A 56,144-nucleotide genomic window follows, 5' to 3' on the forward strand; every position below is an offset into this window, starting at 1 on the left:
GGAGCGCGCACGCTGCCGGTGCTCACCGGTCGTTCCCGGTCCCCTCGGGCCGCAGCCGCAGGCCCTGCATGCCGCCGTCGACGGCGAGGTCGGTGCCGGTGGTGGCGCCGGAGAGCGGGCTCGCCAGGTAGCAGACGGCGCTCGCGACCTGCTCGGCGGAGACGAGCCGCCCGGTCGGCTGACGGGCTTCGAGTGCCGCGCGCTCGGCCGCCGGGTCGGCCGCCGATTCGAGCAGCCTGCCGACCCAAGGGGTGTCCACCGTGCCGGGGTTGACGCAGGTGACGCGGATGCCGTCGCGGACGTGGTCGGCGGCCATGGCCCGGGTGAGGGCGAGCACGGCACCCTTGCTGGCGCTGTAGAGGGCGCGCTGCGGCAGGCCCGCGGTGGCCGCGATCGAGCAGGTGTTGACGATCGCGGCGTGCCGGGAGGCGCGCAGCAGCGGCAGGGCCGCGGCGGTGACGCGGGCGATGCCGACGACGTTCACATCGAGGACGCGGTGCCATTCGGCGTCGTCGTTGTCGGCGACGGTGCCCTGGGCGCCGATCCCCGCGTTGTTCACGAGGATGTCGAGGCGACCGAAGCGCTCGCCGACGGAGGCGAGGGCCGCGTCCACGGACGCGCGGTCGGTGACGTCGCAGCTCTCGCCGTGCAGCCCCTCGGGCAGCCGGTCCGTGCGCAGGTCGAGGACGACGACCGTGGCTCCGCGCCGGGCGAGCGCGGTGGCGGTGGCCAGTCCGATGCCGGAGGCGCCGCCGGTCACCGCCGCGGTGAGTGAGCCGAACTCCCCTGCCGCGCCCGCCGGGGTGCCCGCCGCCGTGTCTGCCGTCTGCTCTGCCATGGGTGTTCGCCGTCCTTCGTACGTACGTATGCGGTGCTGTGCTGCCGTGGCGCTGCGCGCGGGGATCTCAGGAGGCCGGGGTGGCCCGCATGCGCTGGCGCTGGTGGCCGAGGTGGTCGATGTCCAGCTCGACCACGTCGCCGGCCGCGAGATAGGGGAAACGGCCCGAGAGCGCGACGCCCTGCGGGGTGCCGGTGTTGATGACGTCGCCCGGTTCGAGCGTCAGGTAGTGGCTGAGGTGGCGGACCAGCTCGTGCGCGCCGAAGATCATGTCGGCGGTGGAGGAGTCCTGCCTGCCCTCGCCGTTGACGCGGCTGCGCAGGGTCAGTGCCTGGGGACCTCGGGGCAGGTCGGCCTCGGGGACGAGCCAGGGGCCGAGGGGGTTGAAGGTCGGGCAGGACTTGCCCTTGGACCACTGACCGCCCGAGACGTCGAGCTGGTAGGCCCGCTCGGAGACGTCGTGCGAGACGGCGTAGCCGGCGATGTGGCGGGCGGCGTCCTCGGCGCTCTCCAGGTACGCGGCACGGGTGCCGATGACGAGGGCGAGTTCGACCTCCCAGTCCACCTTCTCGGCGCCGGGCGGGATCAGCACGTCGTCGTAGGGGCCGACGACGGTGTTGGGGTGCTTGAAGAAGATGATCGGGGCGGCCGGCGGCTCGCTGCCGGACTCGGCCGCGTGGGCCGCGTAGTTCTGCCCCACGCACAGGACGGCGGACGGGCGGGCCACCGGGGCGCCCACCCGCAGCCCGGCGGCGCCGGGGAGTACGGGCAGGGTGCCCGCCGCCAGTGCGGCGCGGACCCGGGCGATGCCGTCGTCCGCCAGGAAGGCCCCGTCGATGTCGTCGGTCAGCGCGGCGAGGTCGCGGATATCGCCCTCGCCGTCGCGTACGGCCGGGCGCTCCCGGCCGGCTGGTCCTACTCGCATGAGCTGCATCCGACAGCCTCCTTGGCCTCGCGGTGTCACTGCCGGAAACCTATAGGAAATGAATCCGCTCGTGAACCCCGAAGCTTGAGCGATGCGCTCACGCTCGCCGCCGCACACGCCATCGGGGTGGCGTATTCATGGCACAGGCTGGAGAAACTGACTCACCGCAAACCCTTGACCGGGCCGGGAGGGTGATGCGTAGTCTCCTCTCGTTCTCATTTCCTATAGGAAATTGTCGATCCTCTGCGGGCTTCCGCTCTTCCCCGTGGACCCCGCACCGCTACGCGCTCCACCCTCCTGTGAAAGGCCCGCTCCCCCATGAGCATCATCACCAAGGTCGACATCCGGCTCGTCAACATCGAGCCCGAGGTGCTGCGTACCGACGCCTCGCAGACCTTCGTACGCCAGGAGACCGTCCTCGCCACCGTCGAGACCGACGACGGGCTGCGGGGAACCGGCTACTCGTACACGATCGGCACCGGCGGTTCCTCCGTGGTGGCCCTGCTGCGCGACCACCTCGCGGGCACGCTGATCGGCGCGGACGCACGCGGCGTCGAGGCCCTCTGGACGAAGATGCTGTACGCCACGCGGGCCACCGCCCACGGCGCGCTGACGGCGCTCGCGATGGCCGCGCTCGACACCGCGCTGTGGGACCTGCGGTGCCTGCGGGCCGGCGAGCCGTTGTGGCGGCTCGCGGGCGGGGCGCACAGCCGGCTGCCCGTCTACGACACCGAGGGCGGCTGGCTCCAGCTCTCCGTCGAGGAACTGGTGGCGAACGCGAAGGCGTCCCGCGCCGCCGGGCTGAGCGGCGCCAAGTTCAAGGTGGGCAAGCCCAGCGCGGCCGAGGACGCCGAGCGGCTGGCCGCGGTCCGCGCGGCGGTCGGCCCCGACTGGCAGATCATGGTCGACGCCAACCAGTCGCTGACGGGCCCCGAGGCGATCCGGCGCGCCCGCACCTACGAGCCGCTGGACATCGCCTGGTTCGAGGAGCCGCTGCCCGCGGAGGACGTGGCCGGCCACGAGCGCCTGGCCCGTTCCACCACCGTGCCGGTGGCCGTCGGCGAATCCGTCTACAGCGTGGGCCACTTCGCCGAGTACCTGGGAAGGGGCGCCGCCGGCATCATCCAGGTCGACGTGGCGCGCGTCGGCGGCATCACCCCGTGGCTGAAGGTCGCCCACGCGGCGGAGGCGTTCAACGTCAAGGTGGCCCCGCACTTCCTCATGGAGATCCACGCGAGCCTGGCCTGCGCCGTTCCGGCCGGCATGTACGTCGAGCACATCCCGCAGCTCGGTGCGATCACCCGCAACGCGCTGAGGATCGAGGACGGCTGCGTCGTACCGCCCGAGACCCCCGGCCTCGGCATCGAGTGGGACGAGGACGCGATCGCGGACCTGCGCGTCGCCTGACACCGGGGCCCGCTCGCCCCTCCCCGCCTCCCCGCCCTCCCCATTTCTCCGCAAAGGAGCAGGAAATGGCAACGTCCCCGTCCGGTCAGGCATACCCCTCCGGCCAGGAGCCCGCCGCAGGCGCGTCGATGCGACGCGTCATACCGGCGGCCCTGATCGGCTCGGCCCTGGAGTGGTACGACTTCTACCTCTACGCCGTGGCCTCCGCCCTGGTCTTCAACAAGGTGGTCTTCCCGGTCGACAACGAGTTCATCGGCACCCTCGCCGCGTTCTCGACCCTCGCCCTCGGCTACTTCATCCGCCCCCTGGGCGGCGCCCTGTTCGGCAGTCTCGGGGACCGGGTCGGACGCCGGCACGTCCTGGTCATCACCCTGCTGGTGATGGGCGGGGCCACCGTGCTGATGGCGTTCCTCCCCACGTACGAGCAGGCGGGTTTCTGGTCCCCCGCCATGCTCCTGGTCCTGCGGCTGGTGCAGGGGCTGGGCGCCGGGGCGGAGTTCGGCGGCTCGGCCGTCATGTCCGTGGAGTTCGCCCGGCCGCGCCGGCGCGGGCTGCACGGCGCCTGGCCCGCTTCCGGGGTGTACCTGGGCCTGCTGCTGGCGTCGGCCGCCATGGGCGGAGTCGCGAGCCTGCCGCACGACGCCTTCCTGAGCTGGGGCTGGCGGCTGCCGTTCGCGGCGAGTGTCGTGGTCATCGGGCTCGCGCTCTTCATCCGCCTCAGGCTCCAGGAGTCCCCCGCGTTCAAGGAGGTGGAGCGGGAGGGCGAGGTCATGAAGGCACCGCTGCGCGAGGTGCTGACCCACGAACGCCGCGGCGCGCTCGTCCTGATCGGAACCCAGGTCGCCCAGTCGGTGATGGCCTACCTCTTCCTGACCTTCATCACGGCGTACGTCACCGACACGCTCCACATGGACGACTCCGCGGGCCCCTTCGCGGTGACCGTGGGAGCGGCGGTGGCGCTGGTGACGATGCCGCTGTTCGGGGCGCTCTCCGACCGGGTGGGACGACGTCCGGTGCTTCTCTTCGGCACGGTGTTCTGCGCGGTGTACGCGTTCCCGTTCTTCTGGATCATCGACAGCACGCGCAGCCGGTTCGGACTGACGGCCGCGCTGGTCATCGGCCTCGGCCTGGGGGTCGGCGCGATGTTCGGACCGCAGGGCGCCTACTTCGCGGAGCTGTTCTCCGCGCGGATCAGGATGACGGGGCTCACCTTCAGCCGCGAGGTCGGCGGCGCCCTCGCGGGCGGCCTCACCCCGATCATCGCGCTGTCCCTGGTCGAGTGGACCGGTGGCAGCTCCTGGGCGGTCGCGCTGTTCGCGGTGCTGGCCTGCGTGGTGATCGGCCTGCCCGCGGTCCTCCTCGGCCCGGAGACCAGGGGACGCTCCCTGCTGGCGCCGACCCGCGCCGAGCTGGAGGCCTCGACCGGTCTGTTCGAGGAGGCGCCCCGCTCGGCGGAGGCGGACCCCGAAGCCGCACCGTTCCGGGCCGCCGGCGCCGCGAAGCGCTAGCGGCTGCCGGAACGCAGTGAAGGGACCGACCCAAGCGGGTCGGTCCCTTCATCTACCTGCGGTAGCGGAGGGATTTGAACCCTCGGTGAGTTTCCCCACACTCGCTTTCGAGGCGAGCTCCTTCGGCCGCTCGGACACGCTACCGAGAGAGAGCTTAGACCATCTCGGCCGTCCGTCGAAATCCGATTCCCCGCCGGGCGGCGAAGGTGCCGGGTGCCCAGGTCAGCGGTCGCGGAAGAAGGCGGTGAGACGGGCCGCGCAGTCGGCCTCCAGGACGCCGTGGATCACTTCGGGTCGGTGGTTGAGCCGGCGGTCCCGTACGACGTCCCAGAGCGAGCCGGCCGCTCCGGCCTTCTCGTCCCGGGCGCCGTAGACGACCCGGTCCACGCGGGACTGCACCAGGGCGCCCGCGCACATCGTGCAGGGCTCCAGGGTGACCACCAGCGTGCATCCGGACAGCCGCCACCGGCCGAGCGAGGCGGCGGCCCGGCGCAGGGCGAGGATCTCGGCGTGGGCGGTCGGGTCACCGGTCGCCTCGCGCTCGTTGTGACCCGTGGCGAGCAGGGTGCCGTCCGGGGCGAGGACGACGGCGCCGACCGGCACATCGCCGGCCGCCGCCGCCAGGTCGGCCTCGTCCAGGGCGCGGCGCATGGTCGCCCGCCACGGGTTCCGTACGGGATCGTGCGGTGGGGACGGGTCGTGCGGGTGCGGTGGTTCGGTCACCCGCGGACCCTAGCGGACGGTCTCCAGGACCTCGGCCGCTCCCAGCGCGTCCGCGATCTCCACCAGGGCGTCCGTCCGCAGCATCAGCAGCTCCGCCTCGGGGAGCCCGAGGTCGGACAGCACCCCGGTGTCACCGAGCGGACCCGCCGGCACGGCGTCGTCGTCCGGCCCGTCGTCATCGTCGTTGGAGTTGTCGTTGGAGTTGTTGCCGGGGGTGTCCGGCTCGCCGTCCTCCGTACCGTCGAGGCCGACGAGCTCTTCGAGGGCGGCAATCGAGTCCTCGGCCCCGGGTTCGCGGCCGAGCAGTTCATCGGTGAGCAGGATCTCCCCGTACGAGGAGCGGGCGGCGGCGGAGGCGTCCGAGATGTAGATCCGGGGGTCCTCCTCACCGTCGACCCGGACGACGCCGAACCAGGCGTCCTCCTGCTCGATGAAGACGAGCACCGTGTCCTCGTCCACCGAGGCCTCACGGGCCAGGTCGGTCAGATCGGACAGGGTCTCCACATCGTCGAGCTCCGTGTCGCTCGCTTCCCACCCGTCTTCGGTGCGCGCGAGCAGTGCGGCGAAGTACACCGTGACTCTCCCACTGGTCTCAGGGGCTCGCGTTCGGATCAGGCCGGACCCGAACAGAAGACCCCAGTCGTGTCGGTCCGGCGGGAGGACCGCCGGTGGTCCGGCTGCCCTGGGTCCCGCCCATCGGAATCGTGGCAGAAACGAGGGCCTCGCGAGAGCAGTTCCGCCGTTGCGTCGGCCATCAGTTCTCTCCGGCACCGCCACCAGGGGGTCTTCCACCCGGCCGGACGGCTACCAGCGAAACGTCCGCATCCGCATGGCCTGGCGCATTCTGGCGGCCTTGACCCGGCGCGGCTGGACCCGGTCACGGAGTGCCTTGGCCTCGTGAAGCTCGCGGAGGAACTGGGCGCGGCGCCTGCGGCGCTGCGCGTCGGTCTCCGGCGCGTCCTGCGCCTTCTGCGCGTCCCGCGGGTCCTGGTCGTCCCGCTGCTGCTGCGCCCCGTCCGGCATCGGCTCATCACCCCAAGGCTGGGTACGTATGCCCCCACCTTCCCCCCGAACGCGTGGTTGATGCCAGCGCACGGGTACGGGAGGCACGGCTACTGTGGGTGTCATGCGGATCCACGTCGTCGACCACCCGCTGGTCGCGCACAAACTCACCACCCTGCGCGACAAGCGCACCGACTCCCCGACCTTCCGGCGCCTCGCCGACGAGCTGGTCACCCTGCTCGCGTACGAGGCCACCCGCGATGTGCGCACCGAGCTGGTCGACATCGAGACCCCGGTGACACCCACCACCGGCGTGAAGCTGTCGTACCCGCGGCCCCTCGTCGTACCGATCCTGCGGGCCGGTCTCGGCATGCTCGACGGCATGGTGCGGCTGCTGCCGACCGCCGAGGTGGGCTTCCTGGGCATGATCCGCGACGAGGAGACGCTCCAGGCGTCCACGTACGCGACCCGGATGCCGGAGGACCTCTCGGGCCGCCAGGTGTACGTCCTGGACCCGATGCTGGCCACCGGCGGCACCCTGGTCGCGGCCATCCAGGAGCTGATCAAGCGCGGTGCGGACGATGTCACCGCGGTCGTGCTGCTCGCGGCGCCCGAGGGCGTCGAGGTGATGGAGCGCGAGCTGGCGGGGACACCGGTCACCGTCGTCACCGCCTCGGTCGACGAGCGGCTCAACGAGCACGGCTACATCGTGCCGGGCCTCGGCGACGCCGGGGACCGGATGTACGGCACCGTCGACTAGGACGGACGCGGGACACGGAACGGCGACGGCCGGGGCGCTCGAAGAGCGCCCCGGCCGTCGCCGTTCTGCCTGCCCGGCTGTCCGCCCGCCCGCTCGCCCCGCCTCAGCAGGAGGACGGTGCCGGGGCCGGCTTCGTCAGGGCGGTCAGCGCGGTGGCGGCCGCCTGCGGCGTGCTGAACGCCTTGAACTTCGTACCGATGATCAGGTCGATGTCCGCGCCCTTGCGGGCGTCGGTCTTCGTCGCCGCACCGGCCAGCTGGGTGCCGAGCACCGGGAGCGTGCCGTTGACCGCGGCCGGGGCGCCCAGCAGCAGGGCGGTGCCGGGGACCTTCTTGTCGTACGCGGCGGTGGCGTTGCCCACCTTGCCGATGGTGAAGCCGCGCTTCTTCAGCTCGTCCGCTGCCGCCTTGGCGAGTCCACCGCGCGGTGTCGCGTTGTAGACGTTGACGGTGATCTTCGCGGGCTTCGGCAGCACCTTGGCGGGCGCGGACGGTCTGGCGGACGGGCAGTCAGCCGTGCGGTCGGCGGCGCTGGCCTGCTTGTCGCCGCCCGTGAAGACGTCGATGAGCTGCAGCGTGCCCCATCCGGCCAGCCCGAGGGCGACGACGGAGGCGGTGGCCGCGAGGACCAGTTTGCTGCGGCGGCGGGGGCGCCGCATGCGCGGGTACTTGTCACCCGTGATGCGGTACTTTCCGCCCATGCCGGGGGGAGTGAGCATGCTCATGGGCGCAGCGTAGTGCGACCCGGTGATGATGCCTATTTAATGATCGCCGGATCGCACCCGTCCGGGTGGGAAAGCACCCGAACGAACCCTGCCGGTGTCGAACGGACCGGCGTTCAGCAGGCGGTGTGCGGCGGGGGAGCGTTCGGCGGACAGGTGTTCGACGAGTGCCGGTGCCGGTGTCGCTGTCGGCGCGTGTGCCGGCGGGTGAACCCTCAGCCGAGTTCGAGCACGCGGGCGTGAAGCACCTGGCGCTGCTGGAGCGCGGCGCGGACGGCGCGGTGCAGCCCGTCCTCCAGGTAGAGGTCGCCCTGCCACTTCACTACGTGCGCGAAGAGGTCGCCGTAGAACGTGGAGTCCTCGGCGAGGAGTGTTTCGAGGTCCAGCTGTCCCTTGGTGGTCACGAGCTGGTCGAGGCGGACCGGGCGCGGCGCGACATCCGCCCACTGCCGGGTGCTTTCCCGGCCGTGGTCGGGATAAGGCTTCCCATTTCCGATGCGCTTGAAGATCACACGGAAAGCCTACCGGTCAAGAGGCTCCGGGCGCAGCCATGGAGCGGGACTGCGATGCTGACGGAGGCGGCATATAGGCGTTCATTCCGGAATTGAGGCCGTGATGAGTGAGAGCGACAGCGCGAGCGGGGGCGCACTCGGGAGCGCGAAGGGGGGTGCGAGCGGGGCCACCGGCACGGACGGCGCACTGCCCCCGCGGGCGGCGGAGATCGCGGCCGGATACGCGGCCGCCGGGCCCGCCCTCGACCTCGGCGCCCTGCTCTGGGACGGCGCCTGTCTGCCCGGCGCGCAGATCCGTATCCCGCTCGCCATGCTCAACCGCCACGGACTCGTCGCCGGCGCCACCGGCACCGGCAAGACCAAGACGCTCCAGCTGATCGCGGAGCAGCTGTCGGCGAACGGGGTGCCGGTCTTCCTCGCCGACATCAAGGGTGACGTCTCCGGCATCGCGTCCCCCGGCGCCGCGGGTGACAAGGTCGCCGAACGGGCCGGCCAGGTCGGACAGGAGTGGACGGCCACCGCCTTCCCCGCCGAGTTCTACGCACTGGGCGGCATCGGCCCCGGCATTCCGCTGCGGGCGACGGTGACCGGCTTCGGCCCGGTCCTGCTCTCCAAGGTGCTCGGCCTCAACCGCACGCAGGAACAGTCGCTCGGCCTGATCTTCCACTACGCCGACGCCAAGGGCCTCGAACTGGTGGACCTCAAGGATCTGCGGTCGGTGGCCGCGTTCCTCGTCTCGGACACCGGCCGGGCCGAACTCAAGGGGATCGGCGGGCTCTCGACGGCCACGGCCGGAGTGATCCTGCGCTCGGTCACCGCGTTCGAGCAGCAAGGTGCGTCGGACTTCTTCGGCGAACCGGAGTTCGACACGGCGGAACTGCTGCGGCAGGCGCCGGACGGGCGGGGACTCGTCTCCGTACTGGAACTGGCCGCCGTACAGGACAAGCCGGAGCTGTTCTCCGCGTTCCTGATGTGGCTGCTGGCCGATCTCTTCCACGATCTGCCGGAGGTCGGCGATGCGGACCGGCCCAAGCTCGTCTTCTTCTTCGACGAGGCGCATCTGCTGTTCAACGGGGCGTCCAAGGCGTTCCTGGAGTCGATCACCCGGACCGTGCGGCTGATCCGGTCCAAGGGCGTGGGCGTCTTCTTCGTCACGCAGACCCCGCGCGACGTCCCCGCCGACGTGCTGGGTCAGCTCGGCAACCGGATCCAGCACGCGCTGCGCGCGTTCACGCCGGACGACGCGAAGGCGCTGCGGGCGACGGTGAAGACCTTCCCGGACTCCCCCTACGACCTGGAGGAGGTGCTGACCGGCCTCGGCACCGGCGAGGCGGTGATCACCGTGCTGAGCGAGAGGGGTGCGCCGACACCGGTCGCCGCGACCAGGCTGCGTGCCCCGCAGTCGCTGATGGGACCGGTCCCGGCGGCGGAGCTGGACGCGGCGGTGAAGGGCTCCTCGCTGTACGGACGTTACGCACAGGCTGTGGACCGGGAGTCGGCGTACGAGAAGCTGGGCGCCGCCCAGGAGGCGGAGCAGCGCGCCGCGGCCGAGGCGGCGGACCGGGCGGCGGTGGAGAAGGCGGTCGCGTCGGGCGAACGCCCGGCCGGGCGCTCGGACGATCGCTCCGGGGAGGACCCTTCGCTGGTCCAGCAGGTGGTCGGCAGCGGGATGTTCAAGTCGCTGGCGCGGTCCGTGGGCACGCAGCTGGGCCGGGAGATCTCACGCTCGCTCTTCGGCACGGCCCGCCGCAGACGGTAGGGCGTGCCCCGGCGGACGGTGCGGGGGCGGGGCCGGGGCCGGGGGCTCACTTCCCCTTGGCCGCCGGCTTCGCGGCCTTGGCGGCCTGCTTGGCCTCCTGCTTGAAGGCGCGGACCTCGGCGAGTGACTCGGGCCCGGTGATGTCGGCGACCGAGCGGTGCGCGCCCGCCTCCCCGTACGGACCCGCGGCCTCCCGCCAGCCCGGCGGCCGCACATCGAACTGCTTGCCCAGCAGCGCCAGGAAGATCTGCGCCTTCTGGGTGCCGAACCCGGGCAGGGCGTTGAGACGCTTGCGCAGGTCGGCCCCCGTGGAGGCCTCGGTCCACACCGCGCTCGCCTCGCCGTCGTACTGCGCCACCAGGAACTGGCACAGCTGCTGCACACGCTTGGCCATCGAGCCCGGATAGCGGTGCAACGCGGGTTTGGCGGTGAAGAGTTCGGTGAACGCCTCGGGGTCGTACGTGGCGATCTCATGCGCGTCCAGATCGTCCCCGCCCATGCGCTGTGCCAGGGCGTACGGCCCGGAGAACGCCCACTCCATCGGCACCTGCTGGTCCAGCAGCATGCCCACGAGGGCGGCGAGCGGGCTGCGTGCGAGAAGCGCGTCCGCCTCCGGCTGCTGAGCGATCCGGAGGGTGATGTCCTGGCCCTTGCTGCTCTTGGTCATGGACCCGATGATTGCGAGCCGAGGGCGCGACAGCCAGCGAAACCACGCCGGTGCGGCTCTTTGCAGCCGTTTGCCGCTGTTCTCCACGGCTCGCCGCGCCTTGTCCCCCGCAGTCCTCAGCCGCTGTCGTCGAGCCGGTCCGCACGTTTGTTCAGGTAGCGGGCCTCCGGGATGCTCAGGGTCCCGGCGGCCGCCGCACGGTAGGCGGCGCGGGCGCCCTCGCGGTCGCCGGCCCGTTCCAGCAGATGGGCGCGGACGGCGTCCAGCCGGTGGTGGCCGGCCAGCCGCTCCCCGAGGGCGTCGGCCTCGGACAGCCCGGCCTGCGGCCCGTGCACCATCGCGACGGCGACGGCCCGGCTCAGTGCGGCCATCGGCTCGGGGGCGATGCGGACGAGGACGTCGTACAGGGCGAGGATCTGCGGCCAGTCGGTGTCCTCGGCACGGGCCGCCTCGTCGTGCAGCGCGGCGATGGCCGCCTGCACCTGATAGGGCCCGGCGGGCCCCTCGCCCAGGGCCTCCTCCACCAGGGCCACGCCCTCGGCGATCACCGCCCGGTCCCAGCGGGTGCGGTCCTGCTCGTCGAGGGGGATCAGCTCACCGTGCGGTCCGGTACGCGCGGCGCTGCGGGCATCGGTCAGCAGCATCAGCGCGAGCAGCCCGGCGACCGCGCCGTCCCGGGGGAGCAGCAGGCGCACCGAACGGGTCAGCCGGATCGCCTCCGCCGCCAGGCCCGCCCGGTGCAGGGCACGCCCCGAGGTGGCCGTGTAGCCCTCGTTGAAGATCAGATAGAGCACCTGGAGCACGGCGGCGAGCCGCCCGTCCCGTTCGGCGGGCCCCGGCTGGACGAACGCGGCACCCCGGACCTTCCGCTTGGCCCGGCTGATCCGCTGGGCCATGGTCGCCTCGGGCACCAGATGCGCGCGGGCGATCTCGGCCGTGGTCAGTCCGCCGACGGCCCGCAGGGTCAGCGCGATCTGGGCGGCCGGGGCCAGGTCCGGATGGCAGCACAGGAAGAGCAGGGTCAGGGTGTCGTCCTGGGACGGCGCCCGGCTCCCGCCCGGCAGGGGCTCGTCGGGCGCCGGAGCGGTGAAGGCGTCCCGCGGCGTGAGCGCGGCCGCCGCCTCCTCCCGCGCGCGCCGCGCGTCGTCGCTGCGCAGCCGGTCCACGAGCCGCCTGACGGGGTACCGAGACGGACTGCTCCGCGGTGGACGGCTGTTCGGCCTCGCCGGTGCGGGGCGGGGTCTGCGCGCCGAGCGGCTCCGCCGTCCCGTCCGTCTCCCCGGCCACGTTCCCGCTCTCGCCCTCGTTCTCCCCCTCGTCGTCGACGTCGATCCCGAAGTCCGTTGCGAGACCCGCCAGACCGGTCTCGTACCCCTGGCCGATGGCGCGGTACTTCCACTCCGTGCCGCGCCGGTAGAGCTCCCCGAAGAGGAAGGCGCTCTCCACCCCGGCATCGGCGATCGAGAACCCCAGAAGCACCTCGCCGGTGCGGTCGGCCACCGTCATCCGGAGATCGTCCAGTTCTCCGAACCGCGAGCCGCCGTACCGGCTCGCGGCCACTACGAGGCGCTCGACGTCCGCCGGTACGGCGGTCAGATCGAGGCTGATGCGGTCCTCGCTGCCGCTGTCGGTCGGAGTCTTGCCGAGCAGCTGCACGCTGCCGTCGGTAGCGGTCGTGTTGTTGTAGTAGAAGAAGTCGGCGTCGCTGCGCACCTTGCCGTTGCCGTCCAGCAGGAGCACCGACACGTCGGCGTCGCCGTCCCCCGCGGTGCTGCTCCAGCTCAGACTCGCGATGACCGCTCCGGTGTCGTCGCTGAGGTCCGCCAGACCGACGTTGGCGCCCTTGGTCATCTCACGCATGTAATCCCCCAGACGCGCAGCCGAGTCGGGTGGTGCCCTGGCAGCAGCGCATGTTGATCAGTGGCACAGCACAAGCCGCTGCGCACCAGAAGGACGGTAGTCCTTGAATGGAGAAGCCGTGAAGGAACCGTGTGTTTCGGTTGTGTGCTGTACGGAGCCTGCGGGCGAAGTGCCAGGCCGGCGTCATGCACGGCCGTCGCCCCGGCCGCTGGTCGCCGGTAGCCGGGCGCCGGTAACAGGCAAGCGGCAAGAAGTGGTTGTGGTGGCTGCCCGCACCCGGTCATTGCGGTTGTTTCCGGCTCCGGCCACCGCTCGGTTGTCCGGACCGGGCCTGGGGCCGGTCATGGGCCATATGTTCTGTAGTCAATCAAAAGTGTTGTGCGATCGAGTCGGAGGAAGCCTCGTTGAGTGCGCGCATATTGGTGGCCGAGGATGACGGGAAACAGGCGCGGCTGATCCGGATCTACTTGGAGCAGGCCGGGGACGAGGTCCAGATCGTCTCGGACGGCCGGTCGGCGATCGACCGGGCCAGGTCGTCGCGGCCGGACCTCATCGTGCTCGACGTGATGATGCCGCACGTCGACGGACTCGACGTCTGCCGCATCCTGCGCGCCGAGTCGCAGGTGCCGATCCTCCTCCTCACCGCGCGCAGCACCGAGGAGGACCTGTTGCTCGGGCTGGACCTCGGGGCCGACGACTACTTGACGAAGCCCTACAGCCCCCGGGAGCTGGCCGCTCGGGTACGGGCGTTGCTGCGGAGGTCGAAGGCTGGCGCCCCCGTCGCGCCGGCGGTGCTGACTGTGGGGGACCTGGAGGTCGACGCGGCGCGGTTCGAGGTACGGGCCGCCGGGCGGCTGGTGGCGCTGACCGGCAAGGAGTTCGCGATTCTGACCGTGCTGACGGAGGAGCCGGGACGGGTGTTCACGAGGGCCCAGATCATCGACCGGGTCTTCGGGTTCGACCAGAACGTTCTGCCGCGCACGGTCGACGCCCATGTCATGAACCTGCGGCGCAAGCTGGAGAGGGGCGGCGAGGGCACGCGCTACGTGGAAACCGTCTACGGCCGTGGCTACCGGCTGGCGCCCGGCACAGGCACGGACACCGCCACCGGGCCCGCGAGATGAGTTTCCGGCTGCGGGTGCTCGGGTTGCTCATGCTGGTGGCGATGGCCGCCACCGCGGCGACCGCCTGGCTCACGCTCCGGCAGGCCAACAACCAGGTGCGGGAATCCGCCAGAGCGGGCCAGGAGGAGGTGTCCCGCATTCTCGACGGGCTGACCACGTACGGCTTCGTGCACGGCACCTGGGAGGGAGCGGCGCCCACGGTGCGCTCCCTCTCGGCGGCCACGGGGCAGCGCATCCGCGTCGTCACGGAGACCGACGTCCTGGTCGCCGACTCCGATGTCCTCGCCGGGCGCCCGGCCCGCGAGGTGAGCGGCCGGCCTCCCGTACTGGCCGATGCCCGTCCCCGGCTCCGGCTCCCCGCCGCCAAGATCCCCCGTGCCTCCGTCAAGCGCACGGTGACCGCGATCACCGATTACCGGGCCTCGGTGGCGTACGCGGCCTGTCTGACGAGTGCGGGGGCCGCGGTGACGGCACGTCCGGACAGCGTCGGCATTCCCCGGGTCCAGGCCGACCGGCGTCCCGCGCAGTGCAAGGAACCCACGGCGGGGGACTCCGCCCCCTACGTCGCACAGGACAGCGCCGCCGCGGTGAAGTGCGAGAGCGATCCTCGTCTTTCGGCATGCCTGCAACGGGTGTTCAACGAACGCACCCTCGCCGTCGCGCCACCGCGCCTGCAGATCGGCCTCGGGGCGCTCGACGAGTCACCGGCCGGTCTGGCCGCCGCGCCCACCGTGGCCGTAGCGGGTGCGGTCGCGCTCGCGGCGATCGTCGCGGCCCTGGTCCTGAGCCGGGCCGTGCTGCGCCCGGTCCGTGCACTGACCGCGGCGGCCCGCGGCCTCGGCGGCGGCGATCTCGAACACCGGGTCCCCGTCACCGGCCGCGACGAGATCGCCGAACTCGGGCGCGCCTTCAACCGGATGGCGGACTCCCTCCGGAGCGCGGAGGAGCGCCAGCGCCGGATGACCGGCGACATCGCCCATGAACTGCGCACACCGCTGGCCAATCTGCGGGGCTACCTGGAAGCGCTCCAGGACGGCTTCGTCGAGCCCACGCCCGAACTGCTCGACTCCCTGCACGAGGAAGCGATGCTGCAGCAGCGGATCGTCGACGACCTCCAGGACCTGGCCCTGGCCGAGGCCGGGGTGCTGACCTACCATCGCGCGGTCACCGACCTGCGGAACGTCCTCGACGCCTCTCGTACAGCGCACCGGGCAACGGCCGAACAGGCGGGTGTCGCCCTGGAGCTGGCGGCGCCCCTCCCCGTGCACGCGGCGGTCGACCCGGACCGGCTGCGCCAGGTCATCGGAAACCTCGTCGGCAACGCGCTGCGCGCCACGGCGCCGGGCGGCACCGTGACGCTGGAGCTGCGGCGGGAGGGCCGGACAGCGGTCATCCGGGTGCGGGACACCGGCGAGGGCATACCGGCCGAGCACCTGCCCCAGCTCTTCGACCGCTTCTGGCGTGCCGATCCGGCCCGGGGCCGCGCCACGGGCGGCAGCGGCCTCGGGCTCGCGATCGCCCAGCAGATCGTCACCGACCACGGAGGCACGATCGGGGTCGAGAGCGTGGTGGGGACCGGAACCACCTTCGTCGTCGCCCTCACGGCCGTCACCGAGTGACCCCCTGCGCGACGGTCCCGGGGGAGCCGGGCATCTCCACGGGACCGGCCGCTCAGCCGCCTGCCAGCGCCTGGGTCGGCGCGAGCCGGCCCGCGCGTACCGCCGGATAGAGACCGGCGACCGCGCCGATCACCAGCGTGACCCCCACGCCGGCCACCGCCGCCCACATCGGCACCGCGGTCGGCCAGTCCCGTACGTACGCGTACCCGGCGGTGATCGCCGTACCCAGTACCGTCCCGCCGAGCCCGCCCAGTGCCGAGAGGAGCAGCGACTCGGAGACGAACTGGCCGCGGATCTGCCCGCTGGTGGCGCCCAGGGCGCGGCGCAGGCCGATCTCCGGCCGGCGTTCGAGGACCGAGATGACCATGGTGTTGCCGACGCCGACCCCGCCGACGAGCAGGGCGACACCGCCGAGTCCCAGCAGCAGCCCGGTCAACGCGGAGTCAGTGGCCTCGCGGGCCGCCAGCGCGTCCGAGGGACGTGAGACGAGCACACTGCCCGGCTTCTCGGGGTTCGCGGTGGGGGCCAGCACACCGCGTACGGCACCGACCCGGTCGTCGCGGGCACGCACGTAGACGGTCGACGGGTGCCCGTCGAAACGCAGATACGTCCGAGCCGCCTGGCGGCCGACCAGCGCGGAGCTGTCGATCTCCGGCGCGAGGGGGGCCGGCCGCAGCACCCCGACGAGCGAGAACCAGGTGCCTCCCAGCCACAGCCGGGTGCCCGGGGTGTACGCGTCGAGGCGCCGGGCCGCCTGCGCGCCGAGTACGACGGCCGGATACTCCTCGGTCGCCCTGTCCAGCCAGCGGCCGATCGCCACCTCCGTGCCGATAGCGGCCGGCAGCTCCGGGTCCGCGGCCGCCACTCGAATGCTGCCCGTGCGGCCGACGGGCATCCGGTCGTTGCGGTAGACGGCCGCCCCCTCGACCTCACCGGTCGCGGCCACCTGCTGCACGGGACCGATCCGCCGGATCATCGCCGCCGCCTCCTGCGGCAGCCTGGTCGTTCTTCCGTCGGGCGACTGGCCGGGGGCGACGCGCAGCATGTTGGTGCCGAGCCGGTCGAGCTTGTGGTCGACCTCCGCACGACCGGAGCCGGAGATCCCGACGACGGCGACCATGGCGGCCACCCCGATCGCGATTCCCAGGGCGGACAGGAACACCCGCAAGGGGCGCGTACGCAGGCCGGTACCGCCGAGCCGTACGAAGTCGGCCGGTCCCAGCCTGGCGGGCCGCAGCGCGGAGGCTGCCGCGCGGGCGTGCCGGGAATGCCGGGAGGGGGTCATCCGTGCACTTCCGTACCGGTCGGTGTGTGTGCGCTGTCGGCGACGATCCGGCCGTCCCGCATCTCCACCTTCCGGTCGAACACCTCGGCCATCTCACGGTCGTGCGTGATCACCACCACCGTGGTGCCGGCGGTGTGCAGTTCGCGCAGGAGTGCCAGGACCGCGGTGCCCGCAGCGGAGTCGAGGTTGCCGGTGGGTTCGTCGGCGAGGAGCAGAGCCGGTTCGCCGATCACGGCACGGGCGACCGCGGCCCGCTGCCGCTCGCCGCCCGAGAGCTGGTGGGGCAGATGGCCGAGGCGATGGCTGAGCCCGACACGGGCCAGCGCCCGCGCTGCCCGGCGCCGGCGCTCCCGCATCGGCACACCGGCGTACAGCAGTCCGTCGGCGACGATGTCGAGCACCGGCACCCCGACGGCCAGATGGAACTGCTGGAAGACGAACCCGATGCGCTGAGCACGCAGGGCGGACACCTCGCGGTCGGACAGGGCGGCGATGTCGTACCCGTCGATGACGACGCGCCCGCCGGACGGCCGGTCGAGCGTTCCCATCAGATGCAGCATGGTCGACTTCCCCGAACCCGAGGGTCCGACGATGCAGGCCAACTCGCCGTACCGGACGCCGAGATCGACGCCCCCGACGGCTGTCACCCCACCGGAATAGCGCTTGGACACCGCGGTGAACTCGACGACCGTCCCCGTCCCGCTTCTGCCCGCGGTCATTGGGGTCATTCGGGGACCCTCACCTTCATGCCCTCGCGCACCTGTGCGCCGCTCACCTCGACCTTGCCCCCCGCGAACAGCCCGGTTCCGACCGGTACGAAGCGACTGGGCGAACCATCGCCGGTGCCGTCCTCGGCGGCGCCCTCCAGCCCGTAACCGCCTTCCGCGAGCGCGATGAGAGCGGCGACCGGAACGGCCAGGACGTCCTTGCGCCGCTTGGCCACATAGCGCACGGTGACCGGTCCGCTCTGCAGCCTGCCGAGGGACTCCTGGTCCCTGAAGACGATCACGACAGCCACCGTGGCGGCGGCTTCCCCGGACCCCTCGCCCGCACCCGCCGCCTCGCCCTCCTTCCCGGAGTTGGACGCGGAGGCGTCCTTGCCCACACTCGCCACGGTTGCCGGTACGGAGCTCCCGTCGGGGAGATCCACGCTCACCGTGGTGCCACGCCCCGCCCAGCGCGTGTCGTTCGCCGGTGCGTTGATGGTCACCATGCGCGATGTGCTCGTGTACGTGACCGGGTTTCCGGCCGCCCCGGAGCCCACGGGGGCGGTGGTGCCGGCGATACGGACCGCGCCGGACGCGTAGACGACGGAGCCGGCGTCGACGGTGCCGGTCTGCGGCAGACCGAGATCCTTCTGCCAGCGCTTGACGGCCGCGGCGGTCAGCTCGGTGTAGGACTCGTCGACGGTGAAGCCCGAATAGCCCAGAGCGCTGAGGTTGCTCTCGAACTGCTGGACGTCCATACCGTGCAGGGGCACCGATCGCGGCCGCGCGTCAGGTGCCGGCTGTGCGGTGGTGTCCGGAGCGCCGGAGCGGCTCTTGCCGGCTTGCGCGCCGCCTCCGCCGGCAGTACCCCCGTTCGCATCCCCGCTCCCCTCCCTCTCCCCGTCCCCGCCCCCGTTCGCGTCGGTCTCGCCGGCTGCTGCCTCCTGCAGACCGAGATCCCGGTACATCGGCAGGCTCCCGTACAGCAGCACCACCGGCCGGTCATCGATCCGCAGCACCTGCTGCCCGCGCCGCGCAGTGGTTCCGGAGGCGGGAAGCCAGGTGATCGTTCCCTCGGCCTTCAACGGGAAAGGCACCTCCGGGCCGTGCCCGAGCTGACCGTCGATCTCCGTCTGGTCGGTCAGCGTCTCGCGCGACACCTGAACCGTCCGGCCCCCTCTGCCAGGCACCTTGGCATCGTCCGTATCGCCCCCGCCGAGTCCGAGGGCGCCGGCAGTGCTGACCGCGGCGACCAGGAGAATCCCCACCGCGACCAGGGCAGGTCCCCGGCGGCGTCTGCCTCCGGGGGCGCTTCCGGCTTCGTGCTCGGCCGCGGAGCTGCCGTCCGTGGCGAACTGCTGCTCCGGCTCGTTCATCCCGTCCACCCGTTCGAACCCGTCAGCCTTGGGGCACGGGTGCGTCGTCCGGAATACCGATGACGGAAGCGCAGGCACGCGTCGCGCGCTTCGCACCCGCTGACGCCGAGTCCCAGGTGACGTCCTGGAAGTGCCCGGAATCGTCGGTATCGGGGAAGTCGGGTGCGCCGTGCTCCTGCATGCACGTGGCGTACTGCTTCTTCTTGCGGATCTCGGTTTCGGACAGCGGAGGCTGCTGCGCCTTCTCGACGCTGTCCGGCACGGCCACGCTGAGGCCGGCGCACTCTTCCTGCGCCTTCAGTGCCTTCGGGTCGCGCTTCCACTTCGACCGGTCGCCGACGTCTACATTTCCCTTGGCATCAGGGTCGGGGGCGTCGAGGCCCGCGTCACGCAGGCACTTGACCCACTTGCGCTGGGCGTCGACGTACTCAGCCAGCTCACTCGTACCGCCCGCGGATGCGGATGCGGATGCGGTGGCGGAGCTCTTCGCGCTGCCCGCCGACGCCACTTCGCCGTCGCCACCGCCGTCACCACCGCAGCCCGTCGTCAGGGCCAGCGCCGTCAACGACGCCGCACCCATCAGCCACAGTTGCCCCTTGAACCTCCGACGCGCACTCATCCCCGCGTGCTCCTCACAGCCACCGCCGGCCACCCACTGCGCCCGGTGGTGACGAAAGTAGGAGCGCACCCATGAAGGACCTGTGAAGAAGCAATCAAGAAGTGTTCCGGGTCAGAGCGCCTGGTTCAGCCGGCTCCTGGTTCAACCTGTGCCTGGTTCACCCCTGCTTCAGTGCGGCGAGGCCCTTCTTCATGTCTTCGGTGTTCATGACCGGCTGGATCTCGATCGACGCGCCGAGTCCCTCGAAGAGCGGCTCCGCGATGGAGGGCAGCAGCGAGCTGTCCGGCATGTCGAACACGAAGGTGCAGCATCGCTTGCCCTCGCTGGGGCCGAAGTAGGCCGCCTCGGGCTTGAGGCGTTCCGCGAGCGACTGCATGATCGTCGGCAGGGTGCCGTTCTTGACCGCTTCGTTCGCGAGCTGGGTGTCCAGCTGTGCTCGCAGCATGACCCTCATGGCGTGGCTCCTTCCGTCCTCCGGGACCGGCGCGGATCCGTCCGCGCTCGCTGAACCCCGGCGACGTCCCGCTCAGCGTCACCGCGGGGTGCGGGGGCAGCCAACATCTCGTGCACCATCCGGGCTGCCCCCGCACGCCATCGACCCCTCCGACTGACGTGCTACGGGTGAACAGGCGCCCATCGCGCTGCACGGCGGCTCGGGCACCGGCACCCTGCTGAGTGAGGAGCAGGCGGGGTATGCGCTGCGCAGGCCGGTGGCCCGCTGCCTCCGCCCTCCGCAATCGGCATCACGGTCCCGGCGAAGCCCGGCGGGCGCGAGTCGAAGGGGGCGATTCAGTGACGTTCGGTGCGACAGGGCCATCCGGCCACAGGCACGCGACGGACGAGCCGGCCGGAAGCGCCGGTGTGCAGCCGGAGGTTCCCGGCGTGCGGACGGTTCCGGAGCAACCGTCCCAGCCGCCCGATGAGGGGTGGCGCCCGGTGCCTCGCCACGTCGCGTGCGTGATGGACGGGAACGGCCGGTGGGCGCAGCAACGCTCCCTGCCGCGCACGTCCGGGCACCGTGCGGCGGAGGCAACGGTGATCGATGTCATCGAGGCGGCGCGGTCGGCGGGGGTCGAATGGCTCAGCCTGTACGCGTTCTCCACCGAGAACTGGCGGCGTCCGGGCGACGAGGTCGACTTTCTCATGCGTCTGGTACGCCGAGTGGTGCGCAAACACGCGCTGCTGCTGCACGCGCGCGGCATCCGATGCCGGCTCCTGGGAGCCGAGGACCCGCGCATTCCCGCCCCGCTGGCCCAGGACTTCGCCGACCTGATGACTCTCACCGAGGCCAATCGCGGCATGACGCTGACCGTGGCGTTCGACCACGGCGGGCGGCAGGACATCGTCGCCGCAGCGCGGTCCCTCATCCGCGCCGGGGTGCCCGCGGATGCCGTCGACCAAGCGTGCTTCGCCGCGCATCTGCCCGTGCCCGACACGCCTGACGTGGACCTGGTGATCCGTACCTCCGGCGAACAGCGCATCTCCAACTTCATGCTCTGGCAAGTGGCCTACGCCGAGTGGGTCTTCCCGCCGGTGCTCTGGCCCGACTTCCGTGCGCCGCACCTTCTGGAGTGCCTGCACGAATACCGACGCCGCGACCGCCGATTCGGCGGTGTGGCACCGCAGACGAAGGGACGACCTCAAAAGTGAAGGACACGGACAGCAGCCGCTTCACGCCGAACGGGCCCGGTACCGGGGTGCCGTACGAGAACTCCGACCGGGAGGCCGCCGGACCGCCGGAGGAATCCCTGTTCGGCCCCGGCTCGCAGTTCCACCGATTCTTCAACGATCCGCGATGGGCGCTGGCCGTCGTCAGGGCCACGGTGCTGGAAGCGGCCCACCCGCAGATCGGCGCGGCCCTGGCCGACAACTCCTCCTTCGTGGTGCACCCGTGGCGCCGCCTGAGCAACACCCTCGTGAGCCTGCAGCGCATGTTCGGCGCCGACGAGGAGACCAGGCAGAGAGAGGCGGCGCGACTCAACCGCCTGCACGCACGGCTGAGCGGCACGGACGCCAGGAACCAGCCCTACGACGCGATGGACCCCGAGGTACGGGCGTGGGTGGTCGCGACGCTCTTCGAGAGCTCCGTCACCATGTGCCGACTGAGCGGACAGCCCCTGGACCAGCTCACGATGGAACGGCTCTACGCCGAATTCCAGGCATTCCTGGCCGCTTTGGGGGACCGGGCGGGCCACCTCCCGCCCACGCTGCCCGAGTTCTGGCAGTACTACGACCGCATGGTCGCGGAGGAACTGCAGAACACGGAGGCGCTGCGCATCATCCTCTATCAGCTCTTCGAACATCTGCCGGCGCCGCCGCTGTTCCGTGGACTTCCTACGCTCTGGGCGACCGGTCGCGCACTGGCAGGGCCCGTGATCGGCACCATCACCGTGGCATCGCTTCCCGAGGTCTTCCGCCGTCGTGCCGGGCTGCCGGAGATCCCTGGTGCCCAGACCCTGATGCAGGGTGCCTACATGGCCGCCCGTCTGACCGGTTCCCTGCCCGACAACTGGATCCAGACGGAGAACGTCGTCAGTCTGCTGAATCTGTCGCCGGACGGCGACGGGCCCTGGTCCGAGAGGCTCACCACCCTGCGCACCCGGACGAAGCGGGCCGGCGCACTGTTCCGGCTGATCACACCGGTAGCGGCACAGCAGGGCGCTCCGGGCGGGGCCGGGGACCAGCGAGGTGCCCGAGAGTTCTTCACCGAGGTACTGGACCAGACCGGGGACGGCTGTCTGGACTGGCCCGACCTCGCCGCCATGGCCCGGGAACTCTGCTCCCGTCTCGACCTGGACGAGCCGGAGGAGACCCGCTTGTACGACGCTTTCGCCGCGTGGTGGAGGGAACTCCAGGCAGCCCTGGACAGCGACGGGGACGGTCGGGTGAGCGCTGACGAGTACGCGGCCGCAGCCCCGTCCCTGGCAGGACCGGCGCTGATCAGGGTCGCCGAGGTCCTCTTCGATGTCACCGACGCGGACGGCGACCAGTCCATCGACGCCGAGGAGTACCGGGCCCTGTTCAGGAGAGGCTTCGCGCGATCCGTCGCGGAGGGCGAAGGGCGATACTCCCGAAGCGCGTTCGTCCGGGAATTCCTGTCCTTCATGTCAGGCCGTCAGCGCTCGACCCCCTACGACCCGTTGCTGTCCGACGCGTAGTCCTCCGGCCCCGCCCGACCACTGAGACCCGGGGGCGCCGTTGCGTTCCTGAACGTCGAAGGCCCCCGCAGCGAGCTGCGGGGGCCTTCGACGTATTGCCCGGTGAGAGCAATGGCGGAGGATACGAGATTCGAACTCGTGAGGGGTTGCCCCCAACACGCTTTCCAAGTCTGTTGGTCCTCTGCCACAGCATGTTCGTACCCGTTCACCTGCGTTCATGCTCGGCCCGCTCCGCCGGGGAGACCCAGCCGGAGCCTGGTATGAACGCCGGCGAACGCCGGTGAATGAGACGGAAACTGAGACGCTCGTGGTGCGAAGCCAGCGGCCGCAATGTGCTGCAACAGCCATTCATCCGTGGCTCCAGCTGGAGCGGTCACTACGGTCGCTCCAAGCCCCAGGGAGGAAGCTGCCGGACAGGGCGGTTGAGTTGCGCTACACGGCACCGCCATCCAGCCCCTCGCCGGCGGCCCGTCACTTCAGCGGTGTGACAGGGTCACGGCACGCCATCGAGGGTGCAATCCAGCCAACTGACCTGAAATTGATGCACCTTGTCATACTCACGAGTGAACGCAGGCTACGGTCTCTGCCATTTCATATGCATGGGGCATGCCGCTGTCCTATGCTGCCACCCGGTGAGCGCGGTGGGGCGCTGCGGAGACCTAGGGGGCGGCGTGAAGATTAGTCGACTGCGGATTAAGAACTTTCGCAATTTGGCAGACATTGATCTCCCCCTTGGATCTACCAATGTGATTGTGGGAGAGAATCGCGTTGGGAAGAGTAACCTGACCCACGCGCTGCGGATCCTCTTCGATCCTTCTCTACCCAACAGTGATCGTCACCTGCGGACCGAAGATTTTTGGGACGGCCTATCAGCAGGGCAAGAAGACTATGATCCCAAAAAGGAAAAACAAGAGATCACTATCTCGGTCGATATTGAAGACTTCGCTGACGATGAACGTGTTAGCGCTGTGCTGGCCGATGCGCTCGTTTCCCGCGACCCTTTGAGAGCGAGAATTACGTATAAGTATGGCCCAAGAGTAATTCCTGGGACGGAGGAAGACGAAACAGTCTACAACTGGGTCATCTACCGAGGTTCAGATGACGGGAACCTCATGCCGGCTGAGCTTCGCGGCTACCTCCATCTCGCCTTTCTGCATGCACTGCGTGATGTCGAATCAGACGTAGCTGGCTGGCGAAGGTCACCTCTCCGGCAGCTTCTGGAAGCGGCATCTGAGGTTGCTACCCCAGCAGAACTTTCGCGAATCGCGGCTGCCGTAGAAGAAGCCAACAATCAAGTTAGCCAGCTGTCGGCAGTCAAGAGCCTTGGCGAAAATATCACCAGTCTTATGGTCGATATGGTGGGGAGTAGCCATGCCTTGGAGGCCGAACTTGGCGTTGCATCCACTGATCCGCAACGACTCATTAGGACCCTAAGGGTGTTCGTTGACGGGGACTCTCGGAGGCCGCTCTCAAGTGCAAGTCTCGGAACGCTTAATGTTTTGTACTTTGCTCTCATGGAGCTGGGTATCCAACAGAAACTGCTTAAGGAAATTGCGCATTTCATTCTAGCTATCGAGGAACCGGAAGCGCACCTGCACCCACACCTTCAGAGGCTCATCTTCAAGCGACTGATCGAGTCTGCCGACGACACCCAGACCGTATTTGTGACTACACAGTCTCCCCATATTGCGAGCAGCGCCGGTCCGCGTAACCTGATTCTGCTTCGCAACGAAGGGGGAGCCACGAAGGCTTTGGCCGCTTCGGAAGCCAACCTAACCAAGGCCGAATGGGATGACATTAGCCGATACCTCGATGTTACGAGGGCAGAGGTTATCTTTGCGCGCCGGGTTCTGCTGGTGGAAGGGTATGCAGAGCAGGCAATCATTCCGCACTTGGCACAGGCTCACGGTTTTGACCTGGATAAGAGTGGCGTGAGCGTGTGCGCAATCCATGGTGTTCACTTCTTGGCATATTTGAAGTTTTGCCGAGCTCTGGGAATCCCTTGTGCAGCCATCACAGATGGCGATATCCAGGTAGATAAAAAGGGACACAAGAGGCAGGCGGGAAAACTGCGCGCGCAGCGCTTCATGACTGCACTCGGAGAAAATGGAAGTCCAAGCGATTCAGGCATCTTCGTAGGCGGTACAACGTTTGAGTACGACCTATTGCAAGCAACGGACCGAAATCTTGCTGAGTCTGTAGCCGCCCTTAAAGAGCTTGCTGCCACTCCTAAGACACTTCGCGATATTGAACTCTGGGGTGACGCTGACCCTGGCTATTACCAGTGCATGTCCATGATCAAGCGTGTCGGCGGGAAGGGGCGATACGCAAACAGTTTGATGTCGCGGCAGATGGATCTTCCCGACTACCTGCGATCCGCTCTTGAGTATGTGGTGGGGCAGTGAGATCGCTTGCGGCTTCGATTGAAGAGCTGAGGCGGAATGATCGCCAATGGGATGCCTTTACCGCGACTGGGCATGCAGTGGTCATGGCACCACCGGGAAGCGGCAAAACGAAGTTGCTGGCTACTCGCATTGCATACGACCTGGAGTCTCTGCCCGAGCCACAGGGTATCTCTGGCATCACCCTGACGAACGCGGCTGCAGGCGAACTGCGAAGGCGTGTAGCCCATCTCGGTGTCCGCCCGAGAGCCAATGTGTTCTTAGGGACCGTCCACAGCTTTGCTATTCAACGAATTTTGGCTCCCTTTGCCGAGGTTTGCGGCCGCGGCGACGTACTGGGGCGTCAGCTTGCAACGCGAAAGCAAAGAGGTCGCATCTTCCGGGAGGCAATCGGCGAGGTCTACGCTGATTGGGAAGATACTCGCGGCATTAGGTCAACGGTCGAGCGTCATCGCAAAATGCTTGCAACGGAAGACGAGTGGGCCCTAGCGGGTCCGAGGATCGCCAAAGTCTCCTCTAATTTTGATCGCATTCTCGCCAGTGAGTCTCTCACAGACTTTGACTCATTGATCACAACTGCCGTCGAAGTGGTCCAAGATAATAAGTTCGTGAAAGACCTACTCATTGCCAAGTACCCGCGGATTTACGTAGACGAATACCAGGACTTGGCACCAGCATTGGACCGCATCGTTCGCATTCTTTGCCTGGAAGGAGGCAAGAGAGCGCTACTCTTTGCGGTCGGAGACCACAACCAAGCAATCTATGGATGGACGGGGACTAGGCCGGAACTACTGCATGAATTGAGTGCCCATCCGGCGGTCACAAGGGTAGAGCTGAATAAGAACTATCGATGCGCGCGCAACATCATCTCCCGAGCCAGCTCGCTACTCAGTATCGAGGGAGTGCAGGGGGTTTCCGAAGGTGGCATCGTCCAAGCACTTTGGTGTCGAGCCGGAGTGTATGAACAAGCCGAGCGTGCGGCGGACATAGCTGTGCAAGAGATTGCAGCAGGAACTTCCGCTCACGAAATTGGCGTTTTGTGTCCGATTGGTTACTACTCAACCGTAGTAGCTGAAGTATTCAGGCAGCGCGGGATTCCGGTTTGCGACAACTCAAGCCCGTACGGATCTTCGAAAGTTTCGATATTTATCGAGAAGCTGGCCGCATGGGTCACACACGGGGATTCAGGCCAAGGTGTTGATTTCTCCGACTTGGTCGCAGACTGGCGATTTCTGCTACGCAGAGAATCCGGCGATATTGACATTCACGTCGGATTGATGAAAATCGTGAAGGACAGCTCGACTGTCGATGGGGAAAGCGCTTTTGAGTTCGTGAATCGACTTCTCTCCGTCGGTCTCTCGGCTATTTACAAGGATCCGGCAACGTCAGAAGATGCCTCCACTCTCGACGAGATGCTTGAGGCTTTTAATGGCGACGGCGAGCTTGCCGAATGGACACTCTCTGATCTTGCTCATCGAGGAAGGCGCGACGGGCGGGTTGCAATTTTTACAGTCGCCTCATGCAAGGGCCTGGAATTCGATGTTTCGCTGATCTTGGGTGCCGACGAAGGCATGATGCCGCACTTCCTTTCGCTGCGTGATCAGGAGAAATTGGCCGAAGATCGCCGAAAGTTCTACGTTGCGGTCACGCGTTCAAGAACTAAAACTTATGTATTCTTTTCTGGGTTCCCTGAGTGGGGGTCAGGGCGTCCTGGCAGGTCGAGCGGTCCGAGCAGGTTCCTCAGGGAAATGGACCTGATCGAATAGCTCATGAACAAGGCCGGTGAAGTGGGGGTCGGGGCTTGTGGCCATGATCCTGTCCCCAATTTCATAGCCGCAGCTCGTTAGCATGCCGCCCGGGCGTGGGACGCTGGGGAGCAAGCAACGAAGCGACATGAGAGGAGCCGAAGTGTCGGAGGCCAGTCCGCGCGGAACCTACCTGATCATCTCGGAGGCGCTGCGGAAGGCGATCGAAGCAGGCGAGATCAGTGGCCCGCTGCCGTCCGAGGCTATTCTCATGCGTACGCACGGTGTCGCTCGCAACACGGTTCGTCGTGCCCTCAAAGTGCTGGAAGCCGAGGGCGCCCTTGAACCCGTACCAGGGATCGGCTGGCGTGTCGCCCGAGGGGGCGACCGCCGTTCGCTTGCGGAGCGTATGACGGATGTGATCGCGGAGGACGTGCTGGCGATCGGCGACACTTACCCGTCTGAGGCTAAGCTCTGCGAGCGCTTCGGCGTGTCACGTACAGCGGTACGTCGTGCACTCGCCCACATGGAAGGTACCGGCTTGCTGGCTACCGTTCATGGCAAGGGGCGCACGGTGCGCGCCCTCCCGACTTCCGCCGGCCGGTCGTAGTCTTGGCCGCCATGGGACTGAATGAGTGGGCGTACCCGCTATCCGAAGCGCTGCTGTCCGAACCTCTCCCACGCCGGTGGGCACACGTCCTCGGGGTCGCTGAACGTGCTCGCTCTCTGGCACCGATCCTGGGCGATGATGCAGAGCTCCTGGAAGCGGCTGCGGTGCTGCATGACATCGGCTACTCGCCGAGCATCGCCACCACCGGCTTTCACCCGTTGGACGGGGCTCGGTTCCTGCGAGACCAGGAAGGCGCGGACGAACGAGTGGTCAGTCTGGTGGCTCACCACTCCTGTGCGCTCCTGGAAGCTGAGGAGCGGGGCCTCAGACAGGAGCTGGAGAGCGAGTTCGAGTTGGAACGCCCCGCTCTTGTTGACGCGTTGATCTTTTGCGACATGACGACCACGCCAACCGGTGGGCACACCACGCCGGCGCAGCGGCTGGGCGAGATCGTGCAGCGGTACGGCCCCGACACGATCGTGGGACGCTTCATCCAACGTGCGGCACCGGAGATCTACGCGGCCGCGGAGCGGGTAGAGAGCCGTCTGACCAGCGCGCCAGCCGGCGGTTAGCCGATATAGGGCTCACGTCGTGAGTCGTCCAGGCCGTGCTGGATGCGCAGCCGCATGGATGGGTGAATGTTCAGCCTGTCGAGGTCTGCTGGGGCGACCCAGCGGACCTCTTTCGATTCGCTGCTCGTTCGCAGAGCCCCCCCAGTTGGGTGCGCGCGGAAGCAGATGGAGAACTGCTGCCGAACCTCCCCGTCGTCGTACGCCAGCACGTGTTCGGGGCTCGTGTAGAGACCCACGATGCTGTCGATCTCCACGGTGATCCCGGTCTCTTCGACTACCTCCCGGACGACCGTGTCCGCGATGCTCTCGCCGATGTCATGTCCGCCCCCAGGAAGGGCCCAAAGGTCGTTGTCGGTCTTGTGGATGACCAGGAGCCGTCCCTCCTTGTCACGGACGACCGCCGTAACCGAAGGCACTACCGAGTTGGCCTCGGGTGCGTTGGGGTCGCGGAAATAGTCGATGCGGCTCACGCGTGCAGGCCTCGTTCGGTGGGGGATGAGATAGGCCGGGCTGTCTCCCATACGCGCTCGATGCTCTCTGCGTAGGCATCGAACAACTCTCCTCCTGCGACGCGCTGAAGGTGCAGCACCGGGGCCATGTACGCACCGACGCCATACAGATGGCCGTTAGCCAGCATCTCGTCGTCGGCACGGTAGATCGAGTTGTAGAGCGTGGTGTTGTGCAGCCGGAACTCCACTCCGGGAAGCCCGAAGAACGGTCCGTAGTTGAGGAGAGCGTTGCGGATCTTGCTGGCCATGGCTGGGCCGAGTCCCTCATCCTCGCCACGCATAGCCACGGCGGCGCCGTCCGGGTCTCCGAGCATGAACCGCACACGGACGCCGGCCGCCGATTTTTCCTTTACTACTTGGTGGAAGGCTGCGTCTTCAGTGAGCCAGAAGCCTGAGTACACGAGGACATCGAAGTGCTCCCGCGCCCTTGAGTAGAGCTGCGGCCACAACCGGTGCGGCACGACGGACCGGTGTGGGTACAGCTTGATCAGCTCGGCGTTCCCAGCCTCGGTGACCTCGGCTGAGGTCCGCTCTTCTGGCCACAGGTAGGACACCTCGCATTGCAATAGCGATGCAGTGGCGAACTGGAAACGTCGGTAGGGCTTGCGCTTCGGATCGCCGATCCACCGCTCGACCGTCTTCGCCGACACCCCTAAGCGGGAGCCCACTTGTTCAAGGGTGAGGCCGCTCTCAACGATCGCGCCTCGAAGTCTCTCGTTGGCCATGTCGTGCTCTCCCTGCTGGGACGACTTGGGACGACTTCACCCTAGCGAAGTCGTCTACGGGTCGTACATGCACGGGGTCGTTCGTCTTCTCTTCTGGGGCCAATCTGTAAGCACATCAACAGCGAGGGCTCGCGGCAGCCGAACAGCCGAAGGGCTTGACGGTGCGAATCTCTCTCTGCATGATGAGGAACACGTACTACATGTACCTCTTCTTCGGCAGTATCTGTTTGGCGGCGCTGACCCAGGCCCTGAACTGCATGACCGCAGAGCGCCCGGCGGGTCCCGTGAGGACGGGAGCCCCTTTGACCAGGGGTTACCGCGCTTGCCGGGGAGCGACTGTTCTTTGACAACTGAATGAGGATCACGCCGCCTCTCCTCGGCCAAGTAGGCGGCCACGCGGTTCTTCCGCGTGATGCACAGCGCAACCCACACCACCGCAGCGCTTCGGCGCTACGGCCGGTTGCCTCCCCTGTCCGTCCGGTCCGCTTCGTGCGGGCTGTCCGGGCGGGGCTGAGGGGAGCCGGGTTCCGCCGGCACCAACAAGCGCGCCGCCCGGAGATGCAACTCCGGGCGGCGCTGACAGGCACCTGACTAGGAGGTCCCTGTGGTCGCGAGTCTGACAGATGCGGAGCGAGCCGATCTGGCCCGCAAGAACGCCGAAGTGAACAAGCGCAGCGAGGACAACGCCCGTACGAACGGACGCCGTTGATGCCTCACATCTTCTCCGCCCCGATGGTCGCAGGCCGGGTTCGACTCCCGGCCGGGGTACTGCCTCCGCCGCACTCGCGGCTCGGGGGTCTTGCCGGGGCGGCCGCCTCTCGCCAAAGACCGAGGCCGTCCCCGCTCCCTTCGCTGATCAGGAGTACCCAATGCGCACATACATCGGCGGCCATGAGGCCGTCTCGGATACCGACTTCGTGGAACTGGCCCTGGGCACCCCGCTGGACTTGTGGCTGGGTGTGGAGGGCGAGAGCGAGATGGACGCGGCTGCCCGGATGGACGCGGCCCGCGACATCCTCGCCGACAACCCCGACTTCCCCGACCGCGTGAGCCGCGTTGCCGCTGAGGCGATCGAGGCGTTCGCGCCGGAGCTCTTCAACGTCATCCCGCTCCCCGTCCGGCGGCCGGTCCGCCGCCGTCAGTCCCGGGGCTGGGTGGCGGCATGAGCACCCAGACGCTGAACACGGATCGGCCGGCGGTTCCGCCATTAACCCGCCCGGAACTCGGTCTGGCCGGTGTCGGCGCGCTCGCCGCCGCCGGGGTCGGCGCACTCGGACTCATCTCGTCATTCGACGCGGTGTCCGAGGCGGCGGCCCGGTGGGGGTTCGGTGAGCCGTGGATGGTGCCGGTCGGGATGGACGTCTCTATCCCTGTGTTCTCCGTGGCGAACCTGCTGCTGATCCGGATGGACATGGCGTTGGCGTGGGTGCGGTTCGTGCCCTGGATCCTCACCCTGGTCACCTGCGGACTGAACATCTCCGCAGGCCACGGGGTGTGGGCGAAGATCGCGCACGGAACGATGCCGCTGCTGTGGGTGGTCTTTTCCGAGATCGGCGCCCACATCTACGCCTCCCGCATCGGCGCGGTCACCGGTCGGCGCATGGACAAGATCCGCGCCTCCCGCTGGCTGCTCGCCTTCCCCTCCACCTTCGCCTTGTGGCGCCGGATGACGTTGTGGGAGATCACTTCCTACGCCGATGCGCTGGCCCGTGAGCGGGAACGCGTGCTGGCCCGTGCTGACCTGCGCGAGCGGCACGGTCGCATGTGGAGGTGGAAGACACCACGACGTGCCCGGGTCCTGCTCAAGCTCGGGGAGATCAGCCCCGAAGCCGAGCAGGAGACGCCGGCCGCAGCCCCGCAGCCGCAGCCCGAGCCGGAGAGCAAGCCGACACCGGCCGCTAAGCGGCCCACTCGCCGCGCCCCCGGCAAGGCCAAGGGGAAGCGAACCCCGGAAGAGGTTCTGTCCGAGGCGCGACAGGTCACCACAGCGTGGCCGGACAGGGCGCTGACCGCAGACCGCATTCGTACCGAGCTGCACGTCTCGCAGGCCACCGCTCGCACCCTGCGCGACAGCCTCAAGGCCGAGCGCGCCGCGACCCCGCTGCACTCCGTCGACACCGAGCAGGCAGACCGCGGTGACGGCCCCGGGGCGGTGGCGGCATGAACACGCTCTTATCCGTGCTCGCCGCGTCCGGGCCGCTCGCGGCCGGATGGTCCGTCCACACCATGTGGATGCGCCGCCGCCTGCACACCGCCCGCCTCGATCCGCTGACCGGGCTGCACACACGCGACGGCTTCACCCGCCGCGCCACCGCCCTGCTCAAAGATCCGCGGGCGGTGGTGGTCCTCGCCGACGTCGATCACTTCAAGCAGATCAACGACGTCCACGGCCATGCGGCGGGGGACGCGCTGTTGCAGGCGACCGCGGCCCGGCTGGCCCACTACGTCGGCCGGACCGGTGTCGCCGGGCGGCTCGGGGGCGATGAGTTCGCCGCCGTCGTCATCGACGACCACGGCACCGTGTCAGACCTGCTCGCCGTCCTTCACGGCGTGCTCGCCCGACCGGCCAGCAGCACGACACCGAACGTGCACACCACGGTGTCGCTCGGCTGGGTCCGCGCCGAAGACCACCCCGCCGATGACCTGTCCGCCTTGCTGCGGCGGGCCGATGAGGCGATGTACGCGGCGAAGCAGGGCCGGGCCGGGGTCCGCCGGGCGGGGCTCGGCAGGCTCTTCGCCACCTGGTCCGGCCGCCGTGCCGGCCGGCGCGGCGCGAGCGCCTCAAGGGCGGTGGCGTGATGTCTCTGACATACGCCAAGTGCTACGACCCCACCGGCGCCCGGCACGGCATACCGACGTTCCCGTGGTGGCTCGCCCCGGACGGCTACGCGACCCGCCGTCAACTCCGGGCCCGCGGCCTTCGGCCCGGAGGTCAGCAGGTGCAGGCGCAGTTGATGCGCCGCTCCCGCGGCCGCAAGTCCGGCGTGCTGGTCGCCTACCTCTACCGCATCGAGCACGCCAAGCCGGTTCGCCCGATGACCCCGGGCCGCGCCTCCGCGCTCGCCAAGGCGATGACCGCCCGCCGCACCTGCCCCGAGTGCCGGGCCGATGCCGGTTACTGCATCCCGACGTCGCTCGGCATGTGCGTGTCCTGCGCCTACCCCTCCTGACCGCTTGACCTGGAAGGACCCAGTCCCGTGTTCGCTTCCCTCTTCGTCCTGCTCTACCTCGGTCACCTGCTCGCGGACTACCCGTTCCAGACCGACCACCAGGCCGCCCACAAGGCCGAAGGCGGCGCCTCGGGTTGGGCCGCGAACCTCCGGCACGCCGGCACGCACGTCATCACCTGCGGCATGGCCCTGGTCGTCGGCGCGGCCGTCCTGGACGGCGTCACCCTCTCCGCCCCGGTCGCGGGCGCCGCCCTGCTGTGGATCGGCTCCACTCACGCGTTCATCGACCGGCGCTGGCCGGTCGCCGCATGGATGCGGTTCGCTCGTCAGAAGGGCTGGGCCCAGCACGGCGGTGCCGCCCACGTCGACCAGACCGCGCACGTCTTCGCCCTCGTGCTGGCCTCTCTCGCCCTCGCAGCCTGATCCCCGGGCTTGCCTGTCGCTCCCAGCCTCGCTGGCTGGGGGCGGTGGGAGACCCGGACCGCCCGGACCCCGACCCGAGGAAGCATCCATGGAAATCACGACCGCCACCCGTAGCGCCGACGAGCAGCGCCGCGAGGACCGCAACCGCCGCCGCCGCGAACAGCGCCGCATAGAGGGCCGACTGCGCATGGCCCGGCACGCCGCCCACGACCTCATCACCTACGGCCCGTGGAACGGTGACGGGCCTGCCGCGACCGTTGAGGACGTCATCAGGCAGACCGCCGCCATGTACGGCGGCTACCTCAAGAACATTCCCCTGACCGAGGCCGAGGCAGAGATAGCACTCGGCTTCGCGAAGAACCTCAAGGCGTCGTTCGAGGACAACCAGCGGCCCGTCCGCGAGGCCGCGCGCCGCATCCTCGCCGCTTGAACAGGCAGGTCCGCCCCGATGGTCGCAGCACGGGTCGACTCCCGCGCGGGGCACGCACAGCTCAACAGGGTCCGGACGGTCAGCCGTCCAAAGCGCCGCCCGGACCCCTTCCAACCCCAGTTGTCCGGGAAGGACATTCAGTGAATCACGACGACGAAAGCGAACTCTTCAACCGACTCGAAGCCGACATGAACACCCCCGACCGAGCCGACTCGGGTGGGGACGTGGTCGACCTCGACAAGGCACGGTCGGCCCGGTCCGAGTCGGGCGACTCCCGCGCCGACCGGTCGGCCGACCCGACCCGCTCCCGGTCGGGTGACGGATCGGACGACGAGTCGGGCGACCCGACCGAGCCGATGATGGTCGACGGCCCGGCGGAAGTCGGCCCCGGGTTCCTGGGCCGACTCATGGGCGCGAAGCGGCGGGCGATCCTCCCGGTGTGGATGCGCTCCACCACCGAGCTGCGGACCGCGACCCGTTGGGCCGCTGGCCACTACGGGCACCTTGCCGGGTACCACTCGCTGCGCTCCCCGTACTACGCGACCCGCCTCGCCTTCCAGGCACCGCGCGGGGCAGCGAAGATTGTGGGCGGCACGGCGCGGTGGGTGGCCGACCGGGAGGGCGAGCCGGTCCGACTCGCCTCCGTCCGGCGCGAGGACGCAGCCGAGTACCTCAAGCTCTCCCGTCAGCGTGACGGGCGGGTCCGACTGCGCACCATCGTGGCGACGCTCGCCATGTTCATCGGTCTCACCGCGGCCCTCGCCGTGTACGTCCTCGCCCCCGGTTGGGTACAGGCCCTGTCCGTCGGTGCGCTGCTGCTGGCCCTCGGGTCGGCCGGCACGCAGGCCGATGCCCCGGTCATCACCCGCGCAGTGGAGATGACCAAGGCACCCAAGCTCACGTCGGACATCGTCCTGCGAGCGCTCGGGGCGATCGGCATTCCGGCGATCAACCAGGCGCAGAGCAAGGGGCGGGACGGGTTCACGTTCACTGCCCCCATCACTCGCGATGGGCCGGGCTGGCGTGCGGAGGGTGACCTCCCGTACGGCGTCACCGCCACCGACGTGATCGAGAAGCGGGACAAGCTGGCCTCCGGCCTGCGCCGCAAGCTCGGGTGCGTATGGCCCGAGCCGGTCCCGGACGAGCACACCGGACGCCTCGTGATCTGGGTCGGCGACCAGGACATGTCCACCGCGACGAAGCCCGCGTGGCCGCTCATCAAGGGCGGGTCCGTCGACCTGTTCAAGCCGGTCGCCTTCGGCACTGACCAGCGCGGACGCTGGGTCGACATCACCCTGATGTACATCGCAGGCGTCATCGGAGCCATCCCCCGGATGGGCAAGACGTTCCTGCTCCGCCTGCTCCTGCTCATCGCCGCACTCGACTCCCGGGCCGAGGTCCACACCTACGACCTCAAGGGCACCGGCGACCTCGACCCCGTCGGCGAGCGAGTATCACACCGCCACCGGGCCGGAGACGATGACGAAGACATCGAGTACGCGCTCGCTGACCTGCGAGAAGTGCGCACCGAGCTGCGACGCCGGGCCAAGATGATCCGCTCCCTGCCCCGGGACATCTGCCCGGAGTCGAAGGTGACGTCCGAGCTGGCCGACAAGCCGAAGCTCGGGCTGCACCCGATCGTGATCGGGGTGGATGAGTGCCAGGTCTGGTTCGAGCACCCCAAGTACGGGGCGGAGTTCGAAGAGATCTGCACCGACCTGGTCAAGCGTGGCCCCGCCACCGGCATCGTCCTGCTGCTCGCCACGCAGCGCCCGGACGCAAAAGCCCTGCCCACCGGCATCTCCGCGAACGCGTCGGCCCGCTGGTGCCTCAAGGTCATGGGCCAGCTGGAGAACGACATGGTCCTCGGCACCAGCAGCTACAAGCGAGGGATCCGGGCCACGATGTTCTCGTGGAAGGACAAGGGCATCCACTACTTCGTCGGTGAGGGCGCCGACGCGCGGATCGTCTCCTCCGTCTACATCGACGCGCCCATGGCCGAGGTGATCGGGCTGCGGGCACGGCGCCTGCGCGAGGCCGCCGGGCGCCTCACCGGGCACGCTGCGGGCGAGTCGTTCGAGGACCGCGAGACCAGCGGGTTCGACCTGCTCGCCGACATCCTCGGCGTCGTGCCGGCCGAAGAGCCCAAGCTGTGGTCCGAAGTCGTCGTGGCCCGGCTGGCTGAGCTTCGACCGGACGTCTACGGCGGGTGGGAGCCCGAGCAGCTGGCCGCGGCTCTGAAGCCGCACGGCATCAACACCGGTCAGGTGTGGGGCAAGACCGAGGCCGGGAAGGGCGCCAACCGGCGCGGTATCGAGCGCTCCCGCATCCTCACCGTGATTGCGGAGCGTGACGAAAACCGGGATGCGGGCTAGCCGGGTTCGCCGCTAGACCTAGCAGCACACCCCGCTAGGTCTAGCGGCACCGCTAGCACCCCAAACCCGCATTGATCAGGGAGCTAGCCACTAGCTCCCCACCTGCGGAAACCCCTGAAACAGGCCCGGGAGGCCCTCCATGACCCCTGCCCTGCTCGCTAGCGCATTCCTTCTCTTCGTCACCCTCGGTTACGTGTCCTTGTGTGCGGCTTCGCCGTTCGGGGACTGCCGCAAGTGTGGCGGTTGGGGCTTCGCGACGAAGACCGACCGCAAGGGCCGCCCCAAGCGCGGCAAGGACTGCCGCCGCTGCAAGGCCACCGGCAAACGCATCCGCATCGGACGCCACCTCTACAACGTCGCCGCCCGCCTCCACCGCGACGGCACCCGCTGATGAACCACACCCGCGCCTTCGTCGTGGCCGCGCTGAGCGCCGCCACCGTCCTTGGCTCTGTCGGCTGCGAGCCCTACCCGCAGGGACCGGCGGGACAGGTTGTCAGCAGGGACCAGAGCCACGACCCCGCCACCAAGGCGAACCGGTTCGAACTGACGGTCCGGACCGACAGCGGCAAGCGGCGCACCTTCCGGGTCCACGTCGACGACTACAACGCCTGCCGCCCCCGCCGCGCCTACCCGAGCTGCACCCAGAACTGACCACCCACCCCCCGGCACCACGAACACCGGAAAGGGGCCCGTCGTGGCCATCACCGTCTCGCTCGTCTTCCTGTTCGGGCTCGTCCTGTTCTTCCTGCTCCGCTCCAAGACCCTCGGAGCCGGATCCGCGTTCATCGCCGTCATGTTCGGGTTCTTCCTCGCCTCCACCGGCGCCTCCGGACCCATCAACGAACTCGCCACCGCCGTCATCAACGCCGTACCGAACCTGTAGGAGGCACCGCCATGAACGAACCCCTGATCCAGCACCACTGGGTGGCGCTCGCCGCCCCGAGGGTGGCCCCGGCGCTCGCCACGTCCACCGTGCTCATCCTGGGCCGGATCTGGAACGCCAACGGCGCCGAACACAGCACCGGCAACGCCGCGTTGATGGTCGTCCTCGCGGCCGGTGCGGCAACGGCCGGCGCGTTCGCTGCCGGGGGCCGAGGCGGTGGTGACGGTGTCCTCGCCGCGACCGCGTTCGCGACGTCCGGCGGGCTCGCCCTCGCCGGGGTCGCCGGATACGCCGACGGAGCATCGCTCCCCATCCTGCTGTGGGCCGTTGCCACCGCAGTGGCGTACGGGATCGCCGCCCGCTACTGGCGCACCGACCGCCGCGACACCCTCGCTCACACCCGGCAGACCACCGTCCGGGCCGAGGAACACGGCCACATCGAGCGCGTCGAAGCCCTGCGCGCAGGGGCACAGATCGAGGCCGCCCGCGCAGGCGCCGCCTACGCCGAACAGCTCGCCACCGCGCTCGTCACCCGCGCCGCACTGCCCGGCTTCGACCCGCAGGCGCTCACGGCCACGGGCCTGCCCGTACTGCCCGCTGGCGCCGAGCACGAATAGCTATGCCCGGGGCGGTCGCCTCTCGCCAAAGACCGCGACCGCCCCGGCTCTCTGTCCCTTCGCAGAAACAGGAGAAACCCCAGCATGACTCACCCCATCCCCATCCGGCGATCCCGCGTCTTACGGGTCTTGGACGCGTTCTGCTGCATCGGCGGCGCTGCCCGCGGCTACCAGGAGGCCGGTTGCCACGTCACCGGGGTGGACGTCCGCCCGCAGCCCGACTACTGCGGGGACGCGTTCCACCAGGGGGACGCGATCGAGTTCATCCTTGCCCACGGTGCCGAGTTCGACTTCATCCACACCTCGCCGCCCTGCCAGGGTGAAGGCGCCCCGACCAAGGGCAGCAACGCCGCCCGCAACGCACGCACCGGCCGCGCCCACCCCCGGCTCATCACCCCGACCCGTACCGCGCTGGACGCGATCGGACGGCCGTACGTGATCGAGAACGTTGCCGGCTCCGAGGTCCGCAAAGACCTCCGCCTGTGCGGCGAACAGTTCGGCCTGGGGGTGCTCATGCACCGCTACTTCGAACTCGGGGGCTGGACGGCGCCACAGCCCGCGCACCCGGCCCACCGGGGCAAGGTGCGCGGGTGGCGACACGGCGAGTACTTCGACGGGCCGTATGTCGCCGCGTACGGCAAGGGTGGCGGCAAGGCGACCACCGAGGAGATCCAGCAGGCCAAACGCATCGACTGGTCGGCCGATCACTTCAACCTGCGCGAAGCGCTCCCGCCCGCCTACACCCACTGGATCGGCGCGGCTTTCCTCGCACGAACCGTGCTGGAGGTGGCCGCGTGAACGCCCCCTTGCGCGCCGCTTTGGGCCTCGCCGCGCGTGCGGTGCCGGTGATGCCGCTTCGGGTTGGGAAGGTCCCGTTCGGGAACTGCAAGGCCTGCCGAGACAACACCTGCGGTGGCCGGCCGAACATGAAGACCCCCGGACCCTGCCAGTGCCCTCGCATCTGCCATGGATGGGCCGCTGCCACCACCGACCCCGCCGTTCTCACCGGGCGCCCGTGGGCGCCCATGTGGGCGCAGGCGCAAGCCGTCGCCTACCATCCGGGCGGGGCCGGACTGACCGTCGTCGACCTCGACAACTCCGACGCCGTCAGCTGGGCTCATGCGGTACTGCCCGCCACGCGGACCGTGGTCACCACCCGCGGCGAGCACTGGATCTACCGAGGCGCGATGCAGTCCGCGAACGGGGTCCGGCCCGACGTCGACATCAAGTCCCGCATGCAGTACGCCCGGTGGCTGGGCCCCGGCACCGGCACCATGACCCGCCTGCCGGATGTCGTCCGCACCCTGGTGGAGAGGGAAGAGACCAACCCCGCCCGCGGGGAGGTGGCCTCTTCCTCCGGCCGCGCCGAGTGGGACCGCAGCGTGGCCACCGGCTGCCGCCACACCGAACGCTTCGTGCGCACCGGCCTGGAACGCGGTCTGGCCCTCGTGCGGGCCCACATCGAGTCCGGGGCCGGTTCGCAGGCGTTCGGCGTCGCCCAGTTCCTCGCCGCGCAGCACACCGCGTGCCCCGGGCCGTGCGGCCTCGAAGCACTCGGGTGGCAGGTAGTCGCCGCGGCCGTCTCCGTCGGCGTCCCCGAGCCCTACGCCCGCCGGGCCGTCACCAACGGCCTCTCCGGCATCCCCGCCCCCGGGCGGGTCTCGTGAACACCACCAGCCGCCCGGCAGCCGCCACACAGGCCGTCGCGAGGACGCGGGTGGGCGCGGGAGTCGCCGCCCGCAAGGGCGTCCTTTCTGCTGTTCGTCCTGACCCGCAGCCGGTCCCGGTGCGGTGGCTGCAAGTTGTAGCCCCGCCCTCGTTCAGCGCGACGCCGTCGGCGCGGTCCTGGTGCCGGTGCGGCTACGACCGCACCGCCCGGGGCCGGGCCGGGGTCCTGGCCCTGATCGAAGCCCACACCCACCACCCCGAGCACTGCCCGCAGTCCAGCGACGCGGAAGGGAGCAAGGCCGCATGACCGCCGATCTGTGGGAGGGCTTCAACGCCCTGGACCCCGAGGCCATCACCGGGCCCGTGTGGGACGAACCCGTCCTGCTCAACCACCGCCGTACCCTTCCGGAATTCCCGGTGCGCACGCTGCCGGCGTGGCTGGGTGACATGGTCGCGGACGTCGCGGAAGAGACGCAGACGCCGCCCGACCTCGCCGGGTGCCTCGCCCTCGGAGTCCTCGCGACAGCGGCCGGCGGACGTGCGACCGTGTGCGTGCGCGGGCACTGGCGGGAGCCGGTGAACCTCTACACCGCTGTCGCCCTGCCCCCGGGCAACCGCAAGTCCGCGGTATTCGCTCTCATGACCGGTCCCCTGCTCGCCGTTGAGAAGACGCTCGTGGAGCTCTCTGGGCCGCAACGGGCCGAAGCCGAGACCACTGCACGGCTCGCCAAAGCCGCCGCGGACAAGGCCGCGCAGAAGGCAGCGTCGGCCGAACCCGGGCTGCGCGACCAACTCACCGCGGAAGCCGTCCACCTCGCCCAGCAGGCCGATGAACTCACCGTCCCTGCCAAACCCCAACTGGTCGCGGACGATGTGACGCCGGAGAGCCTGGCCACGCTGCTGGCCGAGCAGGGCGGCCGGATCAGCGTCATGTCGGCCGAGGGCGAGATCTTCGACATCATCGCCGGACGCTACTCCGGAGCCCCGAACATGGGCGTGTTCCTCAAGGGCCACGCCGGGGACATGGCCCGCGTCAACCGGCAGGGCCGCGACCCCCAGCACATCGAGCACCCCGCTGTCACGATGGCGCTGGCGATCCAGCCCGAAGTCCTCGACTCCATCGGCCGCGTCAAAGGCGCCGACGGGCGCGGTCTACTCGCCCGGTTCCTCTACGCCAAGCCCCCGTCCCTGGTCGGGCGCCGCAACCTCACCCCCGACCTCATCACCGAAGAGACCACCGCCTCCTACGCCCGGCAGCTCGGTGGACTCACCCTCGCCCTCGCGGACTGGACGGACCCGGCGGTCCTGACCCTGACCCCCGAGGCAGACACGGTGATGCTCGCCTATCAGCGGGTCACCGAATCGAGGCTCGGCAAGGGCGGCTCCCTCGCCCCGATCGTGAAATGGGCATCCAAACGAGACGGGGCAGTGGCCCGCATCGCCGGACTGCTCCACCTCGCCGCCCACCCCGACAACGGATGGGCCCTGCCCATCGAGGCCGCCACCATGGCCGCGGCAACCGAGCTGGGTGACTACTTCACCGCGCACGCGCTCGAAGTCTTCGACGACATGGGATCCGACCCCGCACAGGAAACCGCCCACCAACTGCTTACCCACATCCGGGAACAGCGGCTGGAAGGGTTCACGAAGCGGGAGCTGTTCCGGGGCCTGTCACGCGGCGACTTCCCCGCGATGACCGATCTGGACCCGGCACTGACCCTGCTCGAAGAACACGGATGGGTCCGGCAACAGCCCCTGCCCCCGCGCACCGGGCGCGGCGGCCGGCCGCCCTCGCCCCGCTACGACACCCACCCCACCCTCACCCCGCCCATCGTCGGCGCGTGACACAACCCCCAATCCGCTGACAGAACTGACACAACCCCCACCCCACCCCGCTGACCTGCATAAACAGCCAAGATCATCGCTGTGACAAAACCTCCGGAAACTCTGACAGAACCTCCCCGCCCGAAGCCGGGCGCTCTGACAGAACCCCCCACCCGGAGGTTCTGTCAGAGTTTTTCGAGGTTTTGTCACGACACTCAAAGCCGGAGAAACCACAGGTCAGCGGCCTAGCGGCGAGGTTCTGTCAGTTCTGTCAGCGATTCCAGCCCCTCAGCATCGGTGCACATGCCCGAGGAGTCGCATTGACCATCAACACCCTTGCGCCCGAAGTGACCCCCGAGGCCGCGGACGTCGACCCGGCACCCCTTCTCCTCACGGTTGAAGAGGCCGCGCGACGCCTCCGGATCGGCCGGACGCTCTGCTACAGCCTCATCCGATCCGGCGACCTGGAGTCCGTGACCATCGGGTCGCTTCGCCGGGTGCCGCCCGAGGCGATTCCGGCTTTCGTCGCTCGCCTCCGTAAGAGCAACAGCGCCGCCGCATAGGAAGAGATCTCATGGCACGCGAAGAAAAGAAGCGCACGCGGCAACCCAACGGTGCGTCGTCGATCTATCTCGGCAGTGACGGGAAGTGGCACGGTCGCGTCACCGTCGGCGTCAAGGCCAACGGCAAGCCGGACCGCAGGCATATCGAGCGGAAGACCCGCCCCGAAGTCACCGAGGCCGTCCGTGAGTTGGAGCGCCAGCGTAAGGACGGCAAGGTCCGGAAGGCTGGGCAGCAGTGGACCGTCAAGACGTGGCTTGAGCACTGGGTGCAGAACATCGCCAAGAAGTACGTCAGTGAGAACAGCTTCGACGGCTACGAGGTAGACGTCAGGGTCCATCTCGTTCCTGGGCTCGGAGCTCACAAGCTGGAACGCCTGGAGCCGGAGCACCTCGAAGCGTTCTACGAGCGGATGCAGCAGGGCGGAAGCGCCGCGGGGACCGCCCACCACGTTCACCGGACCATCCGCGTCGCGTTGAGCGAGGCGGTCCGGCGCGGCCACGTCACGAAGAACGTTGCCGAGATCGCCAAAGCCCCGAGCCTCGATGAAGAGGAGATCGAGCCGTACACCATTGAGGAGATTCAAAGCCTTCTGTTGGAGGCGTCGAAGCTCCGCAACAGCGCTCGCTGGGTCATCGCCCTGGCGCTCGGCTTGCGCCAGGGCGAAGCGCTCGGACTGATGTGGGAAGACGTGTACCTGGACGCCGGGTACATCCGAATCCGCAAGAACCGGTTGCGCCCGAGGTACGAGCACGGGTGCGGCGACACGTGCGGGCGGAAGCCGGGGTACTGCCCGGACCGCAGGCAGATCCGCCGGGAGTTCAAGAAGACCAAGTCTCGCGCCGGCCGACGAACCATCGGCCTCCCGAGCCCGCTCATCAAGCTCCTGCGCAAGCACATGCACGAGCAGGCCCGGGAGCGCCAGGAAGCGGGGGAGGCGTGGGAGGACAAGGGATACGTCTTCGCGCAGCCGACGGGCGGGCCGCTGATCCCCAACACCGACTACCACCGCTGGAAGCAGCTGCTGACGGATGCGGGAGTCCGGGATGGGCGTCTGCACGACGCGCGGCACACGGCCGGCACCGTCCTGCTCCTGCTCGGAGTTCCCGATGTGGTGGTGGACGCAATCATGGGCTGGGAGCCGGGAGGCTCTGCGCGCATGCGGGCTCGGTACATGCACGTGACCGGTCCCATGCTGCAGAACGTCGCACAGCAGGTCGGTGACGCGCTCTGGGGCGCTACTTCGGAGACCGACGGAGCGGAGGCCGAAGGCTCGGAAGGAGGCTCCTTAGACCTCAACTGAGACGGAAAGTGAGACGGAAGATCGCGGAGAGGCTGCCGCCTGGCGGCTCGCGGTCTGAGTCTGCGCTGCCTCGGGTCGGAACGCGAAGAAGGCCCTGACCAGTCGAAACCGGTCAGGGCCTTCTTCGTATTGCCCGGTGAGAGCAATGGCGGAGGATACGAGATTCGAACTCGTGAGGGGTTGCCCCCAACACGCTTTCCAAGCGTGCGCCCTAGGCCACTAGGCGAATCCTCCGCGGCAAACAATACAAGACGTTGAAGGGTGCTCGCGAACCCGTTCCGCCTCGGAGCTCTCCGGGCGGTCCTGGAGGGGTCTCCGGTTGCGGGGGAGGTGGACTTGCGGGGGTGGGGATCGGCTAAGGTGGGCGTCAGCCCCTCACGTGGCGCTATCTGACTGAACTCCCCCAGGGCCGGAAGGCAGCAAGGGTAGGTTGGCTCTGGCGGGTGCGTGGGGGGCCCTTGTGTGTCCGGGCCCGGTGCGCGGCGGGGCTTCCGGGGCCGAGGGCGTTCGGACGGGTCGTGGTGAGATGTCCCGCAGCCGGTGGTGTGCCCGGTGCGGGGCCGGTTGTCAGTCCGCCCCGATAACCTCGTATGTGTGTCGTCCCTTGCGCTGTACCGCCGCTATCGCCCCGAGTCGTTCGCCGAGGTCATCGGTCAGGAGCATGTCACTGACCCCCTGCAGCAGGCCCTGCGGAACAACCGGGTCAATCACGCGTACCTGTTCAGTGGTCCGCGCGGCTGCGGCAAGACGACCAGCGCGCGCATCCTCGCCCGCTGTCTGAACTGCGAGCAGGGGCCCACGCCCACGCCCTGCGGGGAGTGCCAGTCCTGCCAGGACCTCGCACGCAACGGGCCGGGATCGATCGACGTGATCGAGATCGACGCCGCTTCGCACGGTGGCGTGGACGACGCCCGTGACCTGCGTGAGAAGGCGTTCTTCGGTCCCGCGTCGAGTCGTTACAAGATCTACATCATCGACGAGGCGCACATGGTCACGTCGGCGGGGTTCAACGCCCTGCTGAAGGTGGTCGAGGAGCCGCCGGAGCACCTCAAGTTCATCTTCGCGACCACAGAGCCCGAGAAGGTCATCGGCACCATCCGTTCGCGTACCCACCACTACCCGTTCCGGCTCGTGCCGCCCGGGACGCTGCGCGAGTATCTCGCCGAGGTGTGCGGCAGGGAGAACAGCTACGTCGAGGACGGGGTGCTCCCGCTCGTCGTGCGGGCCGGAGCCGGTTCCGTGCGTGACTCGATGTCGGTCATGGACCAGCTGCTGGCCGGTGCGGCTGATGCCGGTGTGACGTATGCCATGGCGACGTCCCTGCTCGGCTATACGGACGGCTCCCTGCTCGACTCGATCGTGGACGCCTTCGCGGCGGGCGACGGGGCAGCCGCCTTCGAGGTCGTGGACCGGGTGATCGAGGGCGGCAACGACCCGCGCCGCTTCGTCGCCGACCTCCTGGAGCGGTTGCGTGACCTGGTGATCCTGGCCGCCGTGCCGGACGCCGGGGAGAAGGGCCTCATCGACGCACCGGCCGACGTCGTCGAGCGGATGCAGGCCCAGGCGTCCGTCTTCGGCGCCGCCGAGCTGAGCCGCGCCGCCGACCTGGTCAACGAGGGGCTCACGGAAATGCGCGGGGCTACCTCGCCGCGTCTCCAGGTCGAGCTGATCTGCGCCCGGGTGCTGCTGCCGGCGGCCTTCGACGACGAGCGTTCGCTTCAGGCCCGGCTGGACCGGCTGGAGCGGGGGGCGTCCTTCGCCACCACCGGACCGGGGCCCTCGATGGGGTACGTCCCCGGGCCGGAGGCACTGGCACACGCTCCCGTCGCGCCCCAGGCCCACGCCCCTGCCGCACCCCAGGCGTACGCCCCTCCTCCCGCCCCTCAGCCGGAGGCCGGTTCCGGGCCCGCCGCCGCGCGTGCGGCGGTGCGCGGGGATGCTGCCCCGCCTGCGCCCGCCCCCGCACCAGTGGCTCCCGCTCCGGCTCCCGCTCCCGTGGAGCCGCCGCCCGCCGAATCGCCTGCGGCCGGTCAGCGGCCGGGGGCCTGGCCCGCCGCGGCCGCACCCGAGCAGGGCCGCAGGCCCGGAGGCTGGCCCACCGCCTCCACCCCGGGCCAGGCCCCAGCAGCGCAGGCCGCCGCTCCCGCCGCGCCCTCTGCGGCACCCTCCGCACCGGTTCCCGCCGCCGCCGCGCCCGCCCCCGGCATGACGCAGGGCGCCGGGCAGGTCCGCACCATGTGGCCCGACATCCTGGAGGCGGTCAAGGGCCGCCGCCGGTTCACCTGGATCCTGCTCAGCCAGAACGCCCAGGTCACCGGCTTCGACGGCACCACCCTGCAGATCGGCTTCCTCAACGCCGGCGCCCGCGACAACTTCGCGAGCAGCGGCAGTGAGGAGGTGCTGAAGCAGGCGCTGGCCGAGCGGTTCAACGCGGTGTGGAAGATCGAGGCGATCGTCGACCCGTCCGGCGGCGCGGGACAGCCCCCGCAGGTCGGCGGCGGGCGTCCCTCCGCGGCCGCACCGCCCGCGCCGCAGCGCCCGGCGGCCCCCGCGCCGCAGTCGTACGAGCCCAGGCCCGCCCCGGAGCGGCAGCAGCAACAGCCGTCGGGCGGCGACCCGGCGCCGGAGCCCGCACCCCCCTCGTACACCGCTCCCGAACCACCCCGGTCGGTCGCTCCCGAGGACGACACCCCGGAGGCCGACGACCCCGACCTCGTCGACTCCGCCCTGTCCGGACACGAGCTGATCGTGCGCGAACTGGGCGCCACGGTCGTCGAGGAGTTCACGAACGAGTAGGGCGGGGGGCGGGGGCGCGCTGTTCCAGCGGTCCCCCCAGCCCGGCCCGCGGAGAGGCCCTCCGCTCCAGGGCCCTCGCGCCGACCCCGGCGGTAAGAGAGGCCCCGGACGCTCGGCCCGGGGCCCCTCTCCCCGAGAGGCCCCAGCCCCCCGAACCCCCGCGCCGAGCCCCTCCCGCCCGGTCGCCGCCGTGTCCACGGAGCGGCGGCCGTCAAGGGCGCCGTGCCCCGGCGGCTAGGCTGCACCCCGTGAAGGTCCTCGTCATCGGCGGCGGCGCCCGCGAACACGCCCTGTGCCGCTCTCTCTCCCTCGACCCCGACGTCACCGCTCTGTACTGCGCTCCCGGCAACGCCGGCATCGCAGAGGTGGCCGAACTGCACCCGGTCGACGCCCTCGACGGCGCTGCCGTCGCGCGCCTCGCCACTGAACTGGGCGCCGAGCTGGTGGTCGTCGGCCCGGAGGCGCCGCTTGTCGCCGGGGTCGCCGACGCCGTGCGCGCCGCCGGCATCCCCTGCTTCGGCCCGTCCGGCGAGGCGGCCCGGCTCGAGGGCTCCAAGGCCTTCGCCAAGGACGTGATGGCCGGGGCGGGTGTTCCGACCGCCCGCAGCTACGTCTGCACCACGCCCGCGGAGATCGACACCGCCCTCGACGCGTTCGGCGCCCCGTACGTCGTCAAGGACGACGGTCTCGCCGCAGGCAAGGGCGTCGTCGTCACCGACGACATCGACGCGGCCCGTACACACGCGCTGGCCTGCGACCGCGTGGTCATCGAGGAGTTCCTCGACGGCCCCGAGGTGAGCCTCTTCGCGATCACCGACGGCACCACCGTGCTGCCGCTCCAGCCCGCCCAGGACTTCAAGCGGGCCCTCGACAACGACGAGGGCCCGAACACCGGCGGCATGGGCGCGTACTCCCCGCTGCCGTGGGCGGACCCGAAGCTGGTCGACGAGGTCATGCAGTCGGTCCTCCAGCCGACCGTCGACGAGCTCCGCCGCCGCGGTACGCCCTTCTCCGGGCTGCTGTACGCGGGCCTCGCGATCACCTCGCGCGGCGTACGGGTCATCGAGTTCAACGCCCGGTTCGGCGACCCGGAGACCCAGGTGGTCCTGGCCCGTCTGAAGACCCCGCTGGCCGGTGTCCTGCTGGGCTCGGCCAACGGCACTCTGGACGAGCTGCCCCCGCTGAAGTGGCGGGACGAGGCCGCGGTCACCGTGGTCATCGCCTCGCACAACTACCCGGACACCCCGCGAACGGGTGATCCGATCGAGGGGCTCGACGAGGTCGCGGCACAGGATGCCCCGCATGCGTACGTCCTGCACGCCGGGACCCGCAGGGACGGCGACACCGTGGTCAGCGCCGGCGGACGGGTGCTTTCCGTGACCGCGACCGCCAAGGACCTCGCGGGCGCCCGTGAGCGCGCCTACGCGGCGGCGGCCCGGATCCGGCTCGACGGCTCCCAGCTCCGTACGGACATCGCGAAGAAGGCCGCGGAGGCCTGAGCCGCACCCGTCCGACGAGAGCCACGGACACCTCAGCCGTACCGCTCCGACCACCACTGACGCGCCGCTGCCCCATGGACAGCGGCGCGTCAGCACCTTTGCCCAAAGCCATTCCATCGAGTGACGGCTGAGCCATCCGGATGACGCCCACCGAAGCCCCAACTAGGGTGCGGCGCAAGCGTTCCGGCACTTGGCCCACCGGCATTGCGATGTCAGTGACGGGTGCCACAGTGGGGGAGTGAGCAACACCGCCGTGGGGGCAGAGGGGGTGACGTCCGGCCGTGTCCGGTACCGGTACAGGTGAGGAGCTGGGTGCGCAGGCAGCGCGCGCCCGGGCTCTCGTCCTGCTGCGCATCCGCAGCAGGGCAACAGCAGTCGCGCTGCTTCCGGCAGCGCTCGCCGTCGTGCTGTTCGCCGCGGGCGGGCAGGGCTTCGCCGTCGGCAGCGGCTGGGACACGGTGCGCTGGGCCGTGACGGCCTGCGCCGTCGTCGTCCTGCTGGTCGCGGCCGCCGTCGCGGTCGCGGTCGTACGGGCGAAGCCGGCGGTCAGCCCGACCGTCCCGCTGAGCGAGAAGGCGGCCCCGGATCTCTACCGGCTGGTCCGTGATCTGGCGGAGCGGCTCGGTGTGCCCGCGCCCTCGGCCATAGCGCTCACGCCCGACTGCGACAGCTGGCTGGAGGACCGCACCCACCCGGCCGCGGACCGGGCGGCCAAGGAGGCCGCGCGGCAGGACCCGAGCGGTCCGGCGGACGGCCGTCGGCCGGGACGCGGGCGCAGGGTTCAGGCGGCGCCCGTGCTGGTCATCGGTTCCCCCTTCCTGTGGTGGATGCGGGTCGCGGAGCTGCGGGCGGTGCTCGCCCCGGTCGTCGCAGGCACGGGCCCCTCCGCCCACCCCGACATAGCCGCGGCCCGGCGCTTCGTGCGCGGGCTGGACGGTGTGGTCGCCGATGCGGCCTTGCCCGTACAGGGTCCTGTGCGCAGGGTCCTGCGGCTGCCGCGTCTGTTCATCGGCAGGATCGCCCGGCTGCTGCTGCGCAGTTGTCGCGGCCATGCGGCGGAGATGGAGCGAGGCGTAGCCGCCGCGGCGTCGACCCGTGCCCAGACCGTGGACTACGGGCTGCGGATCGTCGCGCAGGAACAGGTCGGTCTCGCCTACGCGGGCTGGGACCGGCTGCTCACCCGGGTCGCGCTCCCCGCCTGGCGGATGGGCCGCTGGCCCTCCCGGCTGGACGCGGGTGTGGTCTCGGCCCTCACCGAGCTCTCCCGGCGCGACCGGCTGGCCGAGGGGTTCACCTCCCGGCTCGGTGAGCGCCCGGCCTGCGATCTCCTGGAGGAACCGGGAGCGGCCGACGAGGCGGCGTCCCTGCTGGCCGCCCGGCTCTTCCACGGCGGCCCCGCGGAGACCGGCCCCGACTGGGCCCCGGTGGACTGGCAGCAGTATCCGGAAGAGGTCGTCGACCGGAAGTGGCGTGCCGAGGCGGCCCGGCTGCACCGCGTCCTGGACGCCATGGGCGTGCCGCCCGCGTCCGGCGCCGGTTCCGACACCGCGTGCGCCGGGGTGCCCACGCTGGCGCGCGTCGTCGAGCACCTCGCCGCGGGCGAGGGCGGTGGCGAGGAGCTCGCGGCAGGGATCAGTGCGGCGGTGGCCCGGGACGAGGCGCTGGCCCCGCAACCGGTGACCGGCGGCTCCGGTGACGCGGGAGGGGACGTGCTGGACCTCTGGGGACCCGATCCCCTGCCGCTCTTCCCGCTCCAGCCGCCCCGTACGGGCACCGAGCTGCTCGCCGACCACGTCGCGGCGATGGTCTGCTGCGCAGCCGTCGACACGGCGGGCGCGGCACCCGGTCTGGACTGGCTCGACGGCCCCGCCCTGCTGGTCGACGGCGAACGCCCGGCCGATCTCGGCAGCCCGGTCCTCAGCCTGGTCGAGGACGGTGACGCCGGCCCCCTGCGGTCGTGGCTCGCCTCGGTCGGCGTGCGCACCGACAAGCCCGTCCGTCTCGTCTGAAACAGGTCTGGGGAGACGGCTGTTGACGCGGCCGGCTTCCGATATCCGGAACACCAGGTTCCGTTCACGTCAATTCGCGACGAACGGTGACGGAGTGCATGCGTTATGTGATGTGCTGGGGACCGGCGCTGACAGTCGGCGCACCACTGTTGTTCCGGGGGCCTGAGGGAGGGATGCGTCATGGGGGCGGAGCAGATTCGCCGTTGGGAATCGGGTGCCCTCGCGCACGCCGTCACCGATCCCTTCGGCCAGGGGCCGCTCCCCTGGCTGCGCGGCAGTGAGAACTACTTCGACGACACCGGCCAGGTCGTCCCCTGGTACGCCGACCCCACCCTGCCCCGCGGCTCCACCGGCGGCGGCACCCGTACCGCCGACGACGTCCGCCGTCAGATCAAGGGCTTCATCTCCACCGGCGCCGCCGCCCCCGGCGAGGCGATCGACTTCCACATCACCGTGGACCCGCCCCAGCAGTTCTCCGTGGACATCTACCGGATCGGCCACTACGGCGGCGACGGCGCCGCCAAGATCACCACGAGCCCGCGGCTCTCCGGCATCGTCCAGCCGCCGCCCCTCACCGCCGACCGCACGGTCTCCTGCCACCACTGGTGGCAGTCCTGGCGGCTGCAGATCCCGACGTACTGGTCGATCGGTGCCTACGTCGCGGTGCTGACCACGGTCGACGGCTACCGCTCCCACATCCCGTTCACCGTGCGCGACGACCACCCGGCCGACCTGCTGCTGGTGCTCCCGGACATCACGTGGCAGGCGTACAACCTCTACCCCGAGGACGGCCGGACCGGCGCCAGCCTCTACCACGCCTGGGACGAACAGGGCCGGCTGCTGGGCGAGGAGGACGCGGCGGTCACGGTCTCCTTCGACCGCCCCTACGCGGGCGCGGGCCTCCCGCTCCATGTGGGCCATGCCTACGACTTCATCCGCTGGGCCGAGCGCTACGGCTACGACATCGCCTACGCCGACACCCGCGACCTGCACGCCGGCCGGATCGACCCGAGCCGCTACCGGGGCCTGGTCTTCCCCGGCCACGACGAGTACTGGTCGGTGCCCATGCGCCGTACCGCCGAAGCCGCCCGCGACCACGGCACCTCGCTCGTCTTCCTCTCCGCCAACACCATGTACTGGCAGGTCAGCCTCGCGCCGTCGCCCTCCGGCGTCCCCGACCGGCTGCTCACCTGCCGCAAGCGCCGCGGCCCGGGGAAGCCCGCGCTCTGGCGCGAGATCGACCGCCCCGAGCAGCAGCTGCTCGGCATCCAGTACGCGGGCCGGGTCCCCGACCCCCACCCCTTGGTCGTGCGGAACGCGGAGCACTGGCTCTGGGACGCGACCGGTGCCGTCGAGGGCGACGAGATCGACGGCCTGGTCGCCGGGGAGGCCGACCGCTACTTCCCGCGCACCACGCTTCCCGAGCACGACAACCGCATCCTCCTCGCGCACTCGCCGTACCTGGACAGCGACGGCGTGACGCGCCACCAGGAGACATCCCTGTACCGGGCGCCGTCGGGCGCGCTCGTCTTCGCCTCCGGCACCTTCGCCTGGTCCCCGGCCCTGGACCGGCCCGGCCATGTGGACCCGCGCATCCAGCGGGCCACGGCCAACCTCCTCGACCGCATCTGCAAGCGCGCCTGAGGGAACGGGCGCCCCGCCCCCGCCCGGAGCCGCGTCCGCCACCCCTCCGAAGCCGCCCGCACCCGGATACGGGACAATCGGAACAGCTCCTGGATCAACCTACGCGGAGGCAGCGTGTCCGGATTCGTAGAAAAGCCCGAGCCCGTGCAGGTTCCGGGGCTCACCCACCTGCACACGGGCAAGGTGCGTGACCTGTACCGGAACGAGGCCGGTGACCTCGTCATGGTCGCCAGTGACCGGATGTCCGCGTACGACTGGGTCCTGCCCACCGAGATCCCGGACAAGGGCCGCGTCCTGACCCAGCTCTCGCTGTGGTGGTTCGACCAGCTCGCCGATCTGGTGCCGAACCACGTCCTGTCCACAGAGCTGCCCCCCGGCGCCCCGGCGGACTGGGCCGGCCGCACCACCATCTGCAAGTCCCTGCGGATGGTCCCGGTCGAGTGCGTCGCCCGCGGCTATCTGACCGGCTCCGGCCTGGTCGAGTACGACGCGTCCCGCACCGTCTGCGGTCTCGCCCTCCCCGAGGGCCTCGTCGACGGCTCCGAGCTGCCGGCGCCGATCTTCACCCCCGCCACCAAGGCGGCCGTCGGCGACCACGACGAGAACGTCAGCTACGAGGAAGTGGCCCGCCAGGTCGGCGCCGAGACCGCCTCACAGCTGCGCCGCACGACGCTGGACGTGTACAGCCGGGCCCGCGACATCGCCCGCGAGCGCGGGATCATCCTCGCGGACACGAAGTTCGAGTTCGGCTTCACGCCCACCGCCGACGGCGGCGAGGAACTGATCATCGCCGACGAGGTGCTGACCCCGGACTCCTCCCGCTTCTGGCCGGCCGCCACCTGGGAGCCGGGCCACGCCCAGCCGTCGTACGACAAGCAGTTCGTCCGCGACTGGCTGACCTCCCCGGCCTCCGGCTGGGACCGCAAGAGCGAGCAGCCGCCGCCGGCGCTGCCGCAGGAGATCGTGGACGCGACCCGCGCCAAGTACCTGGAGGCGTACGAACTCCTCACCGGTACGCCCTGGAAGTAGGCACCCGCCGCACACGAAGAAGCCCCCGGCCGAAGGGCCGGGGGCTTCTTGCTGAACCGAGCGGACGACCAGGTTCGAACTGGCGACCTCAACCTTGGCAAGGTTGCGCTCTACCAACTGAGCTACGTCCGCAAGCGCCGAAGCGCGAGGACTACTATACCCATCCCCGCTCGCGGGCGAGACGCACCGCGGCGTGACGGTTCTCCGCCCCGAGCTTCGCGGCCGCCGCCGAGAGGTAGTTCTGCACCGTCCCCTGCGACAGGGACGCCCGCTCCGCGATCTCGGCGACCGGCGCTCCGTCCGCCGCCAGCTCCAGCACCTCCGCCTCGCGCACGGTCAGCGGCGAGTCCCCGGCAGCGATCGCGTCGGCCGCCAACTCCGGGTCCACATAGCGGTTTCCGGCATGCACGGTGCGGATGATCCCGGCCAGCTGTCTGGCGCTGACGGTCTTCGGCACGAACGCCCGGACGCCTGCCGCGAGTGCCCGCTTGAGATGCCCAGGGCGGCCGTGGCTCGTCACGATCATGGTGCGGCAGCCCGGGAGTTCGGCCCGTATCGATGTGGCGACGCTCACACCGTCAGCCCCCGGCATCTCCAGGTCCAGGACCGCCACATCGGGGTGGTGCGCCCGCGCCATGGCGAGGGCCTCGGGGCCGGTCGCGGCCTCCGCGACCACCACCAGATCGTCCTCCAGCGCGAGCAGGGCGGCGAGTGCGCCCCGGATCAGGTGCTCGTCGTCGGCGAGCAGCACCCGTACCGCGGTCATCGTCGTTCCTCCACCAGGGCCGCCCGGGCAGCCGTACGTGCCATGTCACCGGATGTGCGACCGGCGGGTGCCCGCGATTCCGTGCGGGCCAGCGGGATCCTCGCCGTCAGCCGGAACAGTCCGTCACCCGCCGGGGCCGCGTCGAGCGAGCCGTCGATCGCGCCGAGCCGTTCACGCAGTCCGGCCAGCCCGGAGCCCGCCTTCCCGGTTGCGGCCGCGGGCGCCCCGTCGTTCTCCACATCGAGCACCACCGCATCCGCCGAGACACCGAGCCTGATCGTGCAGCGGCGGGGATCGCCGTGCCGCAGCACATTGGTCGCGGCCTCGCGCACCACCCAGCCGAGCGCCGACTGGACGGGCGCGGGCATGCCTCCGCCGTCGTCGGCGGTCACCGCACAGTCGATGCCGGCCGCCCGCAACACGCCTTGGGCCCCCGCCAGTTCCGTACTCAGATCGACCTCCCGGTAACCCCGCACGACATCGCGCACCTCCTGCTGCGAAGCGCGGGCTATCCGCTGCACCTCGACCATCTGGTCCACCGCCTCGGGCCTGCCGCGCTGGGCGAGCTCCACCGCCAGTTCGCTCTTCAGCGCGATCACCGCGAGATTGCGGCCCATCACGTCATGCAGGTCCCGCCCGAACCGCAGCCGCTCCTCGGCGACCGCGAGCCTGGCCTGTATGTCCCGGGCCCCCTCGGCCTGCCACATCACACTCAGACTCCAGGCGCTGGGCCGTACCGAGATCAGGACCAGCACACAGCCGAAGAGCGTGGTCGGCACGATCCCCGCGAGGGGGCCGCCACGAACCCCGGCCGCAGCGAGGGTGCCGGTGGTCACGGCGACGAGCAGGAGCGACTCGAACAAGAACGTGCGGACGGGGACGAGGAGCACTCGCGTGATCACGAACGCCATCGGTGCGTTCAGGGTCATGAGGAGCAGTCCGGGGCTGTTGATCCCGTCCACCGCGGCCAGCGCCGCCAGCAGGCCCACGCCCAGCACCAGCAGGACGAGCGGCGCGACCATCCGCCGGCGGGGGAACTCGGAGACGCCGAGGTAGTGCTCGTACGAGGGACGGACGTTGCGGTTGCTCAGCAGGCACTGCGTCAGGCTCACCAGAAGCAGTGCCGCACCGAGCGCCAACGGGAGCGGCTCGTGGCGGATGTCCTCCTTGAACGGCGCCAGCTGCCACGACAGGGCGAAGAGCCAGGGGATCGAGGAGATGGTGAACCGCGAGTACAGGTCGATCCGCTCCATCTTGCCGCGCTCCTGCCAGCCTCGGCGCCAGCTCCGTACGCGCATCACCACGGCACAACCTTCCTCAGCGTCGCGGATCCCAGCGGAACCACCGCTGCACAGCAAACACCGCGAGTGCCGTCCAGACCAGTCCGGTCAGGGCCGCTCCGAGCAGGTCAGCGCTCTCGGGGACACCCAGCCAGCCCGATCGTATGAGGGTCATCACGCCGGTCAGCGGCAGGAACTCACAGGCCGATGCGAGCGGGTCGGGAAAGATCTCCAGCGGCACGAACAGTCCCGAGCCCATCATCGAGACGAGGAACAGCGGCATGGTGGTGAGCTGCGCCGTCTGTACGGTGCGGGTGAGGACGGAGGTGGCCGCGCCCAGAGCTGTCAGCAGCACCACGGCCAGGAGCAGCCCGGCGAGGAGCAGTTCGGGCCTGCGCGGCGCGGAGAGGTCGAAGAAGGCCGTACCGGCCGCGATGATCACGGCGGACTGCGCCAGGGCCAGTGCGGCCGACGGCAGTGCGGTCCCGGTCAGGATCTCCCCGTCGGTGACCTCGCCGGTGCGCAGCCGCTTCAGGACCAGGTCCTCGCGCCGTGCGACGTAGGCGGCGACCATGTTCATGTAGACGGCCTGGATGAGCACCGTGCCGATGCCGCCGGTGAGCGCGGCGCCGGCGACGGTCAGCCCGGTGCCGGCGAGGTCCACTTTCTCGAACGTCGACTTCATCGCCAGGATCATGGCCGCGGGCACCATCAGCGCGACGACGACGGCGGTCCTGTTGCGGGCGAGCAGTGTCAGTTCGGCCCGTCCGAGCGCGGTCAGCCTGCTGCGGACCGTGGTCGCCGCCCGGACCACCGAGGGCGGGGCAGGGGCGGTGCTGGCGGGGGTCGTCATGAAACGGTCACCTCTTCGGTCCTGGCGGCGGATTTCGCGATGTCGAGGAAGGCCTCTTCGAGCGAGGCGGAACGGGCGTCGAGCCCGATCAGGGGGACCTGCGACTCACCTGCCCAGCGCAGCAGTTCGGTCAGTGACTCCTGGAGCCGGTGCGTACGGATCTCGATCCGCGGGCCGTCGGCCGCGGCGCGCAGGCTCAGCGGCAGCTGCCCCGCCGCGACTCCGTCGGGAAGCTCGAACCGGATCCGCGCCGGACGGGCGGCCGTCACCTCGGCCGTGGTGCCCGTGGTCACGATGCGGCCCCGGTGCATGATCGCCAGCCGGTCGGCGAGCGCCTCGGCCTCCTCCAGGTAGTGCGTGGTGAGGAGGACGGTGATGCCGTCCTCCTTGAGCCGTCGCACCAGCTCCCAGGTGTCGCGCCGTCCCTCGGCGTCGAGACCGGTGGTCGGCTCGTCGAGGAACAGCACTTCGGGCCGACCGAGCAGCGCCAGGGCCAGATCGAGCCGCCGCCGCTCGCCGCCGGAGAGCTGCTTGACCCGCACCGAGGCCCGGTGACCGAGTCCCACCAGCTCCAGTGCCTCGGCGGTCGGCCGGGCGCCGCTGGTGCAGCCCGCCCACATCCGTACGGTCTCCTCGGCCGTCAGATCGGACGGGAAACCGCCCTCCTGGAGCATCACACCGATCCGCGGCCGGACCGCGGCGCGATCGGTGTACGGATCGTGGCCGAGCACCCGTATCGCGCCACCGTCCGGACGGGCCAGGCCTTCGAGCAGCTCGACGGTGGAGGTCTTGCCTGCGCCGTTCGTCCCGAGCAGGGCGAACAACTCGCCGCGCGCCACGGAGAAGGAGACGCCGGTCACGGCCTCGAAGCCGCCCGCGTAACTGCGCCGGACAGCGGCCGCCTCGATCACGCACTCCCGGGAAATCTCGTCGCTGGTCATGTACTCAAGGTTTCCTCCCGGCCCGGACCGGGGGCAGTGCGAGCTGTCACCACCACCCATGACAAACGTCATGGGTGGTGGAGGAGAGGGAGGTGAAGAGATATGCCTGCCTCGAACCGCGTCTTGAACCGCGTCTCGACCCGGCACCTCGAACCCGCGGCTCGAACCGCGCCCTCCCGTACGACCCCATACGAAGCACGAAGAAGGCCCCAGTCGAATAATCGACTGGGGCCTTCTATCAAGAGCGGACGACCAGGTTCGAACTGGCGACCTCAACCTTGGCAAGGTTGCGCTCTACCAACTGAGCTACGTCCGCATTGCAACCACTCGGCTTTCACCGGTGGAGCGAGCACTACTCTACCTGATCCACATGAGTGGTTGTGGAAGAGCGATGCAGAGCGGGTGACAGGAATTGCACACTGCGCCTCCCCCCTGGAAGGGGGGTGTTCTACTACTGAACTACACCCGCACGCTGCGTGAGGACCGGCTTTTCGGCCTTGCCCCTCGGCGTGCTCCAGACTCTAGCCGACCTGCGGGGGTGTCGCGCAAGTCGGCTCCCGCGAGGTGTCGCCCGAGTGGTCGCTGACAGGCCGTCCGATGCTCGCCGGCCGGCCCGCCGGCGCCACCCGATCGCTCAACTGGCTTCCTGGAACGCCTCGTAGACCTTCTTCGGAATCCGGCCCCGGGCCGGCACCTCCATCCGGTGCGAGCGGGCCCATGCGCGGACGGCCGCGGGGTCGGGCGCGAGGGAGGTGTGCCGGTACGAGACGGGAACCTTGCCGTGCTTGCCTGCATTTGTCTGCTTGCGGCCGGCCGCCACGTACGGCGCCAGGGCCTTGCGCAGTTTCTTTGCATTGGACGGATTGAGGTCGATCTCGTACGACTTCCCGTCCAGGGCGAAGGCGACCGTTTCCGCTGCTGCTCCCCCGTCGATGTCGTC

At 69.9% G+C, this 56,144-nt stretch carries 54 protein-coding genes, 5 tRNA genes, 1 other RNA gene and 2 pseudogenes (1 of these 62 only partly in view); 35 read left to right on the forward strand and 27 right to left on the reverse strand.

The window, feature by feature from the left end:
- Nucleotides 1-22: 22 nt before the first annotated feature.
- Entirely contained in the window at nucleotides 23-838 is an 816-nt protein-coding gene (locus OG408_RS20350; protein WP_266780504.1) for an SDR family NAD(P)-dependent oxidoreductase, read from the reverse strand.
- A 67-nt stretch (nucleotides 839-905) separates the two neighbouring features.
- Entirely contained in the window at nucleotides 906-1,772 is an 867-nt protein-coding gene (locus OG408_RS20355; RefSeq protein ID WP_266780505.1) for a fumarylacetoacetate hydrolase family protein, read from the reverse strand.
- 309 nt (nucleotides 1,773-2,081) lie between these two features.
- Between OG408_RS20355 and OG408_RS20360 the strand changes: the two genes are divergently transcribed.
- Together OG408_RS20360 and OG408_RS20365 are read left to right on the forward strand one after the other, a co-directional pair.
- Nucleotides 2,082-3,170: a mandelate racemase/muconate lactonizing enzyme family protein gene (locus OG408_RS20360; protein ID WP_326671189.1), complete on the forward strand. Its 1,089-nt coding sequence runs from the start codon at nucleotides 2,082-2,084 to the stop codon at nucleotides 3,168-3,170.
- Between the two features lie 65 nt (nucleotides 3,171-3,235).
- Nucleotides 3,236-4,678: an MFS transporter gene (locus tag OG408_RS20365; RefSeq protein ID WP_326671191.1), complete on the forward strand. Its 1,443-nt coding sequence runs from the start codon at nucleotides 3,236-3,238 to the stop codon at nucleotides 4,676-4,678.
- 59 nt (nucleotides 4,679-4,737) lie between these two features.
- Here OG408_RS20365 and OG408_RS20370 read toward each other — a convergent pair.
- The 4 genes from OG408_RS20370 to OG408_RS20385 form a co-directional block, all read right to left on the reverse strand.
- A tRNA-Ser gene (locus OG408_RS20370) sits at nucleotides 4,738-4,822 on the reverse strand.
- Between the two features lie 78 nt (nucleotides 4,823-4,900).
- Nucleotides 4,901-5,401: a tRNA adenosine(34) deaminase TadA gene (gene tadA, locus OG408_RS20375; protein ID WP_326671193.1), complete on the reverse strand. Its 501-nt coding sequence runs from the start codon at nucleotides 5,399-5,401 to the stop codon at nucleotides 4,901-4,903.
- A 9-nt stretch (nucleotides 5,402-5,410) separates the two neighbouring features.
- On the reverse strand, nucleotides 5,411-5,974 hold the full coding sequence (locus OG408_RS20380; RefSeq protein ID WP_266780509.1) for a tRNA adenosine deaminase-associated protein: 564 nt from the start codon (nucleotides 5,972-5,974) through the stop codon (nucleotides 5,411-5,413).
- Between the two features lie 231 nt (nucleotides 5,975-6,205).
- The gene (locus OG408_RS20385; protein ID WP_266780510.1) at nucleotides 6,206-6,424 is read right to left on the reverse strand and encodes a hypothetical protein; all 219 of its coding nucleotides are present in this window, start codon (nucleotides 6,422-6,424) and stop codon (nucleotides 6,206-6,208) included.
- A gap of 103 nt (nucleotides 6,425-6,527) precedes the next feature.
- Between OG408_RS20385 and upp the strand changes: the two genes are divergently transcribed.
- Entirely contained in the window at nucleotides 6,528-7,163 is a 636-nt protein-coding gene (gene upp, locus OG408_RS20390) for a uracil phosphoribosyltransferase (RefSeq protein ID WP_266780511.1), read from the forward strand.
- Between the two features lie 103 nt (nucleotides 7,164-7,266).
- Here upp and OG408_RS20395 read toward each other — a convergent pair whose 3' ends face one another.
- A complete protein-coding gene (locus OG408_RS20395) occupies nucleotides 7,267-7,863 on the reverse strand; it encodes a LytR C-terminal domain-containing protein (RefSeq protein ID WP_266786303.1) in 597 nt (198 codons plus the stop codon).
- A gap of 236 nt (nucleotides 7,864-8,099) precedes the next feature.
- Complete coding sequence (locus tag OG408_RS20400; protein WP_018101777.1) at nucleotides 8,100-8,396, reverse strand: type II toxin-antitoxin system VapB family antitoxin; 297 nt, start codon at nucleotides 8,394-8,396, stop codon at nucleotides 8,100-8,102.
- 103 nt (nucleotides 8,397-8,499) lie between these two features.
- Here OG408_RS20400 and OG408_RS20405 point away from each other — a divergent pair, with 103 nt between their 5' ends.
- Nucleotides 8,500-10,155: a helicase HerA-like domain-containing protein gene (locus OG408_RS20405; RefSeq protein WP_326671198.1), complete on the forward strand. Its 1,656-nt coding sequence runs from the start codon at nucleotides 8,500-8,502 to the stop codon at nucleotides 10,153-10,155.
- Nucleotides 10,156-10,201: 46 nt separating this feature from the next.
- Here the strand turns inward: OG408_RS20405 and OG408_RS20410 are convergent, their stop codons facing one another.
- The 3 genes and pseudogenes from OG408_RS20410 to OG408_RS20420 form a co-directional block, all read right to left on the reverse strand.
- On the reverse strand, nucleotides 10,202-10,822 hold the full coding sequence (locus tag OG408_RS20410) for an HhH-GPD-type base excision DNA repair protein (protein ID WP_326671200.1): 621 nt from the start codon (nucleotides 10,820-10,822) through the stop codon (nucleotides 10,202-10,204).
- A gap of 116 nt (nucleotides 10,823-10,938) precedes the next feature.
- Nucleotides 10,939-12,003, reverse strand: a pseudogene (locus OG408_RS20415) (RNA polymerase sigma factor); the annotation flags it as partial.
- Nucleotides 11,954-12,682 (reverse strand): annotated as a pseudogene (locus OG408_RS20420) (TerD family protein); the annotation flags it as partial. The pseudogenes OG408_RS20420 and OG408_RS20415, both read right to left, overlap by 50 nt.
- A gap of 404 nt (nucleotides 12,683-13,086) precedes the next feature.
- Here OG408_RS20420 and OG408_RS20425 point away from each other — a divergent pair.
- Nucleotides 13,087-13,806 (forward strand): response regulator transcription factor, encoded by a 720-nt coding sequence (locus OG408_RS20425; protein WP_326671202.1) that lies wholly within the window; start codon nucleotides 13,087-13,089, stop codon nucleotides 13,804-13,806.
- Nucleotides 13,803-15,425, forward strand: coding sequence for a sensor histidine kinase (locus OG408_RS20430; protein WP_326671204.1), 1,623 nt, complete (start codon nucleotides 13,803-13,805; stop codon nucleotides 15,423-15,425). Before OG408_RS20425 ends, OG408_RS20430 begins: the two co-directional genes overlap by 4 nt.
- A gap of 52 nt (nucleotides 15,426-15,477) precedes the next feature.
- On the opposite strand, the gene OG408_RS20435 is transcribed toward OG408_RS20430, so the two are convergent.
- The 5 genes from OG408_RS20435 to OG408_RS20455 form a co-directional block, all read right to left on the reverse strand.
- Nucleotides 15,478-16,710, reverse strand: coding sequence for an ABC transporter permease (locus tag OG408_RS20435; RefSeq protein WP_326671206.1), 1,233 nt, complete (start codon nucleotides 16,708-16,710; stop codon nucleotides 15,478-15,480).
- Nucleotides 16,707-17,438, reverse strand: a complete 732-nt coding sequence (locus tag OG408_RS20440; RefSeq protein ID WP_266780520.1) for an ABC transporter ATP-binding protein — start codon at nucleotides 17,436-17,438, stop codon at nucleotides 16,707-16,709. Before OG408_RS20440 ends, OG408_RS20435 begins: the two co-directional genes overlap by 4 nt.
- The gene (locus tag OG408_RS20445; RefSeq protein WP_326671209.1) at nucleotides 17,435-18,793 is read right to left on the reverse strand and encodes a peptidoglycan-binding domain-containing protein; all 1,359 of its coding nucleotides are present in this window, start codon (nucleotides 18,791-18,793) and stop codon (nucleotides 17,435-17,437) included. The genes OG408_RS20440 and OG408_RS20445 overlap by 4 nt, the downstream gene beginning before the upstream one ends.
- 22 nt (nucleotides 18,794-18,815) lie before the next feature.
- Nucleotides 18,816-19,412, reverse strand: coding sequence for a hypothetical protein (locus OG408_RS20450; protein ID WP_326671211.1), 597 nt, complete (start codon nucleotides 19,410-19,412; stop codon nucleotides 18,816-18,818).
- A 157-nt stretch (nucleotides 19,413-19,569) separates the two neighbouring features.
- Nucleotides 19,570-19,866, reverse strand: coding sequence for a DUF3303 family protein (locus OG408_RS20455; protein ID WP_266780523.1), 297 nt, complete (start codon nucleotides 19,864-19,866; stop codon nucleotides 19,570-19,572).
- Between the two features lie 428 nt (nucleotides 19,867-20,294).
- On the opposite strand from OG408_RS20455, the gene uppS reads away from it, so the two are divergent.
- The 6 genes from uppS (at nucleotide 20,295) to OG408_RS20485 (ending at nucleotide 27,899) form a co-directional block, all read left to right on the forward strand.
- Nucleotides 20,295-21,062: a polyprenyl diphosphate synthase gene (gene uppS, locus OG408_RS20460; protein ID WP_285564539.1), complete on the forward strand. Its 768-nt coding sequence runs from the start codon at nucleotides 20,295-20,297 to the stop codon at nucleotides 21,060-21,062.
- A gap of 47 nt (nucleotides 21,063-21,109) precedes the next feature.
- On the forward strand, nucleotides 21,110-22,570 hold the full coding sequence (locus OG408_RS20465; RefSeq protein WP_326674565.1) for an oxygenase MpaB family protein: 1,461 nt from the start codon (nucleotides 21,110-21,112) through the stop codon (nucleotides 22,568-22,570).
- Between the two features lie 671 nt (nucleotides 22,571-23,241).
- Entirely contained in the window at nucleotides 23,242-24,975 is a 1,734-nt protein-coding gene (locus tag OG408_RS20470; RefSeq protein WP_326671214.1) for an ATP-dependent nuclease, read from the forward strand.
- Nucleotides 24,972-26,738 carry an ATP-dependent helicase gene (locus OG408_RS20475; RefSeq protein ID WP_326671216.1) on the forward strand — a complete coding sequence of 589 codons (1,767 nt, stop codon included), beginning with the start codon at nucleotides 24,972-24,974 and terminating at the stop codon, nucleotides 26,736-26,738. The genes OG408_RS20470 and OG408_RS20475 overlap by 4 nt, the downstream gene beginning before the upstream one ends.
- Before the next feature lie 142 nt (nucleotides 26,739-26,880).
- Nucleotides 26,881-27,327 (forward strand): winged helix-turn-helix domain-containing protein, encoded by a 447-nt coding sequence (locus OG408_RS20480; RefSeq protein ID WP_326671218.1) that lies wholly within the window; start codon nucleotides 26,881-26,883, stop codon nucleotides 27,325-27,327.
- An 11-nt stretch (nucleotides 27,328-27,338) separates the two neighbouring features.
- Complete coding sequence (locus OG408_RS20485; RefSeq protein WP_326671220.1) at nucleotides 27,339-27,899, forward strand: HD domain-containing protein; 561 nt, start codon at nucleotides 27,339-27,341, stop codon at nucleotides 27,897-27,899.
- Here OG408_RS20485 and OG408_RS20490 read toward each other — a convergent pair.
- Entirely contained in the window at nucleotides 27,896-28,369 is a 474-nt protein-coding gene (locus OG408_RS20490) for an NUDIX hydrolase (protein WP_326671222.1), read from the reverse strand. The two genes, OG408_RS20485 and OG408_RS20490, sit on opposite strands and share 4 nt — an antisense overlap.
- A complete protein-coding gene (locus OG408_RS20495) occupies nucleotides 28,366-29,133 on the reverse strand; it encodes a helix-turn-helix domain-containing protein (protein ID WP_326671224.1) in 768 nt (255 codons plus the stop codon). Before OG408_RS20495 ends, OG408_RS20490 begins: the two co-directional genes overlap by 4 nt.
- Before the next feature lie 869 nt (nucleotides 29,134-30,002).
- On the opposite strand from OG408_RS20495, the gene OG408_RS20500 reads away from it, so the two are divergent.
- The 17 genes from OG408_RS20500 (at nucleotide 30,003) to OG408_RS20580 (ending at nucleotide 42,387) form a co-directional block, all read left to right on the forward strand.
- Nucleotides 30,003-30,299, forward strand: a complete 297-nt coding sequence (locus tag OG408_RS20500) for a hypothetical protein (protein ID WP_326671226.1) — start codon at nucleotides 30,003-30,005, stop codon at nucleotides 30,297-30,299.
- Nucleotides 30,296-31,297: a DUF2637 domain-containing protein gene (locus OG408_RS20505; RefSeq protein WP_326671228.1), complete on the forward strand. Its 1,002-nt coding sequence runs from the start codon at nucleotides 30,296-30,298 to the stop codon at nucleotides 31,295-31,297. The genes OG408_RS20500 and OG408_RS20505 overlap by 4 nt, the downstream gene beginning before the upstream one ends.
- Nucleotides 31,294-31,932 (forward strand): GGDEF domain-containing protein, encoded by a 639-nt coding sequence (locus OG408_RS20510; RefSeq protein WP_326671230.1) that lies wholly within the window; start codon nucleotides 31,294-31,296, stop codon nucleotides 31,930-31,932. The genes OG408_RS20505 and OG408_RS20510 overlap by 4 nt, the downstream gene beginning before the upstream one ends.
- Nucleotides 31,932-32,303 (forward strand): RRQRL motif-containing zinc-binding protein, encoded by a 372-nt coding sequence (locus OG408_RS20515; RefSeq protein ID WP_326671232.1) that lies wholly within the window; start codon nucleotides 31,932-31,934, stop codon nucleotides 32,301-32,303. The genes OG408_RS20510 and OG408_RS20515 overlap by 1 nt, the downstream gene beginning before the upstream one ends.
- 27 nt (nucleotides 32,304-32,330) lie before the next feature.
- Complete coding sequence (locus OG408_RS20520; protein ID WP_326671234.1) at nucleotides 32,331-32,726, forward strand: DUF3307 domain-containing protein; 396 nt, start codon at nucleotides 32,331-32,333, stop codon at nucleotides 32,724-32,726.
- Between the two features lie 88 nt (nucleotides 32,727-32,814).
- Nucleotides 32,815-33,156 carry a hypothetical protein gene (locus tag OG408_RS20525; protein ID WP_326671236.1) on the forward strand — a complete coding sequence of 114 codons (342 nt, stop codon included), beginning with the start codon at nucleotides 32,815-32,817 and terminating at the stop codon, nucleotides 33,154-33,156.
- 140 nt (nucleotides 33,157-33,296) lie between these two features.
- Nucleotides 33,297-35,531, forward strand: a complete 2,235-nt coding sequence (locus tag OG408_RS20530) for a cell division protein FtsK (protein WP_326671237.1) — start codon at nucleotides 33,297-33,299, stop codon at nucleotides 35,529-35,531.
- A gap of 139 nt (nucleotides 35,532-35,670) precedes the next feature.
- Entirely contained in the window at nucleotides 35,671-35,922 is a 252-nt protein-coding gene (locus OG408_RS20535) for a hypothetical protein (protein WP_326671239.1), read from the forward strand.
- Complete coding sequence (locus OG408_RS20540) at nucleotides 35,922-36,182, forward strand: hypothetical protein (RefSeq protein WP_326671241.1); 261 nt, start codon at nucleotides 35,922-35,924, stop codon at nucleotides 36,180-36,182. Before OG408_RS20535 ends, OG408_RS20540 begins: the two co-directional genes overlap by 1 nt.
- A gap of 43 nt (nucleotides 36,183-36,225) precedes the next feature.
- Nucleotides 36,226-36,414, forward strand: coding sequence for a hypothetical protein (locus OG408_RS20545; protein WP_326671243.1), 189 nt, complete (start codon nucleotides 36,226-36,228; stop codon nucleotides 36,412-36,414).
- An 11-nt stretch (nucleotides 36,415-36,425) separates the two neighbouring features.
- Nucleotides 36,426-37,031 carry a hypothetical protein gene (locus tag OG408_RS20550; RefSeq protein WP_326671245.1) on the forward strand — a complete coding sequence of 202 codons (606 nt, stop codon included), beginning with the start codon at nucleotides 36,426-36,428 and terminating at the stop codon, nucleotides 37,029-37,031.
- A gap of 84 nt (nucleotides 37,032-37,115) precedes the next feature.
- Nucleotides 37,116-37,829 carry a class I SAM-dependent methyltransferase gene (locus OG408_RS20555; protein ID WP_326671247.1) on the forward strand — a complete coding sequence of 238 codons (714 nt, stop codon included), beginning with the start codon at nucleotides 37,116-37,118 and terminating at the stop codon, nucleotides 37,827-37,829.
- A 50-nt stretch (nucleotides 37,830-37,879) separates the two neighbouring features.
- The gene (locus OG408_RS20560; protein WP_326674566.1) at nucleotides 37,880-38,698 is read left to right on the forward strand and encodes a bifunctional DNA primase/polymerase; all 819 of its coding nucleotides are present in this window, start codon (nucleotides 37,880-37,882) and stop codon (nucleotides 38,696-38,698) included.
- Nucleotides 38,695-39,006 (forward strand): hypothetical protein, encoded by a 312-nt coding sequence (locus OG408_RS20565; RefSeq protein ID WP_326671249.1) that lies wholly within the window; start codon nucleotides 38,695-38,697, stop codon nucleotides 39,004-39,006. The genes OG408_RS20560 and OG408_RS20565 overlap by 4 nt, the downstream gene beginning before the upstream one ends.
- Complete coding sequence (locus OG408_RS20570; RefSeq protein ID WP_326671251.1) at nucleotides 39,003-40,544, forward strand: YfjI family protein; 1,542 nt, start codon at nucleotides 39,003-39,005, stop codon at nucleotides 40,542-40,544. The genes OG408_RS20565 and OG408_RS20570 overlap by 4 nt, the downstream gene beginning before the upstream one ends.
- A gap of 305 nt (nucleotides 40,545-40,849) precedes the next feature.
- A complete protein-coding gene (locus tag OG408_RS20575) occupies nucleotides 40,850-41,086 on the forward strand; it encodes a helix-turn-helix domain-containing protein (protein ID WP_326674567.1) in 237 nt (78 codons plus the stop codon).
- Between the two features lie 11 nt (nucleotides 41,087-41,097).
- Complete coding sequence (locus OG408_RS20580; RefSeq protein WP_326671252.1) at nucleotides 41,098-42,387, forward strand: tyrosine-type recombinase/integrase; 1,290 nt, start codon at nucleotides 41,098-41,100, stop codon at nucleotides 42,385-42,387.
- A gap of 146 nt (nucleotides 42,388-42,533) precedes the next feature.
- On the opposite strand, the gene OG408_RS20585 is transcribed toward OG408_RS20580, so the two are convergent.
- Nucleotides 42,534-42,621 (reverse strand) — tRNA-Ser (locus OG408_RS20585).
- Between the two features lie 133 nt (nucleotides 42,622-42,754).
- Between OG408_RS20585 and ffs the strand changes: the two genes are divergently transcribed.
- The 6 genes from ffs to OG408_RS20615 all read left to right on the forward strand — a co-directional run bounded on the left by ffs (nucleotide 42,755) and on the right by OG408_RS20615 (nucleotide 51,364).
- Nucleotides 42,755-42,849, forward strand: an RNA gene (gene ffs / locus OG408_RS20590) — signal recognition particle sRNA small type.
- A 132-nt stretch (nucleotides 42,850-42,981) separates the two neighbouring features.
- Nucleotides 42,982-45,183, forward strand: coding sequence for a DNA polymerase III subunit gamma and tau (locus tag OG408_RS20595; protein WP_326671254.1), 2,202 nt, complete (start codon nucleotides 42,982-42,984; stop codon nucleotides 45,181-45,183).
- A 248-nt stretch (nucleotides 45,184-45,431) separates the two neighbouring features.
- Nucleotides 45,432-46,682 carry a phosphoribosylamine--glycine ligase gene (purD, locus tag OG408_RS20600; protein WP_266780529.1) on the forward strand — a complete coding sequence of 417 codons (1,251 nt, stop codon included), beginning with the start codon at nucleotides 45,432-45,434 and terminating at the stop codon, nucleotides 46,680-46,682.
- Between the two features lie 281 nt (nucleotides 46,683-46,963).
- Nucleotides 46,964-48,691, forward strand: coding sequence for a hypothetical protein (locus OG408_RS20605; protein WP_266780530.1), 1,728 nt, complete (start codon nucleotides 46,964-46,966; stop codon nucleotides 48,689-48,691).
- A gap of 180 nt (nucleotides 48,692-48,871) precedes the next feature.
- Entirely contained in the window at nucleotides 48,872-50,335 is a 1,464-nt protein-coding gene (locus OG408_RS20610) for a N,N-dimethylformamidase beta subunit family domain-containing protein (RefSeq protein WP_266780531.1), read from the forward strand.
- 114 nt (nucleotides 50,336-50,449) lie between these two features.
- Nucleotides 50,450-51,364, forward strand: coding sequence for a phosphoribosylaminoimidazolesuccinocarboxamide synthase (locus tag OG408_RS20615; RefSeq protein ID WP_285564354.1), 915 nt, complete (start codon nucleotides 50,450-50,452; stop codon nucleotides 51,362-51,364).
- A gap of 59 nt (nucleotides 51,365-51,423) precedes the next feature.
- Here OG408_RS20615 and OG408_RS20620 read toward each other — a convergent pair.
- From OG408_RS20620 to OG408_RS20655, 8 genes are all read right to left on the reverse strand, one after another.
- Nucleotides 51,424-51,496 (reverse strand) — tRNA-Gly (locus OG408_RS20620).
- Nucleotides 51,497-51,518: 22 nt separating this feature from the next.
- Nucleotides 51,519-52,130 (reverse strand): response regulator transcription factor, encoded by a 612-nt coding sequence (locus OG408_RS20625; protein ID WP_326671258.1) that lies wholly within the window; start codon nucleotides 52,128-52,130, stop codon nucleotides 51,519-51,521.
- Nucleotides 52,127-53,428: a sensor histidine kinase gene (locus OG408_RS20630; protein WP_266780534.1), complete on the reverse strand. Its 1,302-nt coding sequence runs from the start codon at nucleotides 53,426-53,428 to the stop codon at nucleotides 52,127-52,129. Before OG408_RS20630 ends, OG408_RS20625 begins: the two co-directional genes overlap by 4 nt.
- A gap of 19 nt (nucleotides 53,429-53,447) precedes the next feature.
- Nucleotides 53,448-54,263, reverse strand: coding sequence for an ABC transporter permease (locus OG408_RS20635; RefSeq protein ID WP_266780535.1), 816 nt, complete (start codon nucleotides 54,261-54,263; stop codon nucleotides 53,448-53,450).
- Complete coding sequence (locus OG408_RS20640; RefSeq protein WP_266780536.1) at nucleotides 54,260-55,204, reverse strand: ABC transporter ATP-binding protein; 945 nt, start codon at nucleotides 55,202-55,204, stop codon at nucleotides 54,260-54,262. Before OG408_RS20640 ends, OG408_RS20635 begins: the two co-directional genes overlap by 4 nt.
- A gap of 243 nt (nucleotides 55,205-55,447) precedes the next feature.
- A tRNA-Gly gene (locus tag OG408_RS20645) sits at nucleotides 55,448-55,520 on the reverse strand.
- A gap of 81 nt (nucleotides 55,521-55,601) precedes the next feature.
- Nucleotides 55,602-55,673, reverse strand: a tRNA-Gly gene (locus tag OG408_RS20650).
- Nucleotides 55,674-55,838: 165 nt separating this feature from the next.
- Nucleotides 55,839-56,144, reverse strand: the 3' portion of a protein-coding gene (locus tag OG408_RS20655; RefSeq protein ID WP_266780537.1) for a histone-like nucleoid-structuring protein Lsr2. It continues 30 nt past the right edge of the window; 306 of the gene's 336 nt are visible here — the last part of the coding sequence; its start codon lies beyond the right edge, outside the window; the stop codon is at nucleotides 55,839-55,841.

This window comes from Streptomyces sp. NBC_01257 (genome assembly GCF_035917255.1).
Lineage (GTDB): Bacteria > Actinomycetota > Actinomycetes > Streptomycetales > Streptomycetaceae > Streptomyces.

Bases quoted from the DNA above. Each gene is read 5' to 3' on its own strand.
- OG408_RS20350 (WP_266780504.1), bottom strand. From the start codon at position 838: ATGGCAGAGCAGACGGCAGACACGGCGGCGGGCACCCCGGCGGGCGCG.
- OG408_RS20355 (WP_266780505.1), bottom strand. From the start codon at position 1,772: ATGCAGCTCATGCGAGTAGGACCAGCCGGCCGGGAGCGCCCGGCCGTA.
- OG408_RS20360 (WP_326671189.1), top strand. From the start codon at position 2,082: ATGAGCATCATCACCAAGGTCGACATCCGGCTCGTCAACATCGAGCCC.
- OG408_RS20365 (WP_326671191.1), top strand. From the start codon at position 3,236: ATGGCAACGTCCCCGTCCGGTCAGGCATACCCCTCCGGCCAGGAGCCC.
- OG408_RS20385 (WP_266780510.1), bottom strand. From the start codon at position 6,424: ATGCCGGACGGGGCGCAGCAGCAGCGGGACGACCAGGACCCGCGGGAC.
- upp (WP_266780511.1), top strand. From the start codon at position 6,528: ATGCGGATCCACGTCGTCGACCACCCGCTGGTCGCGCACAAACTCACC.
- OG408_RS20395 (WP_266786303.1), bottom strand. From the start codon at position 7,863: ATGGGCGGAAAGTACCGCATCACGGGTGACAAGTACCCGCGCATGCGG.
- OG408_RS20405 (WP_326671198.1), top strand. From the start codon at position 8,500: ATGAGTGAGAGCGACAGCGCGAGCGGGGGCGCACTCGGGAGCGCGAAG.
- OG408_RS20410 (WP_326671200.1), bottom strand. From the start codon at position 10,822: ATGACCAAGAGCAGCAAGGGCCAGGACATCACCCTCCGGATCGCTCAG.
- OG408_RS20430 (WP_326671204.1), top strand. From the start codon at position 13,803: ATGAGTTTCCGGCTGCGGGTGCTCGGGTTGCTCATGCTGGTGGCGATG.
- OG408_RS20435 (WP_326671206.1), bottom strand. From the start codon at position 16,710: ATGACCCCCTCCCGGCATTCCCGGCACGCCCGCGCGGCAGCCTCCGCG.
- OG408_RS20440 (WP_266780520.1), bottom strand. From the start codon at position 17,438: ATGACCCCAATGACCGCGGGCAGAAGCGGGACGGGGACGGTCGTCGAG.
- OG408_RS20445 (WP_326671209.1), bottom strand. From the start codon at position 18,793: ATGAACGAGCCGGAGCAGCAGTTCGCCACGGACGGCAGCTCCGCGGCC.
- OG408_RS20450 (WP_326671211.1), bottom strand. From the start codon at position 19,412: ATGAGTGCGCGTCGGAGGTTCAAGGGGCAACTGTGGCTGATGGGTGCG.
- OG408_RS20455 (WP_266780523.1), bottom strand. From the start codon at position 19,866: ATGAGGGTCATGCTGCGAGCACAGCTGGACACCCAGCTCGCGAACGAA.
- OG408_RS20485 (WP_326671220.1), top strand. From the start codon at position 27,339: ATGGGACTGAATGAGTGGGCGTACCCGCTATCCGAAGCGCTGCTGTCC.
- OG408_RS20495 (WP_326671224.1), bottom strand. From the start codon at position 29,133: ATGGCCAACGAGAGACTTCGAGGCGCGATCGTTGAGAGCGGCCTCACC.
- OG408_RS20500 (WP_326671226.1), top strand. From the start codon at position 30,003: ATGCGCACATACATCGGCGGCCATGAGGCCGTCTCGGATACCGACTTC.
- OG408_RS20505 (WP_326671228.1), top strand. From the start codon at position 30,296: ATGAGCACCCAGACGCTGAACACGGATCGGCCGGCGGTTCCGCCATTA.
- OG408_RS20510 (WP_326671230.1), top strand. From the start codon at position 31,294: ATGAACACGCTCTTATCCGTGCTCGCCGCGTCCGGGCCGCTCGCGGCC.
- OG408_RS20515 (WP_326671232.1), top strand. From the start codon at position 31,932: ATGTCTCTGACATACGCCAAGTGCTACGACCCCACCGGCGCCCGGCAC.
- OG408_RS20525 (WP_326671236.1), top strand. From the start codon at position 32,815: ATGGAAATCACGACCGCCACCCGTAGCGCCGACGAGCAGCGCCGCGAG.
- OG408_RS20535 (WP_326671239.1), top strand. From the start codon at position 35,671: ATGACCCCTGCCCTGCTCGCTAGCGCATTCCTTCTCTTCGTCACCCTC.
- OG408_RS20540 (WP_326671241.1), top strand. From the start codon at position 35,922: ATGAACCACACCCGCGCCTTCGTCGTGGCCGCGCTGAGCGCCGCCACC.
- OG408_RS20550 (WP_326671245.1), top strand. From the start codon at position 36,426: ATGAACGAACCCCTGATCCAGCACCACTGGGTGGCGCTCGCCGCCCCG.
- OG408_RS20555 (WP_326671247.1), top strand. From the start codon at position 37,116: ATGACTCACCCCATCCCCATCCGGCGATCCCGCGTCTTACGGGTCTTG.
- OG408_RS20560 (WP_326674566.1), top strand. From the start codon at position 37,880: ATGCCGCTTCGGGTTGGGAAGGTCCCGTTCGGGAACTGCAAGGCCTGC.
- OG408_RS20570 (WP_326671251.1), top strand. From the start codon at position 39,003: ATGACCGCCGATCTGTGGGAGGGCTTCAACGCCCTGGACCCCGAGGCC.
- OG408_RS20580 (WP_326671252.1), top strand. From the start codon at position 41,098: ATGGCACGCGAAGAAAAGAAGCGCACGCGGCAACCCAACGGTGCGTCG.
- OG408_RS20610 (WP_266780531.1), top strand. From the start codon at position 48,872: ATGGGGGCGGAGCAGATTCGCCGTTGGGAATCGGGTGCCCTCGCGCAC.
- OG408_RS20625 (WP_326671258.1), bottom strand. From the start codon at position 52,130: ATGACCGCGGTACGGGTGCTGCTCGCCGACGACGAGCACCTGATCCGG.
- OG408_RS20630 (WP_266780534.1), bottom strand. From the start codon at position 53,428: ATGCGCGTACGGAGCTGGCGCCGAGGCTGGCAGGAGCGCGGCAAGATG.
- OG408_RS20635 (WP_266780535.1), bottom strand. From the start codon at position 54,263: ATGACGACCCCCGCCAGCACCGCCCCTGCCCCGCCCTCGGTGGTCCGG.
- OG408_RS20640 (WP_266780536.1), bottom strand. From the start codon at position 55,204: ATGACCAGCGACGAGATTTCCCGGGAGTGCGTGATCGAGGCGGCCGCT.